Genomic DNA, 57,671 nt, shown 5'->3' on the forward strand with positions numbered 1-57,671 from the left:
TGTTGCCATATGAATAATTTGGCTTTAAATGATGATGTGTTTTAATTATTTTTATATCAGAAAAGTTGAGGAGCGGGGTTTTTGGCATTTAAAACCCCACCTACAAATCAATAAATGAACAAAATTTGAATAAAATTAAATTTTCACGTGATTAAAAACTATAATTCTAAAGATTTATAAAGTTAATATTTGCCAATTAAGACATAATCTAACTAGTAATTTTTTAGATCTTCTTATGCTCTTATTTACAAAAGTTAACGTTCTAAAGTGAAAAAATTATTGCGTCATATTCTTCCAATCTCTATACTTCTAGATCACTTTAGCTGAATAGCTAAAGTTTAATCAACAAACAAAAAATAGTAAATAAATCAAAAAATTACTTGACAGGATAGTCGAATATGGATTACAATTTTCAACAGGCAACAGGCAACAGGCAACTTGGTCAACCTCTAATTTAAATTCGCCAAATTTAAACTCTCAGCCTCTTTTTTTACACTCCAGTTTATTAATTGACAAAAATTTAAGATCACGCAGTCGATCGTCGTTCCGATCGTCATTTGGATCATTTTGTCGATCTAAATTATTTCGAGAGATCTTTTTACCGCTAGGCCTTTTACTCATACCTTTTTATTCCAGCCATGCATTAACTTCACAGACAACAAGAAATCATATTCAGGGTAGTGCGCCTTATTTAACTTATGACGGTGGACTTACACGTGCGGTTGATACTGATGGTCTGCTCAGTATTACTTTATCAAATGGTGTGCAATACACGCCTTCAACTAATACTTCATCTTCTTTAGCACCAATCGTCTTACCTGTTGCTGGTCAAAGTCTTGCTCGCGTTAACATGTTTGTTCCAGTTAATACAGATTCAGTCGCATTAAGTAGGCTTATTGATACTTATAAATATTGGGGGGATAATGATGGCGATACAGATGTTACAGCTACAGGTACTTTAAGTTTATCTGTCACCGATAAATACAGCCGAGCTGTACCACGTCATACAGTATTAGGGCATTGTGGTGCCCCTTATAGTCTTAAATTAACCAGTACGGATGGTACACTATTCACACGTTATGGGGTTCCTCGTAGTAGTACTTTCAATGCAAGTAGTGTGACTTATTATGTTACTCCTAACCCTAAGACTGAACCAGAGGTTTGTTTTGCCAAACCCGTTTTGATTGCAGATGAGCTAGATAAGCACCCTGGTCCATCTTCTATTTGGAACCATTATAAGGTTTTTTTCACCCAGGATACTAGGCCAAATTATTATGGTGAAAACTTTCCGACTACGGGTGCTAATAACATGTACTTTGATTTAGAAATTGCTGGTAATAGTCAGAAATTGGCTTGGTCTTCTGTCACTCAGGGAGGTATCACCGCTACTATGAGCAATCCCACACCGACAAGCGTACGGGTTACTTTAACCGGTCCAGTTGCGAAGGCATCCCAATGGAATTCTAACAATCCTGGTCTTATTGCTAAGCCTACTTTCCCTCAGACTTTTGAGTTAATTGGTCATTATGCCCATAATGGTGAGAGGGCTGTCAAGTATGGATTTCAGATAAAACAATGGTTTGTCAACCGAGGTCAAGGTTATTATACCTATTCTAATATGGAGTCTTGGTGTAATAAAATTGGTTACCGTATGCCTACGGTTAAAGATTTAACTAATGCAACACGTCATGAAGTGACTGGTGCTACACCTTCCTCACCTGATGATCATTATCAGCGTAGAATTGGTGCCAGCTTTATTGCAGAGTGGGGTAATCTAAACAAATATGAAAAAGCCGGCTTTGGTACTAACAGGTTCTGGACCAATGTTATAGCTCCTGGCAACGATAATCGGTTTGTTGTTTACCCTGCGGAGGGTAAGATACATTGGGCTTATACTGGCTATGAAAGCATTTCGGAAGGGCTTTGTACTTTACCTTAGCATCATTACTTGGGTGAAAAAATAATTATATTCACTAAAGAATCGAAAATTCAACGTAATCGAGCGATAACAAGCAATTTTATAGTGTCTAACTCTTAAACCATCCGCCCCAACTAGGGCGGATTTTTTTAGGCATAGGGATTCTTTTGCCTTGCTATATCGCAGCTTTAGAATTTCATACTGGCGCTAATGATAGCGTGGAATTTAGCTGCTGGTATTGATTCGTAAGCTGTGGTGTAGTTTCTGTTTAAGATATTGTTGAGGTCTAACCCAATATGGTACTGGCGATTAGCGCCAAATGAGGTTGTGGTTGATAAGTTTAATGTTGACCATCCGCTGTAGTGATAAACAGATGAATCACCGCGTTTTGTTGCGTTGGTGGCAAATCGCATAAATAGGTCTGAATCAATATCAAATTTATCAAAATAAGCTGTATGTTTTATCCCTGCACTCCCTGTAAAGCGTGGGTTGCCGGTGTCACGAGTGCTGTAGGTATCTGTCTCGATTTTACGGCTTAGGTAATTCCCTTTTAGATAAGGATTCACCGGAAGGTCTAGGTATTCAACACTTAATTCTAAGCCATGGGTTTTGGCTTTGTTGGCATTGATATAGTAAGCATTAGTACTTCCCAATGCGCCATTACATATCGACGAACCATTACAGTTCATTTGGGTGATGTAATCTTTAGCATCTGAGAAGTAGATAGCTCCATCAACTAGTAATTTGTTATTGTTATAGCGTAAACCAATTTCGTAGTTGTTGGATTTTTCAGCTTTTAGATTAGAGTTTCCATAACTAGTTTGTCCACCCGCTGAAGTAACCGCATAAAGATGAGAAAGGGTAGGGTAAACATATCCTTGAGCAAAAGAGGCTCTTAATTGAGTATTTTCAATTCCAGAGTAAGTTACTCCTGACGATACAACAAAATTGTTATCATGAGTTTTCTTTTTTCTATCGATACTGTGGCTAGATGTTGTTGGACCCCTAACTGGAATTATGTTAATGGTCGTATTACCTTTTTTTAGTTTTGATTCGACCCAATATTGGCGGGCACCAAGATTCCAAGAGATATCATCGGTTATTGCCCAATCATTTTGTCCAAATAGCGCAATACTAGATTGTTGCCATTTGTTAGTTGAGTCTTTGTGTTGTGTATTTCTTCTTACTCTTGATATCATGACATTGTGTGAATCTTGGTCTACATTGTCTTGTTGATACTGTATACCAGTAATCAGTTGCATATCTTTATGTGGCTGCATATCTGATTGGAATGTCATACCATAGGTTTTTTGTTCGTCATTGGTTGCAGTGTTGTTCGTTAATGGCACCATAACAATATGGTTTCTAAATTGACGATTTATTTTTTGGGAGTAAGCATCATAATGAAGTTTCTTTAAGAAATCGCCTTCAACATCATAATCATAGAAAAATCCAACTTTTTCTCGTTTCAGTTCCGGTATTTTTACCCAAAATTCTTTAAGTGCTGGTTGTTTTTTATTTTCGTCCGTATAGGTTTTGGTATTCAGTTTATAACGATCTAATGATACACCAAATTTGTGTTTATCAAGGTTGAGTCCAAACCATGAGCTTATGCTGTTATTATCAAAGTCGGTATCATGCAGTTTGCCTTGATACGCTTTGCGATCATTGTTTTCAGAGTAGGTTCCACTAATTCGGTAATCAAATATTTCATCAATCGTGCCGTTTACCGTGCCCATTTCGGTAAAGCCATTGGTTGATTGGTTATAGATTAATTTGGCATCTCCAGTTAGTGGTTTTCCATCTTTACTTCCTTTACGGGTTATAAAGTTAACCACGCCACCAATCGCTTGCGAGCCATATAATACTGAGTGAGGCCCTTTAATCACTTCGATGCGTTCAACTGATTCCATGTCGATTAATACACCAGCACTCGAACCGTGTCCGGAACGGTGATAAGTCACTTCTTGACCATCAATTAACATTAAAATCCGCGAAGGGGCTTCACCACGAATCATGATTTGTTTGCGTCCTGCAAGTGCGTTATCGGTAATTTCAACGCCTGGAATATCACGCAGTGCTTCAACCACAGAATCGCCATTGAGTTTTTCAATCTCGTCACGGTTGACTGCATTAACAGATACTGAGCTATCCCATACTGTTTTTTCATTCCGATCAGCGGTAACGATAATGGTATCTTGTGGATTGCCTTTTTTTTCTTCTGCATAAGTATCTGCGCAAAAACAGATAGTTAATATTGCTATATAAGGTAATTTTTGGGTCATAAAACTTCTCTTTTTGTATAACTTTGTATTGATAAAACGATGCAAATGATAATCATTATTATTATGGATGTAAATAATTAAATTAATTCGAATTGTATTAACTTTGATGATCAGTGTGGATTTTTTAACTTTGTCACATTTTTAACAACAAAATCACGCAAATTGCCGATTTTTTATTTGTGATTATCGATAACAAATTTTACAATAACCATTCAATATATAAGTTAGGTTATGCAAAATGTCTATTGCTGTTGTCGAAGTTAATCGTAAATCAATTTTACACAATGTTGAATTTTTTAAACAAAAATCTCCAAACTGTACTTTAATGGCAGTGGTTAAAGCGAATGCTTATGGCCATGGCATGGAAGGGGTTGCTCAGTTGTTGGATGGTAAAGTTGATTGTTTTGGTGTTGCACGAGTTTCAGAAGCAATAGCTTTGCGTCAAGTTGGTATTCGTGGTCCTATCGTGCTTTTGGAAGGTTTTTTTCCGCATGATGATATTAACGATTTGCTTGATTTTAATTTGCAACCAGTTATCCATTCAAGTTGGCAAATCGATGTTTTAAATACGATCCCTTTTGCAAATGAGATCACAGTTTGGTTTAAGATTGACACCGGTATGCACCGTTTAGGTTTTCATATTGATGAAGCAATAAACGAGTTTAATCGTTTAGCTAGCTGTAAAGCTGTTCGCCAGCCGATCAATATTATTAGCCATTTTAGTAGTGCAGATGAGTTAGGTTCTTCACAAACCAATACCCAAATAGCACGTTTTAATGAATTTGCTCGTTCGGTTAATGGCTGTCAACAATCGATTGCAGCATCAGGTGGTTTGCTTGCTTGGCCTGATTCTCATCTTAATATGATTCGAGTTGGTATTGCGTTATATGGGGTTTCGCCATTTTCTGATGCAGTCGCTGATTTACAACCCGCTATGACGCTCAAATCTGAATTAATCGCAGTACGTAAGCACGAAAAAGGACAATCAGTTGGTTATGGTCAAACTTGGACAAGTGAAAGTGACACTGTACTAGGGGTTGTGGCGATGGGATATGGTGATGGTTATCCGCGCGATATTCCAGAAAATACACCCGTGAGTATTAATGGTCGCTTGGTACCGATTGTTGGTCGTGTTTCTATGGATATGATTGTGGTCAATTTAGGACAACACTGCCAGGATAAACCCGGCGACGAAGTCATTTTTTGGGGCAAGGAGTTGCCGGTTGAACAAATCGCTAAGCACACGGGAATGAGTGCTTATGAGTTATTAACGCGCTTAACTTCACGCGCAAAAATTCGTTATAAAGACTAGGTTATGATTAAAAAATTTATTTTGTATACGTTACTGACGGTAATTTTACTCGTCGGTGGTTCATTAGCTATTGGTTATTATTATTTACAACAATTTTCTAAGCAACATATGAATGTCACGGCTGATAATCAGATGTTTGTGTTGAAAAAAGGCACCTCTTTGCATCAATTAGTTGAGCAAGTTAAGGCGAGTGATTTAATGCAACAAGCGTATTTGTTGCCTTATTTGTATAAACTCAATCCCTCTTTAAGTTCGATTAAAGCTGGAACTTATCAATTACATCCTCATATGACTGTCGATGAGTTTTTAAAGTTGTTGGTGTCGGGTAAAGAGAGCAGTTTTTTTGTGCAATTTGTTGAAGGTAAGCGTGCTAAGGATTGGTTAAGTGTGCTTAGTAATACGCCTTATATCAAGCAAACATTGACCGGTAAGTCACATGATGAGATTGCGAAAATATTGGGCATTGATGATGGAAAATTGGAAGGTTGGTTATCACCAGATACATATCAATATACCGCAGATAGTTTAGATATTAATATTCTTAAGCGCGCCCATTTGACTATGAAAAACAATCTACAAAAAGTGTGGGATAATCGCGATAAAGATCTGCCTTATAAAACACCTTATGAGTTGCTGATTATTGCCTCGATTATTGAGAAAGAAACAGGCATAAGCTCTGAACGTGCTAATGTTGCTTCGGTTTTTGTTAATCGTTTAAAAGCAAATATGAAGTTGCAAACCGATCCAACCATTATTTATGGGTTAGGGGATAATTATACGGGTACGATTAGGCGTGTTGATTTGACTGATACCAATAATCCTTATAATACTTATGTGATTGAGGGGCTACCACCAACACCAATTGCTATGCCAAGTTTAGCATCACTTGAAGCAGCCGCACATCCAGCTAAAACGAATTATCTATTCTTTGTTGCTAATGGTACTGGTGGCCATACATTTAGTAGCAATTATAGTAATCATCAACAAGCGGTTAATGAATACCGCAGAATGAACAATTAATTTTTCAATTTTACAGCCACGGTTGTGGCTGTCTCTCTTTTCGATTATTCGTCTGTTGACCGAGTGGTGGTTAATTCATCAAGTTGTTTAATTAGCGCTAATAAATCATCTACCTCTATTTCTTGCTGTTTGAATGCCTCTTCAAAATATGGGTGAAGAGCAAATTTAGGTATTTCGCTTTTAGCATCGATTAACGCCTGTATGCGCGGAATAAAGATCCACTGTAACCATTCATGCGGTTGCATGGTGTCGAGTGCAAATGGCTGCTCACTTAAAAAAGCTTCTGCCTCAGGGGGTGAGGGTTGCCATAAGTTAAGGTTTTGCAGTTCATCTTTAATTAGGTTCAGTTGTATTGAAATTGTTTTCATATTAATCAGTGTTTGATAATAATTCCAATCAAAATAAGGACCAGGATCGGTTTTGCGATCTGGGGCGATGTCACTATGTCCAGTTATATTTTCGATTGGGTAGGTTTGTTGTAATAGTATGGTAACGTAGGCAAGTTGCTGGTATTGTGCCTCGGTAAAGTTGTCGGTATCACATCCTTCCATTTCTATGCCAATTGAGAAGTCGTTGCAGTTTTCTTTACCTTCAAATACTGATTTACCTGCGTGCCAAGCACGTTTATTAAATGGCACAAATTGAATAATTTCGCCATCGCGTCTTATAAATAGGTGACTTGATACTTGTAATTTATAGATATCGGCAAAATAAGGGTGCTGATTTGGATCGAGCTTACCGGTAAAAAGTTGTTCAACATAAGGCCCGCCGTATTGGTTCGGTGGCAGGCTGATATTATGAATAACTAATAATGTGATGGGGTCAGTGCGATCATTATAATACGGCGATTTGACCTGTTTGATATTGCTTATCCAACCATCAACTATTTTTAACACTTTTAAGGTCATTATGGCTCCAATAGTGTGTATTGCGATCTTGTTCACAACTTCGATTAATACAATGTTGATTGTGGTAATCAATTTGTATTTTAACTTCCAAATCTTTTATCTGGTTATTATTTCATTTTTTCAGTTTGCTATAAAGTCACTCTATCTATCAATTGATTAATCTTTAGAGGAATTTATGTACAAGCAGTCTGGATTTACCTTATTTGAGTTAATGATCGCCATTGTGGTAGTCGCCATTTTAACAGCTATCGGTTTGCCAGCCTATCAAAGTTATGTCAAAAAGGCCGCTTTAACCGATATGCTTCAATCAATGACAGCCTATAAAACAGCGATTGAAATTTGTGCTATTGAGCAGGGCGCATTAAATAAATGTAATGCTGGAGCAAATGGTGTGCCCACGACAAGATCGACTAACTATGTTACTTCGATCAATGTTACTAATGGCGTGATTACTATTGTCGGTAAGAGCGCGTTATCTAACTTAACCACAACTTTAACACCTAAGTTGAACTCATCGTTAGGCAATTTAGATTGGTCACGTACCTGTGTCACCAATCCTGTTGATGATAGTTTAAAAGCTGCTTGTGAAGATATTTTTAAATTTTAATAAATTATGATGCAAGAAGATCAATTGGTTGAAAGTCTCGATAAGCTATTATTATCAGCACTGGATAAGCGAGCATCTGATATTCATTTCGAGCCTTATCAAAATTACTATCGAATACGCATGAGAATTGATGGCGTTTTGCAAAATAGGCTAATACCACCACTTAGCCTTGCTAAGCAGATCACCGCCCGATTAAAAATTATGGCTAATTTAAATATTGCTGAACACCGCTTACCGCAAGATGGTCAATTGGTAATTAATAACTATGCAATGCGAATTGCTACCTTGCCGGTGATCAATGGTGAAAAGATTGTATTGCGGGTTATGGATAATCATGAATCTGAGCTAACCATTAATGATTTAGGATTAACCGAACAAGATCTTCTCACACTTAAACAGATTTTAGATTATCCGCAAGGGTTGATTTTGGTTACTGGCCCAACCGGCAGTGGTAAAACTATGACTTTATATAGTGCGTTAAAGCATCTAAATAAAGCTGAATGTAATATTTGTTGTGTTGAAGATCCGATCGAAATACCTTTAGAAGGTATTAATCAAACTGCGATTAATCATAAAGCCGGTCTAACTTTTTCGGTGATATTACGCGCTTTATTGCGCCAAGATCCAGATGTGATGATGATTGGCGAAATTCGTGACCATGAAACTGCCGAAATTGCCATTCAAGCAGCTCAAACAGGCCATTTAGTATTATCCACTTTGCATACTAATTCGAGTGTTGAAGCAATAGTTCGGTTAAATCAAATGGGCATCAAAAATTATCTTTTATCGTCCAGTTTGAAATTGGTTATCGCTCAACGCTTGGTACGAAAGCTCTGCCAACATTGCAAAGTCGTTGCTAGTGAACTAACCCTAATTGATAATCAACCTTCACCACACTTTATCGCCATGGGGTGTGACAAGTGTGTAGGTGGTTATTTAGGACGAGTAGGTGTATATGAACTGTTAATGGTGACCCCAGAAGTGCAACAACAGATTATAACTAATCAACCAATCTCACCCCAAAATAGAGTCACATTACTACAAGCTGGCTTTAAGTTAGTACAACAAGGTATTACTACTTTGGCTGAATTGAATCGGGTTTTAGGTGAAGTAGTCCTTGGGTGATAGTGTATGAAGCGGATCTATTTTTGGTATGACATTAATTTTCATCAAAATAAGATTATTGCCACATCAAAGCAAGATGTGAAAAGACAGCTTTTATTGCAAGGTCAAATCGCGATTAAAATTCGTGCCGGAAATATTATTACTAAAAAAAGTTTTAATCCTAGCGATCTGCTAATTATCACAAAACAGTTAGCCACTATGTTAAAGGCTGGATTATCGATTGTTGATAGTTTGAGATTACTTCTTGATGATCAGCCTAAACCTCAATGGCAGTATTTGTTATCAGACATTAGTCAGCAAATCGCCAAAGGTGAATCACTGTCCTCTGTTTTAAAACAATATCATTCGGTATTTCCTGCGCTTTATTGTGAAATTATTGCTATTGGTGAATTAACCGGACAACTCGATCACAGTTTTGAACAACTAACCGCGCATCTTGAAAAATCATTGCAATTACAAAGACAGATTAGAAAGGCAATGCGTTATCCGCTTTTTTTATTGTCAGTGTCAGTAGTAGTTATTATCGTGATGATGTTTATTGTATTACCAAAATTCGCCGACATTTATCAAAGTTTTGATGCTCAATTACCTTATTTTACCCAACTAGTGATTGATATTGCGAATAAGGTTCAGCAAAATGGTATACTCATATTATTAGTGCCATCGCTGGGTTACTTTTTATTCCAGCGTTTTTTTAAAGTCCGCTATCAACTCACGATTGATCGGCAAAAATTAGCATTGCCGTTATTGGGGCAAGTGATTCAATCACAGTGCTTAATGCAGATTTTCCACACATTAGCAATCACTCAGCAAGCAGGTATTCCATTACTAACAGGACTTAGTGCTTCGGCAAATACTACAGGAAATAGTTACTATCGTGACATTATCAATAAAATAATTAACGGTATTGAACAAGGTAATGCCTTTAGTCAAATGCTATCGTCCTATTTTCCTAAACTTTGTGTACAGCTAGTTCATGCTGGCGAAGAGTCAGGATCATTAGATGTTATGCTTAATAACTTGTCCCTCTACTATCAACAACAAAATCAAACCTTAACCGATAATTTAGTCAAAGCATTTGAGCCGATTTTGATGTTATTTTTAGCATTGATAATTGGAGGATTAGTGATCTCGATGTACTTACCCGTATTTCAAATGGGAGATGTGATTCATTAATGGCTGTTTTGGTTTTTTGTGTTGGGCTTGCGGTCGGAAGTTTTTTGCAAGTTGCTTATTGGCGATATTCTCCTTCACAATCTTTGTTTGATTATTTAGTCGCTATCACTTTTCCTCGTTCTTCGTGCCCAAATTGTCAACACTCACTTTCTGCTTGGCAGTTAATTCCAGTGCTATCATGGTTAATATTAAAAAGGCGATGTTATTTTTGTCAGCAAAAGATCGCTTTTTGCTATCCAATTTTTGAGTTGGCTGTAGCGGGATTATTTTTACTAATATATTTGAACAAAGATCTCAATTTTCAAAGTATGTTATTAATGCTACTTGCGAGTTATTTTTTGCTTTTAGCACTGATTGATTTTCGCTATTTTTTACTGCCTGATTTTTTTACACAACCGTTGATGTGGGCTGGGTTGATGATGGCTTATTTTGATCTAAATTCGTTAACCATCAGTGACGCCTTAACGGGGGTTTTTTGTGGTTATTTAATGCTTAAATTACCTGCTGTCTGTTATTTTTGCCTAACAAAACGAGCCGGTTTAGGTGGTGGGGATATTAAGCTTGTCGCGGCTTTGGGTGCTTGGCTACCTTATCAATTAATTCCATTATTGTTAATTATGGCATCATTGTCAGGCATACTTTTTTTTATTTTGGCAAAATATAAGCAAACAATGCATGACATGATCGCCTTTGGTCCTTTTCTGTTGTTATCTGGTTATTTAATCATTTTCAGTTTGTGATCTTGATTGTTTTTTTAATTACATCTCTTTGGGTATTCACATAAATTCTTGCACTCCTTGGCTTATAACTAAAAAAGATAACGATAAAAGAATTAGTTATTTTTACTTTATTCAAATTAAGATTATAGTGCGATTAAAGTCTTTTCAGATTTATAGCTAAATTTAAGGAATAATCAATGACTAGTACTACCGCGAAAAGCATTGCTGCATTAAAAGATGAGATGATTGAATGGCGTCATCATATTCATTCTCACCCTGAAACTGCATTCGAAGAGAAGCAAACAACCCTGTTTATTATCGAAAAGCTAAAATCGTTTGGAATTACCGAACTGTATACCGATTTTGCGCCAACTGGTGTAGTAGGGGTTATTCATGGTAAGAATAAAGGTCGTACTATTGCTTTACGTGCAGATATTGATGCGTTGGATATCGTTGAAGAAAACAAAATTGGCTACTGTTCAAAAATCCCCGGTAAAATGCATGCTTGTGGGCATGATGGTCATACTGCAACATTGTTAGGCGCAGCAAAATATTTAAGTGCTAATCGTGATTTTTCTGGTACGGTGGTGGTGGTCTTCCAACCCGCTGAAGAAAACGAAGGTGGTGGTCGAGTGATGGTGGAAAATGGTCTATTTGAAAAATTTCCTATCGAAGCTGTTTATGGTATGCATAATCAACCTAATTTAGCGTTAAACCATTTTTTAATTAATCATGGTCCGGTGATGGCATCTTATGATGTTTTTGAAATTAAAATTACTGGTGTTGGTTCACATGCTGCTGCACCACATTTAGGTAGAGATACCATTTTAACCGCTACCAATATTGTCAATAGTTTGCAAACAATTGTCAGCCGTAATTTAAATCCAACTGATTCGTTGGTTATTAGTGTGACACAGATTCATAGTGGCGATACTTGGAATGTGCTTCCACAACATGCGGTGATTCGTGGAACAGTTAGGGCATTGAGTGCTGAAGATCAAGATTTGGCAGAAGAAAGAATCAAACATATTTCAACAGGAACCGCTTTAACGTTTTGTACTAAAGCCGAAGTTGATTATCAACGCCGTTACCCAGCAACTATCAATCATGCTAAACAAGCTGATATAGCAATTAAAGTTGCTCAAAAACTTGTGGGTAACGATAAGATTGTGATTGATTCACCACCAACAATGGGGTCAGAAGATTTTGCTTTTATGTTGCAGAAAGTGCCGGGCGTTTATATCAAAATTGGTGCGGGAGAGGGCGCGAATCTTCATAATCCGTCGTATAATTTTAATGATGAGATCTTAACAACTGGTGCACAATATTTTGTTGAAATTGTTCATCAAGAGTTAGGTAATTAATACATTAAAAAGCAGGAATAATTATAAAACTATTCCTGCTTGATCGATATTAAATTATAACTTTAATTCACTATCAGGTTGGCCTTTGACTCTGAATTTTGTTTCACTATCAAAACCATTTGCTAACACTATTTGAGCATAAACTTCATCATTTTGCCCAACTTTTAATGCCGCTAAGATCTGACCACCTTCACGCCAGTTTCCTTCAAGTTCATATTCAAGTTTATCACCGATTTCCGGTAATGCTTTACTATGACCTTTTAATAGATAAAGCCCGCGATTATTTGCACCGCGGAATTGCGCTCTAGCTACCATCTCTTGCCCACAATAACAACCTTTATCAAAGCTTATTGCTTTAAAATGTTGTAAATTACAAGCTTGAGGAAGCAGGCTTTCAATATTAGGTGCATCAATAATAGCGTGACCAGCTTCTAATTCAAGTTGTAACCAGTGATTAGATGGTTGTAAATTAGTAGGTAATGGTTCAGACGATACTTTTATCACCCGCAACTTAGGCGATGTGAGTTTAATATAAGTTACACCACCAATAGTAATACAATTGTGATCGCCCAATGCTGAAATCACAGAAGGATCTATTGCATCATCTTCCAATCCGACTAGATTTAAATCCAGAACGGGCTCTATAGTTACTTTAGAAAAAACTGCCGTTTTTTTCAATTCACTAATTTGTCTTTCGGCAACACTTTTACGTAAGATATAGAATATATCTTCACCTCGTTGGAATAATATAAAATTACTCCACATACGTCCTTTTGCATCACAATGTGCTGCAAATGATGCTGAGTTTTCGTTAATACGACTAAGGTCAGCTGTTACTTGTCCCTGTAAAAATGTACGGTTATCCATACCTGATACTTTGACTAATTGCCAATCAGATAGGGAGGTTTGTTTGTAATAAGAATTGGCCATTAAAAACACCTTTTAATTATAATGAGCCCTAATATACATATATAAAAGAGCGTAAACAAAAGCGAAAACGCCTTTAATAATTCAAAATTAATCAATTAGTCGATCGATTAATTTCTCACTATTATTGCATTAAAATAGATAAAATAAACTTTTACAAGTTATTTCTTTCAAAAATGAGTACTAGTACCCAAAATTGAGAATAAGTTAACTTATATTGTTGACTTTATTGATTTTCTGTATTAGTTCATGCAAAATGGGGAAAAAATGACAAATTAGTTATAAATGGAGGCAACAACCATGGCAAAACTGTCAGGCGCAGAAATGGTCATTCAATCCTTGATTGATCAGGGAGTTAAGCAAATTTTTGGTTACCCAGGAGGCAGTGTTCTAGATATTTATGATGCCATTCATACCCTAGGTGGAATTGAGCATATTTTAGTCCGTCATGAACAAGCTGCTGTCCATATGGCTGATGGTTATGCCAGATCAACTGGTGATGTCGGTGTCGTTTTGGTTACCTCTGGTCCTGGCGCAACGAATACTATTACCGGTATTGCTACTGCTTATATGGATTCTGTGCCTTTAGTTATCTTATCAGGTCAAGTCGCCAGTAATTTAATTGGTAATGATGCTTTCCAAGAGTGTGATATGGTTGGGATCTCTCGCCCGATTGTTAAACATAGCTTTTTAATAAAAGATAGCAAAGATATTCCAGAAACGATAAAAAAAGCATTTTATATTGCCTCAACAGGCCGACCAGGTCCAGTTGTGATTGATTTGCCAAAAGATATTGTTAATCCGGCAAATAAATATAACTATAGCTATCCACAATCAGTCTCAATGCGCTCTTACAATCCAACCATTCAAGGGCATAAAGGACAAATCAAAAAAGCATTAACTACATTATTATCAGCTAAAAAACCTGTTCTATATATTGGTGGCGGTGTAATTAGTGCCAATGCTAGCGACGCGGTTAAATCTTTAGCTGATAAATTAAATCTTCCTGTTGCCTCAACATTAATGGGAATTAGTGCTTTTCCAGGAACTGATAAAAAATATTTAGGTATGATTGGTATGCATGGTGTCTATGAAGCGAATATGGCAATGCATAACGCCGATGTGATTTTTGCTGTCGGTGCTCGCTTTGATGATAGAACGACTAATAATGTTGAAAAATATTGTCCTAAAGCAAAAATTATTCATATTGATATTGATCCAACGTCAATATCTAAAACAGTATCCGCTGCAATTCCGGTAGTTGGCGATGCTAAAAAAGTACTTGAAACAATGTTAACTCAACTCAATGAAATTAATGTTGATCGTGATTTAGATGCGCTAATCGATTGGTGGAAGCAAATTGACCATTGGCGTGCACGTAAATGTTTAGCATACAGCCACAAAGGTAAAAGCATTAAACCACAAGAAGCCATTGAAGTTTTATATAAATTAACCAAAGGTGACGCATATATTGCTACCGATGTAGGTCAACATCAAATGTTTACGGCGCTTTATTACCCATTTGACAAACCGCGTCACTTTATTACTTCTGGTGGACTGGGTACTATGGGATTTGGTTTGCCAGCGGCATTAGGTGTTAAACTTGCGTTTCCTAAAAAGCATGTAGTTTGTGTGACTGGTGATGGAAGTATTCAGATGAATATTCAAGAGCTTTCAACCGCATTGCAATATGGTTTGCCAGTGATTGTATTAAATCTTAACAATCGCTTTTTAGGGATGGTTAAACAGTGGCAAGATATGATTTATGCAGGTCGTCACTCTTCATCTTATATGGAGTCACTCCCCGATTTTGCAAAAATTGCCGAAGCTTATGGTCATGTAGGTATGAGGATTGATAAACGTGAAGATCTGGAACCGAAACTGAAAGAAGCGCTTTCGATAAAAAATCGTTTAGTCTTTATTGATGTCATGACGGATGCTACGGAACATGTTTATCCAATGCAAATTCGTGGTGGAGCAATGAATGAAATGTGGCTAAGTAAAACGGAGAGAACCTAATGCGTTATATACTATCAATTTTAACAGAAAACGAACCGGGTGCTTTGTCACGAATCATTGGTTTATTTTCACAACGTGGATTCAACATTGAATCGATTACTACTGCACAAACCGAAGATCCAACCATGAGTCGTATGACGATTCAAACAACGGGGGATGAGCATGTAATTGAGCAGATCCAAAAACAACTGCATAAGCTGGTCAATGTTTATCGGGTGAATGATTTAACCGAAGGTCCTCACGTTGAGCGTGAAATCATGCTGGTTAAAGTGGCGGCGAAAGGTTCTGATGCGCGTGATGAAGTAAAACGCTGTGCTGATATTTTTCGAGGCTCGATAGTCGATGTAACTGCTACTCATTATATTGTACAGTTATCAGGAACGAGCGAAAAGTTAGACTCGTTTTTAGCCTCAATTCGTGAAACGTGTAATATTGTTGAAATTGTGCGTTCTGGAATTATCGGTCTATCCCGGAGTGAAAAAACAGTCAATCATTAATTTTATAATTAAAAGTTAAATTTTTACTTTATTATAAAATAAGACTTATAAGGAATAAGTTTTAATGCCATTTATTGTTTTTTTGACGATAATTCAATTAATTATTTCATTTATTTATTCTATTATTTCTTATCCAATAAAAAAATTTAGAATAAATAAATATAAAAATAAGCTAATAGCCGGTAGTTTTACTGACCTCAAACCTTTTAGAATGTTAACTAAACAGGAAAGAGATGGTTTAGAAACCTATTTATCGATGAACCAATCTTCTGGGAAAAAAAAGTCATCATTAGTTTCTCGAGAAGTGATGTTAATATCCGGTAGTTGTGTCAAACAAACTAAATTTTCGCATACCGAAAACACTTGTTCCTATAAAATCCAAAATATTGATGTTGTATTTCCTTTCAATATGGATCGTTACCTTACTGATTATAACGAAGTTGAAATTGCGCTTACGCAAAATTTCGCTATTGCTGTTAAGGTCAATGATCACCAAATAGGTTCAGCATTATATGCGACCTATTTGGCGGATGAAAAAAATGATAAACAGAGTTCGGTATATTGGCAGAGCGGCGTTTCAAAATACTCCAAAGACGAAAACTTCGATGAAAATGCTATTCATACAGTAAGGCCAAACGTTAAACTCAGTAAAAAATTGGGTTACGAAATTTTATCAGTTCGAAAAGAAACATCTCAAGAATCAGCTTCCCGTAACAAATTAAATAAAGGAATACTCACGGTATTTTTTTGTTCTTTTGTCGTAAGCTATTTTAATCGTTTTTGGGACACAAAAGAATTAAACGATCTGTTTTGGTTTGCAGTGAATTTGCTGGTTGCTATTTACTTTTATTTTCGTAAACCAAAAAATAAAGCTAAAGTACGATTTATTAATCAAATAAAAGGAAAAATAGATAAAAAAATTGTTAAATCTAATGAGATTATAATTGGCCATGGTTTGAAATTAAAGTATCCCAAAAATTGGCAATCATTTATCCCTGAAAATAGCGCTTTTGATGTTGATTTAGATGTTGATGTTGAGAGTAAAAAAATTGTCCGTTATGGCTACGATATGTCGGTTAATAAAGAGGTTGAACAATTTGGGACACCAAAATTTTGGGGACGTAATCTATGGCTTTTTTTAGCTGGCATGTTCTACCTTTATGCTATCAATAATCAAGCAAAGGTGAGTGACAATTTCTTATTTGCTTATCATCAATACAATCACGATTCTAAAAGTTGGTTTTTTGATGATCCATCAAAATTAGTTACTAGCGACATCAAGTCGGGTGATGTAGTGAAATTAAATTTTTTAGATGTGTCATGTGAAGTACCTGTTAAAAATAAAGCCGATAGATGTATTGAAGCATTAATTCAAAGTGCCGATACCTCTTTTCATTTAGCCAGTTCCTCAAGCTATTTTCTTCTACATGGTTTAAAAGAAAATACAACTTCTCAATCAGGTGCGAGTGAAGATCCACAATCTATCGTTCATGCAGATCATGTCACGGTGTCGGGATTCGTTTCGAATGTTGATTATGACGCTAATCATACCATTTCAACATTAACCATAAATACGCAAGAGTTATACCAAAAAGATATAAGCGAAAATCTATTACCAATTTGTGTAAACTTGCTGTTATTTTTGCTTTTAGCATCAGCCACCGTTTTTAACGGTATCATGTTGTTATTGAAACCCATTGTGAATCGAATTCGTAACTTTAAAATTAAAAATATCTATACTTATCGTCTACTTTAAGTTGATTTTTACAATTATTGAGATTTTTTTTTTTTAAATTGGCAGATTAAAGACGAGAAAATTTAAATCTAACGGCGCATTAAGCGCTTTTTTTATCAATAGTCATTTATTTCCAAATTAATTTCTAAAAATGTGGCATAGAACATTGGCTTCGGACTTATGTCCTAGTTAACTGAAAAATTTCCTTATTATAATTAATTCAAATCACTAATTATTTAGGAAATATTATGACCGCACATATTAATGCTAATCCCAACGACTTTGCACAAACCGTTATCATGCCAGGTGATCCTTTACGGGCGAAATTTATTGCAGAAAATTACTTAACCGACGCCAAAGAGGTTTGTAATGTACGTAATATGCTTGGATATACTGGTTTATATCAAGGAAAAGCCGTGTCAGTAATGGGGCATGGAATGGGAATTCCATCAATAACCCTTTATGCACATGAACTAATTAATGACTTTAATGTTAAACGGATTATTCGAGTAGGTTCTTTAGGTGCCACACAGCAAAGCGTTAAAATGCGTGATGTTATTTTAGCTGTAGCAGCAGGAACCGATTCGATGACAAATCAAAAAAGAGCAAATGGTTATAACATTGCTACATCAGCGACATTTTCCTTATTACATCGAGCTTATGAAATGGCTAATAACATGAATTTACCGGTTAAAGTAGGGAATGTATTTAGCGGTGATCTTTATTATGATCCTGACGAAACATTAATAAGTACACTCGAAAAATCAGGGGTGTTAGGTATCGATATGGAAGTGGCTGGTCTATATGGAATTGCTCAACAATTCAATGTCGAATCGTTAGCGATTTTAACCGTTTCAGACCACTGCTTAACTGGTGAAGAAACAACTGCGGAAGAGAGGCAAATGACATTTAATAATATGATCAAACTTGCTTTAAACGTGGCTGTTAACTCTTAATTTATTGCGTTTCTCGGATGGAAATATGAAAAATAAATTATCGCTCACACTTATTAGTTTTTTAGCTAATTTTATTATGGCTGGCTTTGCCAGTCAGTTTGGTATGCTAATAGAACCCATAGCGCAGAGTTTTAATGCAGATGTAAACAGTGTCGCATTCATTTTTTCTTTATTAAATGGTGGGGCGTTAATAGGCACTATTTTGGCATTCTTTTTAATCGATATTATTGGGATTAAACGCATCACCTTGCTTAGTTATTCGATTATAATTGCCTGTTCGCTCATTTTATATATCACAAACTCGCTTTTGATACTTCAAGTTTGTATGACTTTGATTGGTTTGTGTGGTGGAATAGGGCTCTGCATTGCGGGGACGATTGTGGTATCAACTTGGCAAGATAAGATACAAAGTACAATGTTAGTTGTACAAGATGCGACATTTAACATTGCTGGTGTCATCTTCCCACTGATTACTACCTACGCTTTAACGCATGACTTATCTTGGGCAAGTAGCTATTTAATGGTTGGGTTGGTAACAGTCTTAATGTTATTCATCATTATATTGACTAATTTCGATTTAGTTAGTCATCCAACAGTCAGACAGTCTCAGCCATCAGAGTGGAATTTTGGGATATTATCTGCTGGTATTGGATTATTTTTGGCAATGTTAGCATTATATACCTTCTTAACGTGGGCCCCGTTATTTGTTAGCCAAAAATTTTCTATATCGTTTGAATTGGCTGGCAATATTATTACCCAATATTGGGCAGCAGCTTTAATTGGGGCATTAGTTTCAACGGTGATCGTGACGCGAGTTAAAATTGTACACTTTTTTATCTCAATTATTTTATTAGCTTTTATTATGACATTGATGATTGTCAACACCGAATACAGTGATAACGATAGCCTTGATCGCATTGGCTACTTAACTTATGGATATGGATTCGTCTGCTCTGCTTTATATAATGCCTTTGTCGCTTATGGTGTAACCTTTGTAAAAAATGCATCAAGCAAAAATGTTTCATTTATTTTAATCAGTGGCAGTGCAGGGGCGATGTTTAGCCCAGCTATTAGCTCAATACTGCATAACTATTTAGACATTCAAGTTATTATGAATACCATACCAATATATTATGCTGTTATTATCGTTATGTTGGCTATATCAATGTTCTTAAAGAAAAGAGCTCTAAAAAAGTAATCAATGAAATTAACTTAGGATATCGCTTTTATTACAATGGTTGACTATAATGATGCCTCTTCAGAATGAGATAACGCGATAGATAATTAACTATCAATATGTTATCGATTCTGATGGGGTATATATTTTGTGGTTAAAAACTTCGGTGATATGAAACTAAAATCTTTAAATAAAGGTCGATTTAGCCGTTATTGGCAGGAAAACAATAAATTACTCGAATCAATTATAGAACAATGCATTGTAGAAAAGAAAATTGTCGATGAAAAAACCACGCTTTTTCATCAAGGATGTAAAGTCGATAATTTAGTTGTTGTTTATAATGGTACGATTTCGATACGCTATCAGGCCAATAATGGTCGTCGATTCCATCTTGGTACAGTAGATTGTGATGAGCATATATTTGGTGAAATGGAGTTTTTTACCGACTATTTATGTCAATTTGATATCATTGCCGAAGAAGCCCTAACTGTCGCTATCGTGAGCATTGATAAATTATATCAATCATTACTCAAATATCCTAAATTAGCACTGTTTTTTGCTAGTGCTATTGCTTTTGATTATCAAGAAACATTAGATATCTTCTTAAAAAGAACCTTATATTCAATCTGTTATAACATTGCTTATGATATATATCAGCATCATCTAAATATTCATCCCGTTAATAATTTTCAAAAAAACTACTTAGAAGCAGAACGTTTTGGCACTACCGATCGTGTCTATCGTCGGGCCGTTAATGAATTAATTAATTTAGATATTATTCATAAAGTTGCTGGTAAATTGGAAATTAAGGATATTGATAATTTAAAAGATTTTATCGAATTCAGAGGAAAATTCGCTAAATAGAGTAGGAATAGATTAAAAATAAACTCGTTTTTTAAAAACGCAGTTTTTTAATAAAAGAATTATTGGATTAAGGAATGACTATGGATTGGTTTACGCTTGTAAAAATTGGCATTTTAATTTTTGGAATGGTTAGCTTTATTCTTTTTAAAGGCGAGCGCAGTATAAATAAGGATAATTTAGACGACCACTTAAGCCTACGTGAACCAATAAGAGATCTAACGGATGAAGAGCTAGACCTATTACAACCGTTTTTAACCAGTAAAATGGCGGTTTATCCCTATAAATTTCAATCCTCACTAGTTGATAACAAAGTATCACAACTTCAAGGGATTTGTTGTCGTCATAGTCTTAACAAAAATACTGATGAAATTGACTATTATTATGAAATAGACGATATAGAGCTGTTCTTTCCATATAATATGGATAAGCATATTGATCAATTTAATATCATAGAAGTTGTATTTACCAAACGGTATGGGATTGTCGTTAACATTAATAATCACGATATTAAGACAGCACAAGAAAACTATGATCCAAACGAGGAATATGAATTTAAAGATTTTGGGCATTTAAAAGAGCATGCTGACAAATTTTATGAAAAACGCAACGATAATATAGATGCTTTTGATATTGAGTCACTCACTATTTATGATGGTGAGCGCGATTACACGCAAATTGATCAAAAAAATGATTTGAAAAACCTCGATGAGGTAAATTCAGACGATTTAATTAATAAAAAACTCTACCAACGAGAATAAACACCATTGGAAGCCACAATTCGAAGCAAATTTAGAAATTATTTACCATTTGCTATTAGCAATGTTTTTATTGATATTGTCATGTCATTAACCACGATGATTAACGGTGTTAAAAGAGTTAATAAAAAAAGTTAATCAACGTCGAATTAAAGAAATTAAAAAATAATATGAAAATAGATTAGGTACTATCATTAATCTTGAAAAAACCGTTTTAATATAAAGTTTAAATAAAAAGATCTTAAAATTATGTTAACTATTTTAGCCACTTTAGCCACTATTTTTTTCGTATTCGTGATGGTTTGTTCAATCATCTTGATACGACAAGTAAAGAAAGATTTAAATAAAAAAAGGCCCACTAAAAAAGAAACCTTTATCCGTGAAAATGCAACTCGACAACTAACTGAAGAAGAAGCTACTTTTCTTCAGCCTTATCTTGATGATAAAGAAAAAATTACGCCGCCTTATCAATGGGAAAGCTCACTAATTAATTCTGATGTTACGACAATTAAAGGGTATATTGAAAAAGAATTTACTGATGCAATCAGTTATGAATATTATTACAAGATAGGCAATATTCAGTTATTTTTTCCTTATAATATGGATATCGGTATTATGGGCTTTGAAGCTCGATATCAAGGGGAATTTATCACCAAGACTAAAATTCTCAATACGGTTGAAATTGTCTTTACTAATAGTTATGCAATCGTTGTTAAAATAAACAGTTATGATTTATTGCAAGCTAGTTTAAAACTGCTATCTCGTAAACAGGAACAACTCAATGATTTTTGGCAGACGGGAAAAATTAAACCTATTCGTATGAATAGTATAGAAAGATCTAATGAGACCTTAACACAACTAGTAACAGAGACATCTGAAAAAAAACCGCCTTTTGAAATTCTTAGCAAACGAGAAAAAAATCAATTTGAAACCGCGCTTCAAGACCGAAGCAATTCTGGCAAATTAATGACAGTTTTTTTTGTTTTAGGCGTAATATTTTTATTAGCTTTAGAACATTTTCAGTCGATTGCCTTGGTTATTTTTTCAATCATCTGTTTTATTTTTTCCCTAATAGCATCGCGTATAAAACGAGAATTGCCGACCGAATATGTTAATCATATCAAAGCTGAAATAAGGCTTAACAAGCCTAGCTATTGCCGATTGTTTATCGATTCGAACATTGATGTTTACTATCCTGCATATTGGAAAATGTTTCTCCCAAATAACACCGATATACCGATTGATATGCAGGTCGAACTTAAAACTAAACAATTGCTTAGTTGCGGTGAATATTTATCGATTAGCGAAGAAGTAAAAAATTATGGTGCACCTAAACTTGTTCATCATAATATTATATTAGCCATTACGGGATTAATATTGGCTATCTTAATTTTCTTTTTTACTCATGCGGGTGAAAAATTTGATTTTAGGTATCAGCAATTAACCGCACCAGACACTACGTGGAATATTGATGATAAAGTAAATTTAAAGCAATCCACCATCCACTCTTTGGATCGAGTTAATTTGGATCTATCTCGTATTTTATGTGATATTCAAAATACGCAAGATATCAAATCTCAACACCTTCAATGTGATAAAATAAAGGGTATTTCATCAGGTAATAGTAGCAAAATTACGGATCAAGTTAGCCAAGAAAACTATCATAATGGAGAAATTTCGAAACTAACACTTTCAACTGATTATGGAAATGATATCGATAAAAATCAGTTATTTTTATCGCCAATTTTGATCAACAATTTTGTCTTTCTGTTTGTTATCTTCATCGCCTTAATTAATACTATTATTTATATATGGAAAAAAGCCGCCAACCAATTTAGGCTCGAAAAAATTATTAGTCATTATCAAGATAAAATTCTTGAATATAACGATTAACTGTTCTGGGTTAATAGCAGTAATTAAATAATAGACACCAAGTTAGTAAACAAACTAAGTAATTAAACTCAATTATTCAATTGTGAGAGAAACCATATTCTGTTATACTAATTTCCCGTCTGATTCATCATATATTGCATGGGTTTTATCATTTAAACTAATGTGATATTGTTCAATTAAATTAATAATGGTCTGGTATTAATGGTCACGAATTATATTTTTGTTACAGGCGGTGTCGTTTCTTCTTTAGGTAAAGGCATTGCCGCAGCCTCATTAGCTGCAATTTTAGAAGCCCGCAATTTAAAAGTCACCATGCTAAAACTCGATCCCTACATCAACGTCGATCCGGGAACAATGAGCCCAATTCAACATGGTGAAGTTTTTGTGACTGAAGACGGTGCCGAAACCGATCTCGATTTGGGTCATTATGAGCGTTTTATTCGCACCAAAATGAGCCGAAAAAACAATTTTACAACTGGACGTATTTATTCTGACGTTTTACGAAAAGAGCGTCGTGGAGACTATTTAGGCGCGACAGTCCAAGTTATCCCTCATATTACCAATGCGATTAAAGATCGTGTTATTGATGGTGCCAAAGGTTACGATGTCGCTATCGTTGAAGTGGGTGGCACAGTGGGTGATATCGAATCACTACCATTCTTAGAAGCAATTCGCCAATTAGCGGTTGATGTTGGTCGTGAACATACCTTATTTATGCACTTAACATTAGTGCCTTATCTTGCATCATCAGGTGAAGTTAAAACCAAACCGACCCAACACTCAGTTAAAGAGTTATTATCAATTGGTATTCAACCTGACATACTAATTTGCCGTTCAGATCGCGCAATTCCGGCTAACGAAAGAGCTAAAATTGCACTATTTTGTAATGTGCCTGAACGAGCGGTGATTTCACTTAAAGATGTTGATTCGATTTATAAAATTCCAGCATTATTGAAATCACAAAATTTAGATACCTACGTGTGCAATCGTTTCCATCTCGAATGTAAGGAAGCCGATCTTTCTGAATGGGAACAAGTCATCTATGAAGAAGCTAATCCAGTAGGTGAAGTCACAATTGGCATGGTAGGTAAATACATCGAATTACCTGATGCATATAAATCAGTAAATGAAGCGTTAAAACACGGTGGATTAAAAAACCGTTTAACTGTTCATATTCGTTATATTGATTCAGAAGACCTCGAATCACGCGGTACCGATTTACTTGCAGGCTTAGATGCGATTTTAATACCGGGTGGATTTGGTTATCGTGGCGTTGAAGGTAAAATTATTGCTGCGCGCTATGCACGTGAAAACAAAATACCTTATTTAGGAATTTGCCTCGGAATGCAAGTTGCTATGATAGAGTATGCACGTAATGTAGCGGGTATTAAAGATGCCAACTCTACAGAGTTTGTAAAAGATTGTGCAAGCCCTGTTATTGGATTAATCACTGAATGGAGTGATGAGTCTGGTAATGTGGTTCAACGTAATGAAAATAGCGACTTAGGTGGCACCATGCGTTTAGGTTCGCAAATCTGTCATTTAGAGCCAAATTCATTAGTCGCTCAAATGTATAAAAAAGAGTCGATAACCGAACGTCACCGTCACCGTTACGAAGTCAATAACAACTTATTACCAGAAGTTGTCAAGGCTGGCTTAAAAGTGACAGGGTTATCAACTGATAAAAAATTAGTGGAAATTATTGAAATTCCAGACCATCCTTGGTTTGTTGCATGTCAGTTCCATCCAGAATTTACATCAACTCCACGTGATGGACATCCATTATTTAGTAGTTTTGTTAAAGCTGCCAAAGATTATCAAGATCAGCAGCAAAAATAATTTATGTTTACATTAGGTATATATCTGTCATATAGAGGAAAATAACATGGCAAAAATCGTTAAAGTACATGGTCGTGAAGTCATCGACTCTCGTGGTAACCCAACTGTTGAAGCTGAAGTTCATTTAGAAGGTGGTTTCGTTGGTCTTGCAATCGTTCCATCTGGTGCATCAACAGGTTCACGTGAAGCGTTAGAACTTCGCGATGGTGACAAATCTCGCTTTTTAGGTAAAGGCGTACTTAAAGCTGTTGAAAACGTAAATGGACCAATCGCTAAAGCAGTTATTGGTAAAGATGCGTTAGATCAAGCTGCAATCGACCAAATCATGCTTGATTTAGACGGTACTGATTTCAAATCTAACTTAGGTGCTAACTCAATCCTAGCAGTATCTTTAGCAACAGCTAAAGCAGCAGCTGCAGCGAAAGGTGTACCACTTTATCAACACATCGCTGACCTAAATGGTACTCCAGGTCAATACTCTATGCCATTACCAATGATGAACATCATCAACGGTGGTGAACACGCTGATAACAACATCGACCTTCAAGAATTCATGATTCAACCAGTTGGTGCTAAAACAGTTCGTGAAGCAATCCGTATGGGTTCTGAAGTATTCCACAACTTAGCAAAAGTACTTCACGCTAAAGGCATGAATACTGCTGTTGGTGACGAAGGTGGTTTTGCACCTAACTTAGGTTCAAACGCTGAAGCATTAGCATGTATCAAAGAAGCTGTAGAAAAAGCAGGTTATGTACTAGGTAAAGACATTACTTTAGCGATGGACTGTGCTGCATCTGAATTCTACAACAAAGAAACTGGTAAATACGTATTAAAAGGTGAAGGAAACAAAGAATTCACTGCTGAAGAATTTACTCACTATTTAGAAGGTTTAACTAATGAGTATCCAATCGTATCAATCGAAGATGGTTTAGATGAAAGCGATTGGGAAGGTTGGGCATACCAAACTAAAGCATTAGGTCACAAAATCCAATTAGTTGGTGACGATCTATTTGTAACTAACACCAAAATCTTCAAACAAGGTATTGAAAAAGGTATCGCTAACTCAATCCTAGTTAAAGTTAACCAAATCGGTACATTAACTGAATCTATCGCAGCAGTTAAAATGGCGAAAGATGCTGGTTATACAGCAGTAATTTCACACCGTAGTGGTGAAACTGAAGATTCAACAATTGCTGATTTAGCTGTTGGTTTAGCTGCTGGTCAAATCAAAACTGGTTCTATGAGCCGTTCTGACCGTGTTGCTAAATACAACCAATTAATCCGTATTGAAGAAGCGCTTGGTTCAAAAGCACCATTCAACGGTTTAAAAGAAGTTAAAGGTCAATAATTCGTTTTTTTAAACGATCTTAAAAACGGTGACACAGTTCACCGTTTTTTTATTCATCACACCGCTAGGGTTGCGTTGACTAAGGTTGTGTTGTACTCTTATCAGCTTACTTAAAACATTTAAATTTACGTTAATATTAAATTGATATTTAATAATTTAGCCACATATAATTTTCTTACAAACTTACGAACACATTTTTCTGCTTATGAATAATATTACGAATATGTCCCAGCCTAAAAGTAAATGGCAACTTTTTAACTGGCTTTGTACAGGTAAACTACCGCTTAATGAACTATGGCTTAAACCGACTTATCGTTATAAATTTTTTTTCAGGACCCTATTTTTAAGCCCAATAACGCTTAAATTATTAGATAAATTAAGACAATACCCATTACTTGGATACTATCTATCATGCCAAACCAATTTACCCTGTAAATTACAACGACCTTATTTAGCATCTTGCTTAAGTCAACAAGAGCGCTATGAAGCCTTAGCCTATCATTATGACTTTTTAGCAAATCATCCTGATAGCATGACTAAAGCTTTTTACAATCCAAATTCATCATTTGAACTAGCAAGTGTTATGGCTAAGAACGAAGCTAACATAAAAATCGCCATCCAAGCACGTAACAAGTTTGCTCGTGAAGGTGAGCTAAGCTTATATTTTTATGACAATGATGGCATTGATTTAGCCACGTTAACCTTCACCATTAACCAATACCAACAAAAACCAACACTGTTTATAGCAGGATTACAAGGAACAGGGCATCAAGACGCTCGCACCAGAGTTCAGCAAGCAACAAAACAGTGTTATGGATTATTTCCTAAACGTGTGGTGGTGGAAGCCGCATTAATTATTGCTCGTTATTTCCAGCTTGAACAAATTATTGCTGTGGGTAATAAAACCCATGTTTACAACAACTGGCGCTACAACAGCCGACAAGAAAGAATCTTATCTGATTATGATGATTTTTGGTTAACTATTGACGGTAAACAAGACGAAAGATCGTTATTTATTTTACCCACCCAAATCAACCGAAAAGCCATTGAAGATATTGCCAGTAAAAAACGTTCTGAGTATCGCAATCGTTATGCATTATTAGATGAACTGCAAAATAAAATTGAAACTCAATTAGCAGCATTAAAATAATGGTATAGATTAACCAACTCATCAAAAAAAATCGCTTGTTCAAATAAGCAAGCGATATAAAAAAATTTTACTTTTAAAAATGAAAATAAAGGAATAAAACATGTATTTTGGTATTCTTATTGCTTTAGTGCCGTTATGTCTAGGTTATTTGATTAAATTCAAAGAGCAAAAATGGATCACCAAAATAAACCTAATCTTAAGTTGGATGGTCTATTTTATTTTATTTATCATGGGAACCGAGTTGGCTCATTTAGATAATCTAGCTTCTAACATAAAAGTTATCCTATTTTACACCGCGATCATTTTTGTTTGTACCTTTGGTGGCAATTTCATCTTTTTAGCGCTAATTGACCTATTTTTACCGTGGCGCACCACCCATAGTAAACAAAATTATGAATCACGATTCAAAATGATCTTAGAATCACTGCGAGTGTGCATTGCGCTAATCGCCGGCTTTATTGCCGGACTCTTTCCACTCTTTATTTGGCAATATAGTGAAGACATCACCAAAGTGGTACTCGTCTTTTTACTGCTACTTATTGGTATACAATTACGAAGTAACAACATCTCACTAAAACAGATCCTACTCAACAAAGTCGGTATAGTTACCACTATTATTGTGGTACTAAGTACCTTCTTAGGCGGGATTATTGCAGCACTCATATTGTCACAACCTGTACGAGTAGGGCTGGCAATGTCATCAGGCTTTGGCTGGTATTCACTATCAGGAATACTCATGACCGAAGCTCATGGCCCAATTATAGGCAGTGCCGCTTTCCTAAATGACATCCTACGCGAATTATGCGCCATTATCCTAATCCCAACCCTAATCAAACGATACAAATTCACAGCGTTAGGTTTATGTGGTGCTACATCGATGGACTTTACGCTACCTATGCTACAAAAAGGCGCGGGAATCAGCATCGTACCACCCGCAATCGTCCAAGGCTTTCTATTAACCTTAATCATGCCGATTTTTATGACCTTGTTTAATTATGGTTAAGAGTTGATATTAGAGTAAAAAAGTTGAGGAGCGGGGTTTTCTAAGCCCTAAAAAATAGTATTTTTATAACCCTTTTTTTAATCAAAAAATAAAATAATTAAAAATCATAACGTTAAAAAGATATTAAAAAAGGTTTTTTAAAACTCCAAATGCCCTTTGCCTTTTTGCAAACAACGATTATAGTATGTCTTGTTCTAGGTTTATGCCGTGTAGGCAGTTTAGAAAATATAATTTTCGAATCAATCAACACAAGTCAGTTTATTCAATGCAGATAATATCCTGTTTCTTAAAAAGTTGAGGAGTGAGGTTTTTGAGGTTTTTAAATTTCACTTAAAAACTTTTAAATGATCAAAATTACGATTTTAAATATTAAAATAAAATTTTTGAGGATCAACCGCCTTAATTTTAAAGATTTGTAATTGCAATATATTTAATTAAAACATCAGGTAACCAATTATAATTTAGATCCTTTTTAGATCCTATTTACAAAAACTAACGTAATTGAGCGAAAAAAAGTGTTGCATCGTGTTTTTCCAATCACTATACTTTTTACACGGTTTTAGCTAATAGGCTAAAATTTGACAGAAAACTATAAAATTGTAAATAAATCAAAAAATTACTTGACAGGACAGTCTAAAATGCATTATAATTTTCAACAGCCAACAGCCAACAGCCAACCTGCCAAACCTATCTTTTAAATTCGTTTAAGTCCAAATTCCATCTTAAATTTTTCGCTAACGCTTATTTTTCCACTCAATCAACAGAAATTCTGCGAATTTTCGCGCGATCGCTTCCGCGATCCTCTTTCAGATCCTGTTTTCGATCCTTCGGCTTTTCCAAATTATCCCGGCAGATTGTTTTTTTCGTGGTTCTTTTTCTTCCTTTTTCGGGTCACGCATTGACATCACAGACAACTAGGAATGCGATACAGGGTAGTGCACCGTATTTGACTTTCGACGGTGGTCGTACTCGTGCAGTTGATACTAACGGTCTGCTTGGGATTACTCTATCTGACGGAACTAGGTACACGCCTTCTACCAATTCATCATCTACAACCCCAATCGTCTTGCCGGTTGCGGGTCAGAGTTTTGCTGATATAGGTATGTTCGTTCCTACTAATACTAATTCAGTCGATTTAAGTACTCTTATCGGTCCTCCTAATAATTATTGGGGGGATGATGATGGTGATTCTGGCGCTAGTGCTACAGGTTCTTTAAGTTTATCTATCGTTGATAAAAACAATCAACCAGTGTCACGTGATACAGTGTTAACGACATGCACTGATTCTGCACCTTATAAGGTCACGTTATCCAGTACTGACGGTACATTATCTACTCGTTATTATGGTTTTCCTAATCGTAGTACTTTCAGTGCTCGTAGTGAGACTTATTACGTCAATCCTAAGGCTTCGCCGGTGGTTTGTTTTGCCAGACCTAATTTGATTGATGGTATAGGTGATTTTGCTGGCCCAGCTTCGATGTGGGACCCTGCTAAGGGTTTTATCCCTCAGTCAACCGGTCCATCATCTTACGGTCAAAACTTTCCTACAACTGGTGCTAACAAACTGTACTTTGATTTACTCATTAGTGGTGTTAGTCGGGCATTGTCTTGGTCTCCTGTCTCTCATGGAGGTATCACTGCTACTATGTCTAATTCTACTGCTATAAGCGTACGCGTTACTTTAACTGGTCCTTACGCTACCGAATACCAGATTAATTCATCCAGTCCTAGTCCTATTTCTAAACCTACTTTACCTCAGACCTTTGAGTTGGTCGGTCGTGATACTAATGGTACTCCTGTTGTCAAATATGGTTTTATTTTAAAGCAGTGGTTCGTCAACCGTGGTATTTATAGTACTGGGAATTATTCTAATGTTTTATCTTGGTGTAATAGTATTGGTTATCGTCTACCTAGCGTAAGGGATTTAACCAACGCAGTTCGTACAAACTCTCCTGCTATCTCTGGAGCCACCCCTTCCTCACGGGATAATCATTATATGCGTCATATAGGTTCAGGCTTTTTCACTGAGTGGGGTCGTATGGACCGTTACTATGGCGTTGGCTTCAGCACCTATTGGTACTGGACTAGCGATCCGTATGGTAGTGACCATTTTGTCGTGGGCATACACGGTACTGTGCCTTGGAACCCCAACAACGACTCCCTCCCTGGGCTTTGTGCCTATCCTTAGTTCTTATTTCTTCGTCCTTAATCCTTAGGTCGGGAGTGGGGGTGATAAAAAATAGTATTAGGTGATTAAAAGTAAGCTAAGAGTCAACGTCGTTTAGCCATAAAAAAAGCGATTTTGTGGCTTAGCGATGTTTGAGTTACCCGCCTTGGCGGGTTTATTTTTGATGTGTTTTATCTTAGAAAAAAAGTTGAGGAGCGGTTTTTTTTGATTTTTTTGGCTAAAAAATATTTATCTTTAAATAGCGGTTCCTTTTTTGGGGACAAAAAAATCTTTTATATCGACTTGTTCATGTTCTAGCAACCACACCTTTTTATCAATTCCGCCTGCATAACCTGTTAAGTTGCCATTTGTGCCTACTACGCGGTGACAAGGAATAATGATGGAAAGGGGGTTGTGGCCAACGGCACCGCCGACTGCTTGGCTGGACATGTTGGCGCTGATTTGTTTAGCAATATCACCATAGGTAATCACTTTACCATAAGGGATTTGTACCAATATATCCCACACTTTATGTCTAAATTCGCTACCTTGTGGTGCTAGAGCCAATTTTGTGATAGTCGGTTTTTTGCCGGCAAAGTAGTCATCCAACCATTTTTTTGTTTGATTAAATATGGCTAAATTTGGCGCCTCTTCTTTTTGGGCGCTTAGCATTTGGCCAAAATATTTTTGTCCTTCAATCCAAACACCCACTAATTCATTGTGCTGACTTGCTAGGGTGATTTGCCCCAGTGGTGATGAATAATGACTGATGTAATACATATAAAATCCTTTTTAGTCGGTTATATTATTATAGCGAGTTCTTATATTGAGAATAGGGATATTACTTTTTTTATTTATGATGGTAAATGGATTGTTAACAACTATAATATTTGCACTTATTTAAAAATAAAATAATTTTGGAATGAATGATGAATACTAAACCAGCCAATTCAATGTCGAACGTAGCGTTAGCTAGTTTTATCGGCACTGCAATTGAATTTTATGATTTTTATATTTACGCCACCGCTGCTGCGCTAGTGATTGGGCCGGTATTTTTTCCTGATAGTTCGCCATCGGCTCAAGCGCTGCAATCATTTGCAACGTTCGGTATAGCTTTTGTTGCAAGGCCTATTGGGGCGATTTTGTTTGGTCATTTTGGTGATCGCATTGGTCGAAAGTCCACCCTAGTTGTATCGCTTATTTTGATGGGCGTTGCAACGGCGTTAATTGGTTTGTTACCTGGGTATAGTGTGATTGGCTTTTGGGCGCCATTTTTGTTGTGTATTTTACGATTAGCACAAGGCTTAGGTCTTGGTGGTGAGTGGGGTGGAGCAGCATTATTGGCAACGGAAAACGCGCCAAAAAATAAACGCGCTCTGTTTGGGATGTTTCCTCAGTTAGGCCCTTCGATTGGGTTTTTATTATCTAATGGGGTATTTTTATGTGTTACGCTTTCGCTGAGTAACGAGCAGTTTTTAGATTGGGGTTGGCGTATTCCTTTTGTTCTTAGTGCGGTTCTTGTGGTTATTGGTTTGTATGTCCGGTTAAAATTAGTTGAAAGCCCCATTTTCACTCAAGCTTTAGCCAATAAAAAACAAGTTAAAATGCCAGTAATGAATATGTTTGTTCACCATTGGAAAGCGTTGACGTTAGGCTCCTTTTCGATGGTAGGTTGTTATACGCTTTTTTATATAACCACAGCCTTTTTATTGCAATATGGCACTAAATACTTGGGCATCGAAAAAGGTCATTTTTTAGGATTTTTGTGTGTAGCGATTGTATTTATGGCGATCGCTACCCCGATTTCTGCTCGACTTAGCGATAAATACGGGCGTAAGCCGGTGTTAATTGTTGGCTTAATGCTTGTTGCGCTATCAGGACTGTTGATGACTCAATTTATGGCTAGTGGTAGTGAATTATTGGTGATGACCTATTTATGCTTATCACTATTTTTGATGGGGATTATTTTTGCGCCTATGGGGGCATTTTTACCCGAGATTTTTCCAACCAATATTCGTTATACCGGGTCGTCAGCAGCGTATAGTATTGGTGGGATTTTAGGGGCATCAATTGCGCCAATTATTGCTAATTATTTAGTGGCACATGGTAGTTTGACGTGGGTAGGCTATTATGTGGCGGTGGCGTCAATCATTAGTATCATCGCAACATGGTTGATTAAAGAGACATTAAATAGTGATTTTTCTGAGTAAAAAGTTAAAAGGCTCACTTCGGTGAGCCTTTTTTATCGGTTATTTTACTGCTTTGCCTTTTTCGACATAGCTCATGTCACCTAATGATTCAACAATGAATTTGCCATCATCAGTGTAACGAATTTTAGTGACGCTCGCGTTACCTAGTCCACTTGTGATTGGTTTATCTAACATTTCTTCAACCATAGCCATAATTGCCATGCCGTGAGAAACAACAAGAACATTACCGCCACCTTGTTCTTGGGCTGATTTTGCAATTGCTCTTAATGATGCTTGCATACGTGTTTTAACGGCATTGTAGTCTTCTGCTTCGCCTGATTTTTCAACGGCTTTAATCGCATCCATCATTTTTTTAAGGGTGACTTTACCTTTAGCTAAATCAGCCATTAATGCTTTGTCAGACTCATAACCTAGGTGCTGTGCTGCGGGATTCCACATGTTGGGATCAAGATCACCTTCAAAATCACCAAAACACGTTTCTCGTAATCCTTCCATTTCGTTAATGCTTAATTTTGTATCACCTTTAGATTCAAGAACAATGCGCGCAGTTTGTCTTGCTCGGCCTGAATCGCTTGAATAGACCGAAATAAAGTCGATACCTTTTAAGCCACGACCAAGTTGCTGTGCCACTTCAATTCCCGGTTTTGTTAGTGGCGTGTCTGACCATCCTTGAGCACGATGGACGTTGTTGAACATGGTTTTACCATGACGGGTAAAATAGATATTCACTTCGGCAGCAAATGATTGTGCAATTGATGCGGTAAGGATAGCGGTTAATCCAATAAGTTTAATGAGTTTTTTCATAGTTTCGTCCTTTTCTATAATAAGTTGAATCGATAATCAATAACGGTTTCGGCTGACAGTGTTGGTGAACGTTGAGCTTTGCCGTCTCTTAATTTTGGCGTAATGTCTTTACTGCTTAAGGTTTTATAAGACCAACCATAACCAAATTTTGACAAAATAGATAGATTTTTAAATGTGCCACTTGTTGGTTTAAAGATGTTAAACACGTTGATTTCGCCATTTTTTAAGGTTTCATGTTTGTAGTTAAATTCACCGTAGTTGAGATATAAACCTGTGGTATTGTCTTTAAAGAAGTCGTAAGTCAATATGCTTGAAAATACCAGTTCACCATCACGCATATAGTCGGCTGCAGCTGCTGCCATACCGTTAAAACGTCCACGATTGTTTTTACCAATATGACGGCCATAGTAACCTATAGCACCTTTGCGGTTAGCGTCAGTATAGGCGATACCGAATTTAGCACTCCAGTCGGCTTCTTTCCATTCAATGTCAGTTGCGTAATGCCATGCTGAATCATCAAAATCACGGACATTAGCTTTCATTTTGTCATGGTTTTTAAGTGCGGTACTACCGTAAATTTGTGAACCAAGAATAAGTTTATCCATCGGTTTATAAGAGAACTCGATTGCATGACGTTTGATGTAGTCTTTAGCAACGCCATAGGAGTAATCAAGTTTTACTATTTTGTCATTATACGCAATACCGGCCGTTTTGATATTATCAATGACGTGTTTTCTATCTAAGCTATAAAAATGCACTTTTTTCGATGATTCACGCGGGAAGGCGCTGTCGATGTAAGCAAGTTGTAGCGCTAAGTTTGAGTATTTTAATACGCCACTGTATCCCAAATAACTATAACGAGTTAAATGTTGTGATGAACTCATTACCCCCGTATCTTTTAAGCTATGCCATCCGACTTTACCATTAAAGTTGATATTTTTATCACCGAGTTTGACTTTGGCATAACGTTGAGTAAATTTGTTAAAACCATGCGCATTGTGTTTGTTTGGTTTTTTGCCTGAGTTATAGAGTAGGTTACGAGTTGCAAAGTAGTCACTAGCACCAAGTTTTATAACGTTATCATAGGTGAAATCAAAACCTAGGGTATCGAATAAATAACCCGATTTATAATTGAGCGTAAATGCTTGACCCCATGCACTATGGACTTCTTTAGGTTGGGATGCGTTTTCTTTTAAATACTTCCAATGGTTACGTGTTGAAAATTCAAATTTAGTATCTTTGAAAAAGGCATTATTCAAAAAGCCATTTTCACTATTGATTGAATTTGAATCAGCGGCAATAGCTGAAAAACACATGATGTTAAGTAATGCTAAGGAGACGTACTTTATTTTCATTATTATTTCCTATTTTTATAAATTTTTTTCCAAAAAAAAACCTAAACACAACCCAAGCTATCAAGCTTGAGTCATATTTAGGTTTTGCCTGCAAAAGCAGTAACAATCCTATTCGACTAAATTTTACTAATTGTTTCTAATTTTGACGATTTTCACCGATATTTAATGATGATTTACCCTCATTAACATAGTCCATACTGCCAATTTCAACTACCTTATATTTACCATTTTGGTAAACAATTTTGACGACAGTTGCATTCGCTAATGGTCTGTTTTTAATAGGATTATTAGTTAAGTCATAAATCATTGCTTGAATCGACATGCCTGATGAGATCACCAATATATTTTTTTGATGCTTAGCCAGTGCGGTCTCTACAATAGTGTGGAGTGCGTTTTGAGTGCGCTCTTTAACTTGGGTAAAGTTTTCCGCTTCATGCTTAGGATCACTTTTGGCAATCGCTTCGGTTAACGTTGTTACTGGGATCTGCCCTTGTACATAACTTTTATAAAAGGCATCAACCGACTTGTAACCCAGTGATTTCATAGCTGCGGATACCATTTTCGCATTAGTACCGCCTTCAAATCCGCCGTAAAAAACTTCGCGTAGACCTTTTAACTCTTGTATTTTGTAATGTTTTACCCCTTTTTGAGCTAACAACACTTGCATGGTTTCGCGTTGACGACCTGAATCGCTGGTGTAATTAGCATCAAATCTGATGTATTTCTTTTTAAAGCCTTCACCTAAATAACGCGCCGTTTCTATTCCTTTGTTGGTTAAGGGTGAATCGGCCCAGCCTTGTACTAGATCATAGGTATTGAATAACGTTTTACCATGCCTTGCAAAATAGATGGTAACCACATCATCACGATTAGCATTAAACCTACTGCTTGGTTGATTACTACATCCAGTCGAGAGTGCGGTCAACAACAGTAAACTGGTGGTGATTTTAATTATTTTATTTATCATCTTTATCCTCGTAATCTGCTCAGTACATTTGCAGGTAATGCCAAGCAGACATTACCAGCATGATCATTATTTTAAAGTTGCACCTTTGGATGAAATCACAGACTGATACCAATAAAAGCTTTTCTTTTTAAAGCGTTTTAATGAGCCTGAGCCATCTTGGTTTAGATCAACATAGATAAAACCATAACGTTTGGTGACTTCTGCTTTTGATGCACTAATGAGGTCAATTGGTCCCCAACTGGTGTATCCCATTACTTCAACGCCGTCGTTAATAGCTTCGCGAATTTGCACTAAGTGATCATTCATATAGTTTATACGATAATCATCATTAACCGTGCCATCTGCTTCAAGTTTGTCTTTGGCGCCTAAACCATTTTCAACAATAAACAGTGGTTTTTGAAAACGCTCATAAAGTAGGTTTAATAAGTAACGAATACCAACCGGATCAATCTGCCAGCCCCATTCAGATGCTTTAAGGTGAGGATTTGGGACCATATCAAGAATATTACCTTTTTGACGGAGTGAATCGTCCGCTGTGCCACAACAACTCATATAGTAACTAAATGAGATAAAGTCGATGGTTTCTTTTAAATCTTCACGATCTTGATCGGTAATGGTTAGCTCAATATTGTTCTCTTTAAAGTAACGATTCATATACGTTGGGTAGTAACCACGAGCCTGAACATCCCCAAAGAATAACCAACCATGATTTTCTACATGTGTCGCCCATACATCTTCTGGTTTTGGCGTAAGCGGGTAGGCGATAGCGCCAAGTAACATATTACCGATTTTGGCATCAGGAATGATTTGATGACACAATTTTACCACACGGCCACTGGCAACTAATTGATGATGAATCGCTTGATAGATTTCGGCTTTAGTACTGTTACGATCTAAACCAACGCCAGTAAAAGGTTCGTGGAGTGACATATTGATTTCATTGAAAGTTAACCAATATTTCACTTTATTTTTATAGCGTTCAAATACTGTTTTGGCATAACGAGTAAAAAATTCGATGACTTTACGATTTCCCCATCCACCATATTGTGTGACAAGGTAGTAGGGCATTTCATAATGCGATAAGGTGACAAGTGGCGTAATGTTGTGTTTTAACATTTCGTCAAATAGTTTGTCATAAAACGCCAGGCCTTTTTCATTTGGTTGCTCTTCATCACCATTTGGAAAGATTCGGGTCCAAGCGATAGATGTTCTTAAACAGGTGAATCCCATCTCAGCAAACAGGGCAACATCTTCTGGATAGCGATGATAAAAGTCGATTGCCCGATCTTTAATACTGGTAATATCGACTTTATTGCGATCGACAATATCACCAAATAGACCATTAGGCGTGCAGTCAGATGTTGATAGTCCTTTGCCATCTTCACGATATGCACCTTCAACTTGATTGGCAGCAATAGCGCCACCCCATAAAAAATCACTAGGAAATGTATTTGCCATGTTTTACTCCTTTTTTGCACTTAACGCTAATAGCGCGTCACCTTGTTGAACGTCATCTTGTTTGAATATGCATTGCACATCGATATAGTCATCACTATTGGTAATAATAATTGGTGTGGTGACTTCAAAGCCGGCTTGTTTAATCGCTTCGATATCAAAGCTAACAAGTCTATCACCTTTTTTCACCTTTTGGCCGGCTTCAACATGCGCTTCAAAATGTTGCCCATCTAATTTAACCGTATCGATACCGATGTGAATAAGGATTTCTGCCCCTGATTGAGTTTGAAATCCGATAGCGTGTTTAGTTCTAAATAGCGAAACAACTTCACCATCTTCAGGCGCGACAGTTTCGCCAATGGTTGGAATAATTGCGGCACCTTTACCCATCAATCCGCTGGCAAAAGTTGGATCATTGACTTGATTTAAATTAATGAGTTTGCCGGTCATTGGACTTGAGATAGTATCGATCTGCGTTTGACTGTTTATTGGCGATTGTTCTGCATTATCCGCTTTTTTATCTTTAGGAATACCAAATAGATAAGTTACCACCAATGCAATTATAAATGAGACTATCGAACCGATTATGGCAGCAAAGAATTTATCATCCAAACCATCACTTGGAATCATTTGTAAAAATGCAAAGATACTGGTGAAGCTAAATGAGAAGATAACCGATTTGAAATAACCAATAATCGCACCGCCAACCATGGCTGAGAGACAACCGATCACAAATGGGCGTTTTAATGGTAAGTTAACGCCATAAATTGCTGGTTCTGTTACCCCAAATACACCTGAGAGTGCTGACGAACTTGCCAACGCTTTAACTTGCGGATCTTTACTGCGCATCATCACCGCCAATACCGCACCGACTTGGGCAAATACCGCTGGGAATAAGATTGGCAACATAAAGTCTTGATGATATACGGTAATATTATTTATCGCAAAGGGTACCAAGCCCCAATGGATACCAAACACAACCATTATTTGCCAAAGTCCTGCTAAAATCATACTGGCAATAACAGAATTAAGTTCATAAACATAAATAATGCCACTAGCAACAATGTTACATAAAAATGCAACGACTGGACCAATAAGCGCAAACGTTAATGGCACAGTAATGGTAATACCGAGTAGGGGCGAAATGAATTTTTTAAATGAGTCATGCATGATTTTGTTGAAGTTACGTTCAAGCAATGAATAAAACCATGCCGCTAAAATTACCGGGAAGACTGAAGATTTATAAGGAATTAATTTAATAGGGATATTGAAAAATTCGGTTTGTAATTCAATTGCTTTTCCTAGCATCTCGGTAATATCCGGATAGACTAACGCGCCACCGATCGCCATTCCAACATAAGGATTACCACCAAATTTTTTAACCGCTGAAAAACCTAAAATGATCGGTAAATAATAAAATGGCGCATCAGCAATAGCGTTTAAAAAAGTAAATGTTGGCGTTTTTTCCTGAACAATGTCACATACTTGTAATAGAGACACAATCCCTTTTAAAATACCGCCAGCAACCAGTACCACTAAAACTGGAATAAAAATACTTGATACTAAATCAATCAGTCGTGACACAATCCCTTTTTTAGGTCCCGCATCTTGAGGAGCAGGGGTATTATTAAGGCTAGTGATATCCATAATTGCATTAAATACGTCAGCAACATTATTGCCGATAACGACTTGGAATTGTCCACCACTTTGAACGACAGTAATGACGCCAGTTTGTTTTTTAATTATTTCGGCATCTGCTTTTGATTCATCTTTCAATACAAAGCGAAGTCTGGTAGCACAGTGTACTAGACTGACGATGTTTTCCTGACCACCTACGTTCTCAATAATTGATTCAGCAAGTTGCTTATTTTTCATAGCTTATCCTTATTTAAGCGCAAAAAAAAACCTAAACCCCAGTAAACACGGGATTTAGGTTTTGCTTGCATCGATAAAATTAACCAATGCAATAACAATCCAAAAAAAGATTCCTTATTAAATTAACATAAAATAAATTAGCTTGTTGACAATTCATTCGTTAATTTGTGATGTATATCACATAATTATTTTTTTAATTCCGACCTCAATCGTTCAATATGAATAGTGAGATATAAACTTTCATCATCAGATAGCGGATGTTGATATTGTTGGATTAAATGAAGATCTATCTGTTTAGTGCAAAGATAGGCTTGTTCATATTTTTCACGGATAATCTCATACAACGAGGTATCTTGCTGTGCGGATTTACCTTTACTCAAAATTCGGTGTGCAAAAAACTTTAAATGGGTAACAAATCGTTGATAAGAAAGGCTGTTTTCGTCATATTCGAACCGAAAGTGATATTTTACGATATTTAAAATTTCACGCATGATTTTGGTCATATTAACAATATTGGGCATGGTATCGTTAAGCTCAGCATTGATAATATGAAACGTAATAAATCCTGCTTCATCTTCATGAAGCTCAACACCCAACCGTTTTTTAATGACATCTAAAGCGTACACACCGATTTCATACTCTTTAGGGTAGAATTTTTTTATCTCCCAGATAAAGTTATTAGGAATATTAAAACCTTGTTTATGCCGTTCAATGGCAAAATAAATATGGTCAGTTAATGAAATATAGATACTATCTTGTAATTTACTGCCTAAAAATTGTCTGGCATGATTGATAATAATATCGGTTGTGGTATGAACTTCGATTGGAATTTCAGAAAGCAGTTCAGCAAATTTGGGTAATATTTCTTGATTATTTAATGAAAACTGTTTTTCGATAAGTTTCGGGTCGATCTCATCACCTTCCCGTTTTTTAAATCCAACTCCTCGACCCGTAACAATCAATTCATTCCCTTTGGAATCTAAAGTCACTACAACATTATTATTTAATATTTTATGAACTTTCATCTGATTCTGTCTAAATTTTAAGATTGATTTATTATCTATCGCAAAACGAAAATGGAAAGGAGGAATATAAAAAAGTGTGACTGACTTCATAAATTTGAGAAAAATAAATTGATTATTCTCAAAAAATAAACCCGATAGGCGAGCCATATCGGGTTTGGGTGAATAAATTAATTATTGTGCAAGTAGTTTATTCATTGTTTGAATAAATTTGCTTGGATCATTTAACGATCCTTTTTCTGCTAGTAACGCTTGATCTAATAGCAATTCAATCCAATCACTAAATGCGGTTTCGTCTTGCGTATCAGCAACACGTTTAACCAATTGATGATCAGGATTGATCTCAAAAGTATATTTTATCTCTGGTGCTTTTTGTCCTGCTGCTGCAAAGAGTTTTGCCATTTGAGTAGACATCTCGTCGGCAGCGGTAGTGACAATTGCTGGCGTATCAGTTAAACGATGTGTTAATTTAACTTCTTTAACTTTATCGCCTAATACTTTTTTAACACGTTCGATAAATGGCTCAAGTTCTTTTTCGACTTGTTTTTGCTCATCACTATTTTGATCAGCTAACTTCTCGATTGACTCGTCAGATTTACTGATTGATTGGAACTGTTTACCATCAAATTCAGTTAAATTGCTCATCATCCACTCGTCAATACGATCAGATAATAATAAGACTTCAATGCCTTTTTTGCGGAATAGCTCAAGGTGAGGACTATTTTTCGCTGCGCCATAACTATCAGCAGTGATGTAATAGATCTTCTCTTGGCCTTCTTGCATACGGCTAATGTAATCGTCTAAAGATACAGTTTGCGCCTCGCTATCACTTTGTGTTGTTGTAAAGCGTAATAATTTCATAATCGCTTCACGATTAGCATAGTCTTCACCAGTACCTTCTTTTAAGACTAAACCAAATTCACTCCAAAATTGTTGATATTGTTCTTTATCATCTTTGGCAAGTTTATCTAGCATTTGTAAAACACGTTTAGTACAAGCATTACGAAGATTTTGTGTCACTTTATTATCTTGTAATATTTCGCGTGATACATTTAATGGCAAATCATTTGAATCAATTAAGCCTTTAACAAAACGTAAATAATTAGGCATAAATTGCTCAGCATCATCCATAATAAACACTCGTTGTACATAGAGTTTTAAACCGTGTTTATTGTCACGATTCCACATATCCCAAGGCGCTTTAGATGGAATATAGAGCAAACTTGTATACTCTTGTTTACCTTCAACACGGTTGTGGCTCCAGCTTAGTGGATCGGCAAAATCATGTGAAATATGTTTATAAAATTCTTTATACTCTTCATCACTCACTTCTGATTTGCTTCGTGTCCAAAGTGCTTGGGCTTTGTTGACTTTTTCCCACTTAACTTCATTTTCTTCAGTAGTTTGGACTTCAACCGGTAATGAAATGTGATCTGAATATTTGCTAATAATTGAACGTAGACGCCAATCATCTAAAAACTCTTTTTCATCTTCTTTTAAATGTAAAATAATTTCAGTACCGCGACTTTCTTTTTCTGTATCAGAAATCGTGTATTCACCTTCACCAGCTGATTCCCACATTACTGCTTCATCGGCTTTAGCTGTTGCAGCGCGGGTTTTTACTGTCACTTTATCGGCAACAATAAAGGCAGAATAAAATCCAACACCAAATTGACCAATTAATTGGCTGTCTTTCGCTTGATCACTACCAATGGATTCTAAAAAGGCTTTGGTACCTGATTTGGCAATCGTACCTAAATTTTCAATGACTTCATCACGAGTCATCCCAATACCATTATCTGCAATGGTTAATGTGCCAGCTTCTTTATTTGTTGAAATGCGAACACCAAGCTCAGCATCACCCGCATATAAATCTGCATTTTCAAGTGCTTTAAAACGGAGCTTGTCGGCTGCGTCAGATGCATTTGAAATAAGTTCTCTTAAAAAAATCTCTTTGTTTGAATACAAAGAGTGAATCATTAAATGCAGAATTTGTTTAACTTCGGATTGAAATCCACGCGTTTCTGTTCCTTGCTTACTCATTGACTAATACCTCAACTATTTTTAGCAATTAAAAGTGATCGATACATTTTAATTGATTAACTTTGACATAATGTTTTGATTAATTGTTGTATTGCTATATGGGAATTAAAAAAAGAATTTCAAGAGGAGAGGTTATGATAAACCGTTGATTGGTGATTTTTTAATTGATTAAAAAAAAGCCCTGATAATGTATCAGGGCTATTGATGATAATTTAATTATCGAGTTTCTGGTAAAAAGCCACAAACTAAAATAAGAACAACGGCAACCGGAATAATTACGCGAGTTAAAATCGTCCAAACGCCAAACCAGAAGCTATTTAAGTTAAGCTCTTTACGAATGACTTTTTGGTTCATCATCCAAGCACCAAAGATAACAGTACCTAATCCTGTCACAGGTAACATAATCTTACTTGTGAGGTAATCAAGCAGATCGAAAATATTTTTATCAAATAGTTTCAGGTCTGCCCATTCATTGAATGATAAAATACAAGCGATACCCAATGCCCAAATTAATACACTACTAACCACTGTTGCGGTTTTACGACCCATGTGCGTTTTTTCTTCTAATAACTCTACCGTAGGCTCAAGTAATGATATTGATGAGGTTAACGCAGCAAAAGTTAGGAAGATAAAGAATAAACAACCTAAAATTGAACCTGCTGCCATATTACCAAAAGCGATAGGTAACGTTACAAAGATCAGACCAGGACCAGAACCCGCTTCTAAACCATTAGCAAATACTAATGGGAAGATCGCCATACCTGACAACATCGCAACGATAACATCTAAGATAACAACGGTGCGAGCAGTAGAGATTAAGTTCACATCTTTACCAAGATATGAACCGTAAGCCATCATAATCCCCATTCCTAATGATAAGCTGAAGAATGCATGACCTAAAGCCGCTAAAATGGCAGTACCATTTAATGCCGACCAGTTTGGTGTGAATAAAAAGTCAAACGCTTGACCAAATGATGATCCACTAACGATGGCTGCATAAGCAACTAAGACCAATAATAAAATGCCAAGGCCAGGCATCATTACCTTACAAGCACGCTCTAAACCAGCGCCAACGCCCATTGCAACAATAATGGTATTGGCTGCCATAAACACCGTATGCCAAATCAACAAGCTAGAGGTATTACCAAGAAAACCTTTGAAGATTTGCGCCGTTACGGCACCATTCGCACCATTAAATGTACCATTGATAGCTAAAAAGATATAATCGGTAGCCCAACCGCCAATTACACTATAAAACGAGAGAATTAAAAATGAGCCAAGTACGCCGATAATCCCAACCCAGCGCCACAATTTTGAGCGACCTTCTGAAACAGCAACATCTTCCATGGTATGGATTGGATTTTTTTGCCCGCGACGGCCAATTAACCACTCTAAAACTAGAATAGGCAGACCAATAACAAACATAAATAGCAAATAGGTAAGTACGAATGCTGAACCACCCATTTCTCCAGCCATGTATGGAAATTTCCAAATGTTACCTAAACCCACAGCAGAACCCGCAGCTGCAAGCATGAATCCCATGCGAGAGCTCCACTGTGAATGACTTTTCTTCATAGTACCTGTACTCATGAATATATTTTCCCTTGAGTTTTTGATTAAATATTTAATTTCTAGCATCAGCCGAGGCTGAACTATTTTTTTATTAGATAAATAAAGTGCTAAATCATGCCATGAATTAAGCCTATAGACAAGAAAACATTACGATTTATAGTTATAGCCAATGAAAAAATTTAGCCTATATCGCTAAGTAAAACGGAATTTTTGAGTGGTTGAGTATAGAAATTATGAGTAATAAAAAAAGTTGAGGAGCGGGGTTTTTAAAACGGTTTGATATTGCTAATCATCAACTCATCGCATATATTACATCAATTCCCCTTTTTGATAAGAATACCCATGACACAAAACATCGATTTAAACGAGATAGATAAGTTTGCAAAGTTAGCTGCACAATGGTGGGATCCAAATGGCCAATGCAAACCATTGCATATCATTAATCCATTGCGAGTTGATTACATTAAATCAAACGATTTGAATCAAAAAAATGTATTAGATGTTGGTTGTGGTGGGGGAATATTGTCTGAAAGTTTAGCCAAGTTAGGTGCAAATGTAACCGCTATCGATTTGGCTGATGAATCATTAGCGGTAGCAAAATTACATGCCGAGCAAAATGGTCTTTCTATCAACTACCAAAAACAAACCGTTGAAGAGCACGCCACACAGTATCCATCACACTATGATGTGATAACTTGTATGGAGATGTTAGAGCATGTGCCTGACCCATTTTCTATTATCAATGCCTGTGCAAAACTGCTCAAACCGAACGGAAAACTCTACTTATCGACCATCAATCGTAACCATAAAGCAAAACTTATGTTGATTTATGGCGCTGAATATATAGCGCGCTTAGTGCCAAAAGGGACTCATGATTTTAATCGTTTTATCCGTCCTTCTGAATTAATGAATTGGGTTGAACAAGCGCAGTTAACGGTTAAAGATATTATTGGAATGGAATATCACTTACTCAGCAATCAATTCCGTTTAGGTCGTAATGTTGATGTAAATTATATTTTGATGGCTCAAAAAGACGAGCTCAATTAAAAGTGGGTGATTGATTATCGCCTAAAAATAAATATCAAATTCTACTAGTCTTTTATATCGAATGTGAGTAGAATACATCGGCAATATTTTATCAACAATCCAACTCAATGGTGAATATTGTCATGTCTCGTATAGTTAAAGAAGCCCTCACGTTCGATGATGTTTTATTAGTTCCAGCCCATTCAACTGTTTTACCTAATACTGCTGATATTACAACTCAACTGACGCAAACCATCAAATTAAACATTCCAATGCTATCTGCTGCCATGGATACGGTAACCGAAGCCGAACTGGCTATTGCCCTTGCTCAAGAAGGTGGCATTGGTTTTATCCATAAAAATATGCCAATTGAAGTTCAAGCTGAGCATGTAAAGCGTGTTAAAAAACATGAAAGCGGAATTGTTCAAGATCCAGTAACAGTACTACCAACAGCAACTATTCAACAAGTAATCGATCTTGCTAAAGAATATGGTTTTGCAGGGTTTCCGGTTGTGACAGAATCACAAGAGTTAGTCGGTATTATCACTGCTCGAGATGTTCGATTTGCAACTGACTTATCACTATCTGTAACTGCGGTAATGACACCTAAAGAGCGCTTAGTCACCGTTAAAGAGGGCGAATCTAGAGAAAGTGTACTGCAAAAAATGCATGAACATCGTGTTGAAAAGGTTTTAGTGGTTGATGATAAATTTCACTTAAAAGGCATGATAACCGTTAAAGATTACAATAAAGCAGAACAAAAACCTAATGCATGTAAAGACGAAAAAGGTCGCTTACGTGTTGGCGCAGCAGTAGGTGCGGGTGCGGGTAACGAAGAGCGTATTGCTGCTTTGGTTGAAGCCGGCGTTGATGTTTTACTTATCGACTCATCACATGGCCATTCAGAAGGGGTACTTGAACGCATTCGCCAAGCAAGACAAGCCTATCCAAATTTACAAATTATAGGTGGCAACGTTGCTACGGGTGAAGGCGCAAAAGCGCTAATTGATGCAGGCGTGAGTGCGGTAAAAGTGGGTATTGGACCGGGTTCTATTTGTACCACGCGTATCGTCACTGGGGTAGGGGTACCGCAAATTAGTGCCATTATGGACGCTGTTGAAGTGGCTAAACAACACAATATTCCAGTTATTGCTGATGGTGGCATTCGTTTTTCAGGTGATATTGCTAAAGCTATTGCCGCTGGCGCATCTTGCGTTATGGTTGGTTCAATGTTTGCCGGAACTGAAGAAGCACCTGGCGAAATCGAACTATTCCAAGGTCGTGCTTATAAATCTTATCGCGGTATGGGTTCGCTCGGTGCGATGGCAAAAGGATCATCGGATCGCTACTTCCAATCAGATAATGCTGCCGATAAGCTAGTACCAGAAGGTATTGAAGGCCGAATTGCTTACAAAGGTTTATTAAAAGAGATCATCCACCAACAAATGGGTGGCTTACGCTCATGTATGGGGCTAACTGGTTGTGGAACTATCGATGAGTTACGCACAAAATCGAAGTTCTACCGCATTACTGGCGCAGGTATGAAAGAGAGTCATGTTCATGACGTCCTAATCACTAAAGAGCCACCTAACTATCGAGCGGGTTAATCAATAAATATCAATAAAAAAGGATTCAGTGTAATCCTTTTTTTATGAGTAAAATTTGCTTTCTAAAAAAGTTGAGGAGCGGGGTTTTTGGGGGGTAAAATTACGCTTTTACAGCTTCGCATACATCGCTTAACACGTCGATTTTTTTTTAGGTGTTTCATAAAAATTTGAATAGCGATTTTTTTGGTGAGTCTAAATTCAAAAAAAATTCAAATTTTTATGGTTATAAAATGATGAATTTTTAAAGGTATGTAAAGTCGATCTTTTTAATTAAGACAATAGTTAGCCGATCATTGTTCGGATCTTTTCGTGATCTCCTTTACGAATGTTAGCAATTAAGTCTATTGAGGGCTATTGCATCGTATTTTTGCCGTAACTATAATCTCCAAGTGTTATAGATTTGCAGTTAGAATCTAAAGTGTTAACTATATAAAAATCATAAAGTTACTTGACAGGATTGTCGTTATGCATTACAATTTGCACCATTGTTCGACTTTAAATTCATCAAAGTTAAGATCTCAACTTTCATTTTTCCGAGAACTTCATTTTTTCATCTGTTCAAGCAAAATTCTACGAATTTTGGCGCGATCTTTTCATCGATCCAAATTATTTCGGCTGATCTTTGTCGTACTATTACTTCCTTCTTTTAGCCATGCATTAACCGTTAATACCTCGAATTCTATTCACGGAAATGAGCCATATTTAACTTACGATGGCGGTCGTACTCGTGCGGTTAATAATGACGGTTTGCTCGGGATTACACTATCTGATGGTACACATTATACGCCTTCTACCAATTCTTCATCTATAACTCCAATCTCCTTGCCTGTTGAGGGACAGAGTTTTGCTGATATAAGTATGTTCGTCCCAACTAATACTAATTCAGTCGATTTAAATTCTCTTATTGGTCCTCCTAATAATTATTGGGGAGATGATGATGGAGATGGTGATGTTTCTGCGACGGGTAGTTTAAGTTTATCTATCGTGGATAACAGTAATCAAGCTGTATCACGTAATACCGTGCTCGATATTTGTAAAGCACCTTATCAAGTAAAATTAACTAGTACTAATGGCGAATTAACTACGCGTTACGGTCTTCCTCCTAATAGTACTTTCAATGAAAGTAGTGTCACTTATACTGTTAATCCTAAGGCTGTTCCGGTGGTTTGTTTTGCTAGACCAAACTTAAAAAATGGTAAGTATGGCGATTTTGGTATTTCTCACGACTTCGCTGGTCCGTCTTGGATGTGGGATCCTGCTAATGGCTTTATTCCTCAATCAACTGACTCATCACGTTATAGTTCAAACTTTCCTACTACTGCTGCTAACAAAATGTACTTTGATCTAATCATTGGTGGTGTTAATCAGGCTTTGTCTTGGTCTCCTGTTACGATTGAAGGTATCACTGCGACAATGAGCAATTCTACAGCTACAAGTGTACGCGTTACCTTCACTGGTCCTATCCCAATCGAGACAGGCATGAGTCCTACTCCTAAACCTATTGCCCAACCTAATTTACCTCAGACTTTTGAGTTAATTGGTCGTGATAGCAATGGTAACCCTGTTGTTAAATATGGATTTGTATTAAAGCAATGGTTCGTCAACAGTGGACCCGCGGCAAATACTTATTCTCGTGCAACACTTTGGTGTAATGGTCTGGGTTATCAAGTGGCTGAGATAAAGGATTTAACCAATGCATCTTGTCGTGGTAAGGAGTCAGGTAATTGGTGTAGAGGTTTAGTCGGTGCTACTCCTTCTTCACCAAATAATTTTTATCAGCGTTATATTGGTGGAGGTTTTGTTTCTGAATGGGGGATGATGAGCGGTTACCCCGACGTCAAATTTTACGGCGATACGTACTGGACAAGTACCCCAAACAATGATGGTAAGACTTATGTCTTGGATATGAGGCATGGTTCAGCGCTTAGGGACAGTTACAGCTCGAATGCGGTTTGTGTTAATCGTTAGAACTTATTATTAAGGTTGATCAATAGCAAAAGTAAATCAATTCGCTGATGAATCGTTAATTTGATGGCTCTGAAATGATATTTTTATACATTTTTAGCTAAATGACTAAAATAGTATAAGTATAAAAAAAGTTGGTAACATGTTGATTTATTGTGTTTATTGGTGGTGTGTGTTATAGTTTTAAAGAGTTAAACTTTCGATGTTTATTTTTTACAAAAGTATAATTTTAAATATTTTCCATAGTGGATCGCGAATTTTGGTGCAATCCTTATTTCGAACCTTTAATTTATTATTCAGGCAAATTTTTTTAACTATTTTGCTTTCTATCCCCTTTTGCAGTTATGCATTAACAGTTAAAACTTCAAATATTATCCAAGGTAATGCTCCGTATTTAACGTTTGATGGTGGTCATACACGAGCTATAAGTACTGATAGTTTACTAGGAATAACTTTATCTGATGGAACTCAATATACGCCATCAACCAAGCCTTCATCCATTACACCGATTGAGTTGCCGGCTGTAGGTCAAAGTTTTGCTGATATTGGAATGTTTGTTCCAACTGATAGTAATTCAGTCGAACTCAGTACGCTTATTGGTTCTCCTTATAATTATGGAGAGGATGATGATGGTGATGGTGATTTCTCTGTTACTGGTAGTTTGAGTTTATCTATTTGGGATAAAAACTATAAGTATGTATCGCGTAATGCAATGGTAGATATTTGTAAGGCGCCTTATTACATTCGTTTATCTACGACAGGTGGTAAATTAGCTACACAATATGGTATTCCAAACAGTATTAAATTTGGTGCCGGTGATGTCATTTATATGATAAATCCTAAGAACGCTGTGCCGAAGCTTTGTTATGCTAGGCCTAATTTAGCACCCGGTGATATGGATGAGAACTATTCTCATGACTTCCGTGGTCCAGCTACGATGTGGAGTCCTTCTGATGGCTTTCTTCCTCAATCATTTTATGATTTAAATTTTCCTACAGCTGGTGGTCATGGATTGTACTTTGATTTAGATATTGGTGGTGGTGGTGAAGATTTATCATGGGAACAAGTCTCTCAAGGTGGCATCACTGCGACTATGACAAAGTCACCGGTGACATCAGGTGTTCGTGTTAAATTAACAGGTCCTTTTACAACTGAGTCCCAATGGAATTTAGACAATCCGGGTCGTATTGCAACGCCTATTTTACCACAAACATTCGAGTTAGTTGGTCGTGATAGTAATGGTAACGCTGTTGTTAAGTATGGATTTGTGTTAAAGCAGTGGTTTGTCAGTCGTGGTACTAATAGTTACACTTATCCTTCGACACTATCTTGGTGTAACAGTTTAGGTTATCGTGTGCCTAAAGTAAAAGATTTAACTAATGCATCTTGTCAGGGAAGCAATTCGCGCACAGAGTGTGATGGTTCAGTTGGTGCGACTCCTTTTTCACCTGATAATTTCCACCAACGTCACATTGGTGCTGGCTTTTTTTCGGAATGGAGCGACTTGTCTCGCTATTCTGGAGCCAATTTTGACTACGGCGAGTTTTGGACTAGTGACGCTAATGGTAGCAATCGATTTACCGTGAACTCAATATTAGGTTCTGTATATGGATCTGAGTATTCTGGCGACCCCAACAATCGGGGAATTTGTGTTTGGCCTTAGTTTTTATTTTTTGTTCTTAATCCATAGGCTTTAGGCATATGAACGATAGCGTTAAAAGAGTAGCGGAATCGAAGGGTCAACGTCGTTGAGTGATAAAAGCAATTTTGTGGCTTAGCGACGTTTGAATTACTCGCTTAGGCGCGTTTATTTTTGCGGTTTTTTATCGCAAAAAAAAGTTTAGGAGTGGGGTTTTCTAAGCCCCCAAAATATTATTTTTATAACCCTTTTTTTACTCAAAAAATAAAATAATTAAAAATCACAATGTTAAAAAGATACTAAAAAAAAGGTTTTTAAAACTCCAAATGCACTTTGCCTTTTTGCAAACAACGATTATAGTATGTCTTGTTCTAGGTTTATGCCGTGTAGGCAGTTTATAAAATATAATTTTCGAATCAATCAACATCAGTCAGTTTATTCAGTGCAGATAATATCCTGTTTCTTAAAAAGTTGAGGAACGGGGTTTTTGAGGGGTTAAATTTTACTTAAAAAATTATTCAAATATCAAAATCACTAAATTTCTAATTCAAAGCCCTAAAATAAAATTTTTCAGGATCAATTACCCTGATTTTAAAGATTTGTAATGACAATATCTTTAGTTAAAACAGTGTATAATCAATTATAATTTAGATCCTTTTTAGATCCCGCTTACAAAAGTTAACATAAATGAGCGAAAAAAAGTGTTGCATCGTGTTTTTCCAATCACTATACTTTTTACACGGTTTTAGCTAATAGGCTAAAATTTGACAGAAAAGTATAAAATTGTAAATTAATCAAGAAATTACTTGACAGGGTAGTCTAAAATGCATTATAATTTTCAACAGGCAACAGGCAACAGGCAACCTGGCCAACCTATCTTTTAAATTCGCCTAAGTCCAGTTCCCAGCGTTTATTTTATATACAAGCACATTTTTCCACGAGAACAAGTAGAATTCTTCGAATTTTGGTGAGTTCCTACTGTCGTTCTAATTTATTTCGGCAAATTTTTTTGAGTGTACTTTTTTTGCTTACTTTTTCTAGCTATGCATTAACATCTAAAACTTCAAATGTAATTTATGGTAGTGCTCCATATTTGACCTTAGATCATGGTCAAACCAAAGTTATGACTTCTGAAGCTTTATTAGGGATTACATTAGAAAATGGTCAACAATATATAGCGCCGGGGAGTACAGCAAATTTATATCCTAATGCTATTGTTGATTATTCCAGTCAGTCTAACCCGATTACGTTACCAAATGGATCAAATCAGTTTAGTAGTGTTAAAACACTTGTTCCAATTACAGGAAATAATAATTATCCAAAAATTAATCTTAGTAATTTAATTGGTTCCCCTTATAACTATTGGCAGGATGATGACGGAGATAGTGATATTAGTGCTACAGGCTCTTTGACTGTTAAATGGCAAGATGTGGTAGGTAATGATATTACTTCAGTTGTAAAACACAACCCTTCACAAAAACTTTCAGCATGTGATGCTCCTTATAAATTAACTGTTACAGCAACTAATGGGCAACTATCTACTCAATATGGCCATCCGAAAAGTAGTACTTTTCGTAATGGTTACCATGTGTATTATTTAAATCCAACAATTGATCGACCTAATGTTTGTTATGCTCAACCTAATTTAAATGGCACCGGTGGTGATGAATTATCTTCGCAATGGAATGCGATGAAAGGCTTTAAGGTACAGAATATTAATTCACCAGAAGTAAACTTTCCTACAACAGGCTTTAATGGTGCTGTTTTTTACCTTTTATTAGGTGGAATTAGTCCTGAACAGGTTATATCAGCCAATGGATCTACCATTTATCCAACAAATGGTAGATCAAATATTTCATTAGCACTTTCATCAACAGTGACACCAAGATGGGGTTCTTATTCTTCAATACATAAAGGCGGTGATATTGCATTAAGAGTTGAATTGCGAGGACCTACTATAAATTCTTCAAATCCTCAATTTAATCCTTCAGTATTTAAAATTTATTCCGATAGTTCAAGACGTAATATTTTGTATACTTTTAAAATTCAACGTTGGTTTATTGTAAAACCGTATGGATTTGGAGGTCGTTATCGTGCAGAAGATTACTGTGCGGGATTTAGTGGTTATAGATTACCAAGTTTAAGGGATTATAATAACGCTAACGGTCAAGGTTGGACAGGAGGGATTCCTGGGCGCACTGATAGATCTGGGCGACGAGAAATTAGCTATAAAAATTATAATAATGAATGGGTAGGGGGATTATCAAATGAATGGGGATATCTTATTAAAGATGTAGATAGATCACCACAATATCCAAATGCTGAATGGGAGTTTGAACGTTATTGGGTTAAAGAAATTAAATATTCTAATCGGCCCTATATAGCAGTTAATTCACCTTTTGAGGCTGGAGCTGTTTATTATAATGATTGGGATGATCGGTCCCCTCGCGTTAGCTGCGTATCTCCATAATCAATCTACCGTTAAATTTAAGTTTTATTAATTAATGAAGATTCAGATAATTAAATAAAAAAATCAGAAGCGGGGTTTTGGGCGCTAATAAATAATTATATTTAGCTTTATTACCCCGTTTATCCGTTAACTTATTAGCTTTTTATTTTATTGCTTTTGCCACTATTTGTTGTGCTTCTTGCTGTAAGGTGGCAAGGTGTTCGTTGCTGATAAAGCTTTCGGCATAGATTTTATATGCGTCTTCCGTTCCCGATGGGCGAGCTGCAAACCAGCCGTTTTGGGTGATCACTTTTAATCCACCAATTGGCGCATTATTTGCTGGCGCGGTAGTGAGGCATTGGGTTATTTCTTCACCGGCTAGTTTGTCTGTGGTTAATTGGCTTGCATCAAGTTTGGCCAGTTTTTGTTTTTCAGCAAATGTAGCCGAAGCTTGAATGCGTCCATAGTATGAGATACCAAATTTGTCTTCAAGCTCTTGATATTGTTCTTGCGGATTTTTGCCAATTTTGGCCGTCATTTCTGCAGCAAGTAGACATAAGATGATGCCGTCTTTATCAGTTGTCCAGACTTTGCCGTTGGTTCTTAGGAATGATCCGCCTGCGCTTTCTTCACCAGCAAATCCGAGTTTGCCGTGATAGAGTCCATCAGCATACCATTTAAAACCAACCGGATATTCAAGGTATTTTTTGTTTAAGCTGTTAGCTACGCGGTCGATCATTGAGCTAGTTACAAGTGTTTTACCGATTGCGATATCTTTGTGCCATTGTGGGCGGTTTTGGAATAGGTAGTTTACACAGGTTGATAAGTAGGCATTTGGGTTCATTAGTCCTTTTGGGGTGACGATACCGTGGCGGTCAGCATCGGTGTCGTTGCCAAAGGCTAGATCGAATTTGTCTTTTAGATTTAGTAATCCTGCCATTGCCCAACGGCTTGAGCAATCCATGCGGATAATTTCATCATGGTCAAGATGCATAAAGCTAAATGTTGGGTCGATTTTGTTGTTAACGATTTCTAGGTTTAAGCCATATTTTTCAGCAATGCGTGGCCAATAGGTAATACAGGCGCCACCAAGCGGGTCAACCCCAATTTTGAGTGATGATGATTTGATAAGCGATAGATCGACGATGTTTTGCAGGTCATTAACATAATCGGTTTCATATTCTTTAGTATGCAGGTAGTCAGATTTTATCGCTTTTTCGATCGTGACGCGTTTGACACCATTTAGGTTGGCTTTGAGTAGTTCGTTAGCGCGATTTTCGATCTGTTTGGTGATGTCAGTATCAGCAGGCCCGCCGTTAGTTGGATTGTATTTGATTCCGCCATCTTCAGGTGGGTTGTGTGATGGCGTGATAACGATGCCGTCAGCTAATTGTGATTGTTTATTGTAAGTTAAGATGGCGTGCGATATTACTGGCGTTGGTGTGTAACCCCAGTTTTGAGCGATAACTACGGTTTGTTCGTTAGCAATAAAGACTTCTAAAACGGATTTTAGCGCAAGTTCGGATAAGGCGTGGGAATCTTGGCCAATAAAGCAAGGACCAGTGATGTTGTTAGCTTTGCGGTATTCCGCCACCGCTTGTGCAATGGCTAGAATATGAGCTTCGTTAAAGGTGCCTTTGTTTGAGCTACCACGGTGACCCGATGTACCAAAGATGACCAGTTGGCTGATATTGTCTGTATCTGGTTTGATTTGGTAGTAATTGTTTTTTAATGTTTCGACATTTATTAGGTCTGTCGGTTGCGCTAACAATCCCGCACGACTTGGCTTATCCATTTTTTACTCCTCTTTCACAATTCGTTTTATTCACTTTTGTGTTCATTGCGTGAATTTTTATTTACTTGATGGTGAGAATGCATGAGTCACTTGGTTTATCATGCTTTCTGATATTCCCATGTCACTCATAATCGATTCAATAATGAGTATTTTACGAGCAGTATTGGTGTTGCTAATGACCCAGTATGGGGTGCCAATGATTTCTCGTGGTTTGGTATTTTTACCTGAGGTTTCAAGTGCTTTTTTGTCTTTAGCTAGGTATTGACGCTTTCTACCATGGAGTGAGGTCGCTGCAATGGAGAATAGTGCTGAGTTGTAGTTGTATAGCGCGTTTAATACCGTTAAAAATCGACTGATGGTAGATCTTTCTTTTGTAAATCTTTCACTTTTAATGAGGTTTTCAATAACTGAATAATTGTTTTCAGTGAGTTCTGATGGGGCAATTTCGATTGCTGACAATTGGTTGAACTTTAATAATCGTCTTAAAATACTTGAAGCATCTTCACCTATATGTTGAGTTTGACCTGCAATAAATTGATAAAGTTCTTCGTCGATTTCGATAGTTTTCATGCTGTTATTTTGCCTATAAAATTATTTTACTGGACAACCATCAGCTGCGATGGCGTCAAGATTTAAATTCGGTTTGTCATTCATACAATCAAGCTTAGATTGATGAGTGACGGTTTCATTTTTCGTCGTTGCTTTTTGATTTTCATCATGACAGGCAGTTATCATAACTGATAATATTAAAGGAAAAAATAACCGTTTCATGTACTTATTGTATGGTAGATTAACTATTGAGCTGAGTATAACCTAAGTTGATTATAAATTATATTATCAAATGATAAAATTGTGAAAATGATGTTGTCGTTTTTGCAAAAGAATATTATGCTATTAGAGGTATAAAATTTTATACTCAATATATGAGGAATAAATTATGAAAAAAATCGTCACATTAACTATACTAGCAGCAATTTTATCTGGGTGCAGTAATAGTGATATTTATTCTGGCGATGTTTATACAACCGATCAAGCTAAGCAAGTTCAACAAGTAAGTTATGGTACAGTTGTTGCTGTAAGAGCTGTGAAGATTCAAGCTAACTCTGATGGCAAAAATGGTGGCAATGTTGCGGGTCCTTTAGGCGGCGCAGTCATCGGGGGAGTATTAGGTAATACAATTGGTAATGGTACTGGGCGAATTTTAGCTGCAGCTACCGGTGCTGTAGGTGGTGCAATTTTAGGTGATGCTATCGAAAACAAAGCAAGCCAAGCTGCAGCGGTTGAATTAGAAATCAAACAAGATAAAGGTTCAACGATTGTTATTGTTCAAAAAGGTGATGCTAAGCAGTTTTACCCTGGTCAAAAAGTGAAACTGATCTCTAACGGTAAACGTATTAGTGCAGCACCAAAATATAATTCAAGATATTAAAGGTTCCTTTTCAAATCTTACTGATTTGTTCGCCTTCACTTATTGTATGATTCGTGAAGGTATTTTTTTTCTTCTCTTTCTTCCATTTTTTCCTTTTTTCCCATTTTACCTATTTTTAAATTCTCTTAATTGATTATTTTGTCAGCATAAAAATTTGCTTGGTTTGGTGCAAATAGATAAACTCAAGTTAGATGTTTAATTGTAATAAGGAACAGTACTGCAATGCGTATTTTACATACTATGATCCGCGTCGGCGATCTAAAACGTTCAATTGATTTTTATACTCGTATAATGGGAATGAAGTTGCTTAGAACAAGTGAGAATCCTGAATATCAATACTCTCTTGCTTTTGTTGGTTATAGTGATGAGTCTGAAAGTTCGGTGATTGAGTTGACCTATAATTGGGGGACGGATAAATATGATCATGGTACGGCGTTTGGTCATATTGCTATTGGGGTTGATGATGTGGCTAAGATGTGCGAAGACGTTCGTCAAGCGGGTGGTCGTGTGACTCGTGAGGCGGGGCCGGTTAAAGGTGGTAAGACGATTATTGCTTTTGTTGAAGATCCCGATGGTTATAAGCTGGAGTTAATTCAAAATAGCCAAGCGTCTGAAGCGTTAGGTAATTAATACGTTATATCGCCGATTTTTCGGCGATATTTTTTTCAAATCTATTAATATTTTGGTGCAAGCAGGTCATCAATAAGTTGTTGGTGTGTGATGGTTTGTTTTGCTTGCTCAAGACTCGCTGTTGTCATAATGGCATTAAGTGCTGTTAATGATTCATCAAAATCATCATTTATTATGATGTAGTCATATTCGTTATAATGCGATATTTCAGATTGAGCTTTGTGCATTCTTTTGCTGATGATATTCGCATCGTCTTGGCCTCGTTTAATCAGTCGATTTTCAAGCTCTTTTAGTGATGGCGGTAAAATGAAGATGCTTTTTGATTCAGGCATTTGCTGTCTTACTTGCTGTGCACCTTGCCAATCGATATCAAGAAAGACATTTATTCCTTGCTGTAATGATTGTTCGATTTCAGCTTTGGATGTGCCATAGTAGTGGTCAAAGACGTGAGCATATTCAACAAAGGCATTTTGTTTTATAAGTGATTCAAATTCTTGATTGTCTACAAAATAGTAGTGTTCACCTTGTTTTTCGCCCGGTCTTGGGTTTCTGGTTGTATGAGAGATTGAAACTTTAGCCGGATGGTGATTAGTTTGTGCTAAATAGGCGCGAATCAGGCTTGATTTGCCTGCACCACTTGGTGCTGAAATGATAAATAAAGTGCCTGTATACATAAATAATTTTACCGTAATATAATAAATGGTTTTGATAGAGCGTTGTTATACTCTATTATAGCAAAGTTTGATTATAAAATGCGGCTTATTGTTTTTAGTCTAATTAATTGTCTGCAATCTAATCTTTATTATTATAATTATTCAAGATATCAGTTTGTAAGGAATGAAAGATGTCATTAACGTTTGAAGATGGTGTGCGTGCCTGTATTCCCACCTTATTGGGGTATATTGGAATTGGTATCGCTGCGGGTGTAGTGGGTAAAGCCTCTAATTTGTCAGTGTTAGAAATCACCTTGATGGCTGCTATCATTTATGCGGGTGCATCGCAATTTATCATCACGGGTTTAATGATTGTAGCAACTCCGATTTCGGCTGTGATATTTACTGTTT

46 protein-coding genes and 1 pseudogene (1 of these 47 running past the window's edge) are annotated in these 57,671 nt (G+C 36.5%); 30 read left to right on the top strand and 17 right to left on the bottom strand.

Features of this window, described 5'->3' with window-relative positions; translation table 11 throughout:
- Nucleotides 1-763: 763 nt before the first annotated feature.
- Entirely contained in the window at nucleotides 764-1,939 is a 1,176-nt protein-coding gene (locus tag J3U09_RS09830) for a hypothetical protein (RefSeq protein WP_267358070.1), read from the top strand.
- A 167-nt stretch (nucleotides 1,940-2,106) separates the two neighbouring features.
- Here J3U09_RS09830 and J3U09_RS09835 read toward each other — a convergent pair whose 3' ends face one another.
- Entirely contained in the window at nucleotides 2,107-4,203 is a 2,097-nt protein-coding gene (locus J3U09_RS09835; RefSeq protein WP_267358072.1) for a TonB-dependent receptor, read from the bottom strand.
- Between the two features lie 238 nt (nucleotides 4,204-4,441).
- On the opposite strand from J3U09_RS09835, the gene alr reads away from it, so the two are divergent.
- Complete coding sequence (gene alr, locus J3U09_RS09840; protein ID WP_267358074.1) at nucleotides 4,442-5,515, top strand: alanine racemase; 1,074 nt, start codon at nucleotides 4,442-4,444, stop codon at nucleotides 5,513-5,515.
- 6 nt (nucleotides 5,516-5,521) lie between these two features.
- Nucleotides 5,522-6,535 (top strand): endolytic transglycosylase MltG, encoded by a 1,014-nt coding sequence (gene mltG, locus J3U09_RS09845; protein WP_416380066.1) that lies wholly within the window; start codon nucleotides 5,522-5,524, stop codon nucleotides 6,533-6,535.
- 44 nt (nucleotides 6,536-6,579) lie between these two features.
- Here mltG and J3U09_RS11010 read toward each other — a convergent pair whose 3' ends face one another.
- Both J3U09_RS11010 and ampD read right to left on the bottom strand, forming a co-directional pair.
- Nucleotides 6,580-6,903 carry a YqcC family protein gene (locus J3U09_RS11010; RefSeq protein ID WP_370632609.1) on the bottom strand — a complete coding sequence of 108 codons (324 nt, stop codon included), beginning with the start codon at nucleotides 6,901-6,903 and terminating at the stop codon, nucleotides 6,580-6,582.
- Between the two features lie 3 nt (nucleotides 6,904-6,906).
- Nucleotides 6,907-7,443, bottom strand: a pseudogene (gene ampD, locus J3U09_RS11015) (1,6-anhydro-N-acetylmuramyl-L-alanine amidase AmpD); the annotation flags it as partial.
- A 175-nt stretch (nucleotides 7,444-7,618) separates the two neighbouring features.
- Here ampD and ppdD point away from each other — a divergent pair.
- The 5 genes from ppdD (at nucleotide 7,619) to J3U09_RS09875 (ending at nucleotide 12,434) form a co-directional block, all read left to right on the top strand.
- Nucleotides 7,619-8,050, top strand: coding sequence for a prepilin peptidase-dependent pilin (gene ppdD, locus J3U09_RS09855; protein WP_220225900.1), 432 nt, complete (start codon nucleotides 7,619-7,621; stop codon nucleotides 8,048-8,050).
- A 6-nt stretch (nucleotides 8,051-8,056) separates the two neighbouring features.
- Complete coding sequence (locus tag J3U09_RS09860; RefSeq protein ID WP_267358080.1) at nucleotides 8,057-9,175, top strand: ATPase, T2SS/T4P/T4SS family; 1,119 nt, start codon at nucleotides 8,057-8,059, stop codon at nucleotides 9,173-9,175.
- 6 nt (nucleotides 9,176-9,181) lie between these two features.
- A complete protein-coding gene (hofC, locus tag J3U09_RS09865; protein ID WP_267358082.1) occupies nucleotides 9,182-10,351 on the top strand; it encodes a protein transport protein HofC in 1,170 nt (389 codons plus the stop codon).
- Nucleotides 10,351-11,091: a prepilin peptidase gene (locus J3U09_RS09870; protein ID WP_267358084.1), complete on the top strand. Its 741-nt coding sequence runs from the start codon at nucleotides 10,351-10,353 to the stop codon at nucleotides 11,089-11,091. The genes hofC and J3U09_RS09870 overlap by 1 nt, the downstream gene beginning before the upstream one ends.
- A 176-nt stretch (nucleotides 11,092-11,267) precedes the next feature.
- Entirely contained in the window at nucleotides 11,268-12,434 is a 1,167-nt protein-coding gene (locus tag J3U09_RS09875; RefSeq protein WP_267358086.1) for a M20 aminoacylase family protein, read from the top strand.
- Nucleotides 12,435-12,488: 54 nt separating this feature from the next.
- Here J3U09_RS09875 and ygfZ read toward each other — a convergent pair whose 3' ends face one another.
- Nucleotides 12,489-13,364 carry a tRNA-modifying protein YgfZ gene (gene ygfZ, locus J3U09_RS09880; protein ID WP_267358088.1) on the bottom strand — a complete coding sequence of 292 codons (876 nt, stop codon included), beginning with the start codon at nucleotides 13,362-13,364 and terminating at the stop codon, nucleotides 12,489-12,491.
- A gap of 297 nt (nucleotides 13,365-13,661) precedes the next feature.
- Here ygfZ and ilvI point away from each other — a divergent pair, with 297 nt between their 5' ends.
- From ilvI to J3U09_RS09945, 13 genes are all read left to right on the top strand, one after another.
- Entirely contained in the window at nucleotides 13,662-15,380 is a 1,719-nt protein-coding gene (gene ilvI / locus J3U09_RS09885; protein WP_220225906.1) for an acetolactate synthase 3 large subunit, read from the top strand.
- Entirely contained in the window at nucleotides 15,380-15,877 is a 498-nt protein-coding gene (ilvN, locus tag J3U09_RS09890; RefSeq protein ID WP_065563307.1) for an acetolactate synthase small subunit, read from the top strand. The genes ilvI and ilvN overlap by 1 nt, the downstream gene beginning before the upstream one ends.
- Nucleotides 15,878-15,941: 64 nt before the next feature.
- Complete coding sequence (locus J3U09_RS09895) at nucleotides 15,942-17,633, top strand: IgaA/UmoB family intracellular growth attenuator (RefSeq protein WP_267358090.1); 1,692 nt, start codon at nucleotides 15,942-15,944, stop codon at nucleotides 17,631-17,633.
- A 227-nt stretch (nucleotides 17,634-17,860) separates the two neighbouring features.
- Complete coding sequence (gene deoD / locus J3U09_RS09900; protein ID WP_065563305.1) at nucleotides 17,861-18,568, top strand: purine-nucleoside phosphorylase; 708 nt, start codon at nucleotides 17,861-17,863, stop codon at nucleotides 18,566-18,568.
- Between the two features lie 25 nt (nucleotides 18,569-18,593).
- Entirely contained in the window at nucleotides 18,594-19,766 is a 1,173-nt protein-coding gene (tsgA, locus tag J3U09_RS09905; protein WP_220225908.1) for an MFS transporter TsgA, read from the top strand.
- A gap of 150 nt (nucleotides 19,767-19,916) precedes the next feature.
- A complete protein-coding gene (locus J3U09_RS09910; RefSeq protein ID WP_267358091.1) occupies nucleotides 19,917-20,609 on the top strand; it encodes a Crp/Fnr family transcriptional regulator in 693 nt (230 codons plus the stop codon).
- An 80-nt stretch (nucleotides 20,610-20,689) separates the two neighbouring features.
- Nucleotides 20,690-21,367: an IgaA/UmoB family intracellular growth attenuator gene (locus J3U09_RS09915; RefSeq protein ID WP_267358092.1), complete on the top strand. Its 678-nt coding sequence runs from the start codon at nucleotides 20,690-20,692 to the stop codon at nucleotides 21,365-21,367.
- 246 nt (nucleotides 21,368-21,613) lie between these two features.
- Entirely contained in the window at nucleotides 21,614-23,257 is a 1,644-nt protein-coding gene (locus J3U09_RS09920; protein WP_267358094.1) for an IgaA/UmoB family intracellular growth attenuator, read from the top strand.
- A gap of 201 nt (nucleotides 23,258-23,458) precedes the next feature.
- Nucleotides 23,459-25,096, top strand: coding sequence for a glutamine hydrolyzing CTP synthase (gene pyrG / locus J3U09_RS09925; protein WP_065563301.1), 1,638 nt, complete (start codon nucleotides 23,459-23,461; stop codon nucleotides 25,094-25,096).
- A 46-nt stretch (nucleotides 25,097-25,142) separates the two neighbouring features.
- Nucleotides 25,143-26,444: a phosphopyruvate hydratase gene (gene eno / locus J3U09_RS09930; protein WP_065563300.1), complete on the top strand. Its 1,302-nt coding sequence runs from the start codon at nucleotides 25,143-25,145 to the stop codon at nucleotides 26,442-26,444.
- A 223-nt stretch (nucleotides 26,445-26,667) separates the two neighbouring features.
- The gene (locus J3U09_RS09935; RefSeq protein ID WP_267358096.1) at nucleotides 26,668-27,594 is read left to right on the top strand and encodes a VirK/YbjX family protein; all 927 of its coding nucleotides are present in this window, start codon (nucleotides 26,668-26,670) and stop codon (nucleotides 27,592-27,594) included.
- A 100-nt stretch (nucleotides 27,595-27,694) separates the two neighbouring features.
- Nucleotides 27,695-28,597, top strand: coding sequence for a lysine exporter LysO family protein (locus J3U09_RS09940; protein ID WP_065563298.1), 903 nt, complete (start codon nucleotides 27,695-27,697; stop codon nucleotides 28,595-28,597).
- 898 nt (nucleotides 28,598-29,495) lie between these two features.
- A complete protein-coding gene (locus J3U09_RS09945) occupies nucleotides 29,496-30,785 on the top strand; it encodes a hypothetical protein (protein WP_267358097.1) in 1,290 nt (429 codons plus the stop codon).
- Between the two features lie 234 nt (nucleotides 30,786-31,019).
- On the opposite strand, the gene J3U09_RS09950 is transcribed toward J3U09_RS09945, so the two are convergent.
- Entirely contained in the window at nucleotides 31,020-31,544 is a 525-nt protein-coding gene (locus J3U09_RS09950; protein ID WP_267358099.1) for a methylated-DNA--[protein]-cysteine S-methyltransferase, read from the bottom strand.
- A gap of 149 nt (nucleotides 31,545-31,693) precedes the next feature.
- Between J3U09_RS09950 and J3U09_RS09955 the strand changes: the two genes are divergently transcribed.
- Nucleotides 31,694-32,974, top strand: a complete 1,281-nt coding sequence (locus J3U09_RS09955; RefSeq protein WP_218058411.1) for an MFS transporter — start codon at nucleotides 31,694-31,696, stop codon at nucleotides 32,972-32,974.
- A gap of 39 nt (nucleotides 32,975-33,013) precedes the next feature.
- On the opposite strand, the gene J3U09_RS09960 is transcribed toward J3U09_RS09955, so the two are convergent.
- From J3U09_RS09960 to J3U09_RS09995, 8 genes are all read right to left on the bottom strand, one after another.
- Nucleotides 33,014-33,778 carry a histidine phosphatase family protein gene (locus J3U09_RS09960; protein WP_065562679.1) on the bottom strand — a complete coding sequence of 255 codons (765 nt, stop codon included), beginning with the start codon at nucleotides 33,776-33,778 and terminating at the stop codon, nucleotides 33,014-33,016.
- 14 nt (nucleotides 33,779-33,792) lie between these two features.
- Nucleotides 33,793-35,133 (bottom strand): OprD family outer membrane porin, encoded by a 1,341-nt coding sequence (locus tag J3U09_RS09965; RefSeq protein WP_065562678.1) that lies wholly within the window; start codon nucleotides 35,131-35,133, stop codon nucleotides 33,793-33,795.
- Between the two features lie 136 nt (nucleotides 35,134-35,269).
- Nucleotides 35,270-36,100: a histidine phosphatase family protein gene (locus tag J3U09_RS09970; protein WP_267358101.1), complete on the bottom strand. Its 831-nt coding sequence runs from the start codon at nucleotides 36,098-36,100 to the stop codon at nucleotides 35,270-35,272.
- 66 nt (nucleotides 36,101-36,166) lie between these two features.
- Nucleotides 36,167-37,558 (bottom strand): glycoside hydrolase family 1 protein, encoded by a 1,392-nt coding sequence (locus J3U09_RS09975; protein ID WP_267358103.1) that lies wholly within the window; start codon nucleotides 37,556-37,558, stop codon nucleotides 36,167-36,169.
- 3 nt (nucleotides 37,559-37,561) lie between these two features.
- Nucleotides 37,562-39,430 carry a beta-glucoside-specific PTS transporter subunit IIABC gene (locus J3U09_RS09980; RefSeq protein ID WP_267358105.1) on the bottom strand — a complete coding sequence of 623 codons (1,869 nt, stop codon included), beginning with the start codon at nucleotides 39,428-39,430 and terminating at the stop codon, nucleotides 37,562-37,564.
- Nucleotides 39,431-39,615: 185 nt separating this feature from the next.
- Nucleotides 39,616-40,455 carry a BglG family transcription antiterminator LicT gene (gene licT / locus J3U09_RS09985; RefSeq protein ID WP_220225919.1) on the bottom strand — a complete coding sequence of 280 codons (840 nt, stop codon included), beginning with the start codon at nucleotides 40,453-40,455 and terminating at the stop codon, nucleotides 39,616-39,618.
- Between the two features lie 171 nt (nucleotides 40,456-40,626).
- Nucleotides 40,627-42,495 carry a molecular chaperone HtpG gene (htpG, locus tag J3U09_RS09990; RefSeq protein ID WP_065562674.1) on the bottom strand — a complete coding sequence of 623 codons (1,869 nt, stop codon included), beginning with the start codon at nucleotides 42,493-42,495 and terminating at the stop codon, nucleotides 40,627-40,629.
- A gap of 216 nt (nucleotides 42,496-42,711) precedes the next feature.
- Nucleotides 42,712-44,085 carry a sodium-dependent transporter gene (locus tag J3U09_RS09995; protein ID WP_218058410.1) on the bottom strand — a complete coding sequence of 458 codons (1,374 nt, stop codon included), beginning with the start codon at nucleotides 44,083-44,085 and terminating at the stop codon, nucleotides 42,712-42,714.
- A 324-nt stretch (nucleotides 44,086-44,409) separates the two neighbouring features.
- On the opposite strand from J3U09_RS09995, the gene ubiG reads away from it, so the two are divergent.
- From ubiG to J3U09_RS10020, 5 genes are all read left to right on the top strand, one after another.
- Complete coding sequence (gene ubiG / locus J3U09_RS10000) at nucleotides 44,410-45,114, top strand: bifunctional 2-polyprenyl-6-hydroxyphenol methylase/3-demethylubiquinol 3-O-methyltransferase UbiG (protein WP_267358107.1); 705 nt, start codon at nucleotides 44,410-44,412, stop codon at nucleotides 45,112-45,114.
- Between the two features lie 122 nt (nucleotides 45,115-45,236).
- Entirely contained in the window at nucleotides 45,237-46,700 is a 1,464-nt protein-coding gene (gene guaB / locus J3U09_RS10005) for an IMP dehydrogenase (RefSeq protein WP_267358109.1), read from the top strand.
- A 465-nt stretch (nucleotides 46,701-47,165) separates the two neighbouring features.
- Nucleotides 47,166-48,668 (top strand): hypothetical protein, encoded by a 1,503-nt coding sequence (locus tag J3U09_RS10010; protein ID WP_267358111.1) that lies wholly within the window; start codon nucleotides 47,166-47,168, stop codon nucleotides 48,666-48,668.
- Nucleotides 48,669-48,927: 259 nt separating this feature from the next.
- Nucleotides 48,928-50,328 carry a hypothetical protein gene (locus tag J3U09_RS10015; protein WP_267358113.1) on the top strand — a complete coding sequence of 467 codons (1,401 nt, stop codon included), beginning with the start codon at nucleotides 48,928-48,930 and terminating at the stop codon, nucleotides 50,326-50,328.
- A 985-nt stretch (nucleotides 50,329-51,313) separates the two neighbouring features.
- Complete coding sequence (locus J3U09_RS10020) at nucleotides 51,314-52,774, top strand: hypothetical protein (RefSeq protein ID WP_267358115.1); 1,461 nt, start codon at nucleotides 51,314-51,316, stop codon at nucleotides 52,772-52,774.
- Between the two features lie 142 nt (nucleotides 52,775-52,916).
- Here J3U09_RS10020 and pgm read toward each other — a convergent pair whose 3' ends face one another.
- The 3 genes from pgm to J3U09_RS10035 are packed head-to-tail and all read right to left on the bottom strand — an operon-like array spanning nucleotide 52,917 to nucleotide 55,319.
- On the bottom strand, nucleotides 52,917-54,548 hold the full coding sequence (gene pgm, locus J3U09_RS10025) for a phosphoglucomutase (alpha-D-glucose-1,6-bisphosphate-dependent) (protein WP_267331601.1): 1,632 nt from the start codon (nucleotides 54,546-54,548) through the stop codon (nucleotides 52,917-52,919).
- Between the two features lie 57 nt (nucleotides 54,549-54,605).
- Nucleotides 54,606-55,118 (bottom strand): hypothetical protein, encoded by a 513-nt coding sequence (locus J3U09_RS10030; protein ID WP_065562668.1) that lies wholly within the window; start codon nucleotides 55,116-55,118, stop codon nucleotides 54,606-54,608.
- A gap of 21 nt (nucleotides 55,119-55,139) precedes the next feature.
- Nucleotides 55,140-55,319 carry a hypothetical protein gene (locus J3U09_RS10035; RefSeq protein ID WP_065733934.1) on the bottom strand — a complete coding sequence of 60 codons (180 nt, stop codon included), beginning with the start codon at nucleotides 55,317-55,319 and terminating at the stop codon, nucleotides 55,140-55,142.
- Between the two features lie 163 nt (nucleotides 55,320-55,482).
- Between J3U09_RS10035 and J3U09_RS10040 the strand changes: the two genes are divergently transcribed.
- Nucleotides 55,483-55,977 (top strand): glycine zipper 2TM domain-containing protein, encoded by a 495-nt coding sequence (locus J3U09_RS10040; protein ID WP_065733935.1) that lies wholly within the window; start codon nucleotides 55,483-55,485, stop codon nucleotides 55,975-55,977.
- A 222-nt stretch (nucleotides 55,978-56,199) separates the two neighbouring features.
- A complete protein-coding gene (gloA, locus tag J3U09_RS10045) occupies nucleotides 56,200-56,607 on the top strand; it encodes a lactoylglutathione lyase (protein WP_255561379.1) in 408 nt (135 codons plus the stop codon).
- Between the two features lie 44 nt (nucleotides 56,608-56,651).
- Here gloA and gmk read toward each other — a convergent pair whose 3' ends face one another.
- A complete protein-coding gene (gene gmk, locus J3U09_RS10050; protein ID WP_267330707.1) occupies nucleotides 56,652-57,281 on the bottom strand; it encodes a guanylate kinase in 630 nt (209 codons plus the stop codon).
- Nucleotides 57,282-57,451: 170 nt separating this feature from the next.
- On the opposite strand from gmk, the gene J3U09_RS10055 reads away from it, so the two are divergent.
- Nucleotides 57,452-57,671: the 5' portion of an AzlC family ABC transporter permease gene (locus J3U09_RS10055; protein WP_267330708.1), read on the top strand. It continues 476 nt past the right edge of the window; 220 of the gene's 696 nt are visible here — the first part of the coding sequence; it begins with the start codon at nucleotides 57,452-57,454; the stop codon falls past the right edge of the window.

Origin of the sequence: Gilliamella sp. B2889 (genome assembly GCF_026536885.1) — a bacterium.
Taxonomy (GTDB): Bacteria; Pseudomonadota; Gammaproteobacteria; order Enterobacterales; family Orbaceae; genus Gilliamella; species Gilliamella apicola_E.

Excerpts from the sequence above, each read along its gene's own strand:
- J3U09_RS09835 (WP_267358072.1), bottom strand. The coding sequence starts at position 4,203 with ATGACCCAAAAATTACCTTATATAGCAATATTAACTATCTGTTTTTGC.
- alr (WP_267358074.1), top strand. The coding sequence starts at position 4,442 with ATGTCTATTGCTGTTGTCGAAGTTAATCGTAAATCAATTTTACACAAT.
- J3U09_RS11010 (WP_370632609.1), bottom strand. The coding sequence starts at position 6,903 with ATGAAAACAATTTCAATACAACTGAACCTAATTAAAGATGAACTGCAA.
- ppdD (WP_220225900.1), top strand. The coding sequence starts at position 7,619 with ATGTACAAGCAGTCTGGATTTACCTTATTTGAGTTAATGATCGCCATT.
- J3U09_RS09860 (WP_267358080.1), top strand. The coding sequence starts at position 8,057 with ATGATGCAAGAAGATCAATTGGTTGAAAGTCTCGATAAGCTATTATTA.
- hofC (WP_267358082.1), top strand. The coding sequence starts at position 9,182 with ATGAAGCGGATCTATTTTTGGTATGACATTAATTTTCATCAAAATAAG.
- J3U09_RS09870 (WP_267358084.1), top strand. The coding sequence starts at position 10,351 with ATGGCTGTTTTGGTTTTTTGTGTTGGGCTTGCGGTCGGAAGTTTTTTG.
- J3U09_RS09875 (WP_267358086.1), top strand. The coding sequence starts at position 11,268 with ATGACTAGTACTACCGCGAAAAGCATTGCTGCATTAAAAGATGAGATG.
- ygfZ (WP_267358088.1), bottom strand. The coding sequence starts at position 13,364 with ATGGCCAATTCTTATTACAAACAAACCTCCCTATCTGATTGGCAATTA.
- ilvI (WP_220225906.1), top strand. The coding sequence starts at position 13,662 with ATGGCAAAACTGTCAGGCGCAGAAATGGTCATTCAATCCTTGATTGAT.
- ilvN (WP_065563307.1), top strand. The coding sequence starts at position 15,380 with ATGCGTTATATACTATCAATTTTAACAGAAAACGAACCGGGTGCTTTG.
- J3U09_RS09895 (WP_267358090.1), top strand. The coding sequence starts at position 15,942 with ATGCCATTTATTGTTTTTTTGACGATAATTCAATTAATTATTTCATTT.
- deoD (WP_065563305.1), top strand. The coding sequence starts at position 17,861 with ATGACCGCACATATTAATGCTAATCCCAACGACTTTGCACAAACCGTT.
- tsgA (WP_220225908.1), top strand. The coding sequence starts at position 18,594 with ATGAAAAATAAATTATCGCTCACACTTATTAGTTTTTTAGCTAATTTT.
- J3U09_RS09910 (WP_267358091.1), top strand. The coding sequence starts at position 19,917 with ATGAAACTAAAATCTTTAAATAAAGGTCGATTTAGCCGTTATTGGCAG.
- J3U09_RS09915 (WP_267358092.1), top strand. The coding sequence starts at position 20,690 with ATGGATTGGTTTACGCTTGTAAAAATTGGCATTTTAATTTTTGGAATG.
- J3U09_RS09920 (WP_267358094.1), top strand. The coding sequence starts at position 21,614 with ATGTTAACTATTTTAGCCACTTTAGCCACTATTTTTTTCGTATTCGTG.
- pyrG (WP_065563301.1), top strand. The coding sequence starts at position 23,459 with ATGGTCACGAATTATATTTTTGTTACAGGCGGTGTCGTTTCTTCTTTA.
- eno (WP_065563300.1), top strand. The coding sequence starts at position 25,143 with ATGGCAAAAATCGTTAAAGTACATGGTCGTGAAGTCATCGACTCTCGT.
- J3U09_RS09935 (WP_267358096.1), top strand. The coding sequence starts at position 26,668 with ATGTCCCAGCCTAAAAGTAAATGGCAACTTTTTAACTGGCTTTGTACA.
- J3U09_RS09940 (WP_065563298.1), top strand. The coding sequence starts at position 27,695 with ATGTATTTTGGTATTCTTATTGCTTTAGTGCCGTTATGTCTAGGTTAT.
- J3U09_RS09950 (WP_267358099.1), bottom strand. The coding sequence starts at position 31,544 with ATGTATTACATCAGTCATTATTCATCACCACTGGGGCAAATCACCCTA.
- J3U09_RS09955 (WP_218058411.1), top strand. The coding sequence starts at position 31,694 with ATGAATACTAAACCAGCCAATTCAATGTCGAACGTAGCGTTAGCTAGT.
- J3U09_RS09960 (WP_065562679.1), bottom strand. The coding sequence starts at position 33,778 with ATGAAAAAACTCATTAAACTTATTGGATTAACCGCTATCCTTACCGCA.
- J3U09_RS09965 (WP_065562678.1), bottom strand. The coding sequence starts at position 35,133 with ATGAAAATAAAGTACGTCTCCTTAGCATTACTTAACATCATGTGTTTT.
- J3U09_RS09970 (WP_267358101.1), bottom strand. The coding sequence starts at position 36,100 with ATGATAAATAAAATAATTAAAATCACCACCAGTTTACTGTTGTTGACC.
- J3U09_RS09975 (WP_267358103.1), bottom strand. The coding sequence starts at position 37,558 with ATGGCAAATACATTTCCTAGTGATTTTTTATGGGGTGGCGCTATTGCT.
- J3U09_RS09980 (WP_267358105.1), bottom strand. The coding sequence starts at position 39,430 with ATGAAAAATAAGCAACTTGCTGAATCAATTATTGAGAACGTAGGTGGT.
- licT (WP_220225919.1), bottom strand. The coding sequence starts at position 40,455 with ATGAAAGTTCATAAAATATTAAATAATAATGTTGTAGTGACTTTAGAT.
- htpG (WP_065562674.1), bottom strand. The coding sequence starts at position 42,495 with ATGAGTAAGCAAGGAACAGAAACGCGTGGATTTCAATCCGAAGTTAAA.
- J3U09_RS09995 (WP_218058410.1), bottom strand. The coding sequence starts at position 44,085 with ATGAGTACAGGTACTATGAAGAAAAGTCATTCACAGTGGAGCTCTCGC.
- ubiG (WP_267358107.1), top strand. The coding sequence starts at position 44,410 with ATGACACAAAACATCGATTTAAACGAGATAGATAAGTTTGCAAAGTTA.
- guaB (WP_267358109.1), top strand. The coding sequence starts at position 45,237 with ATGTCTCGTATAGTTAAAGAAGCCCTCACGTTCGATGATGTTTTATTA.
- J3U09_RS10010 (WP_267358111.1), top strand. The coding sequence starts at position 47,166 with ATGCATTACAATTTGCACCATTGTTCGACTTTAAATTCATCAAAGTTA.
- pgm (WP_267331601.1), bottom strand. The coding sequence starts at position 54,548 with ATGGATAAGCCAAGTCGTGCGGGATTGTTAGCGCAACCGACAGACCTA.
- J3U09_RS10030 (WP_065562668.1), bottom strand. The coding sequence starts at position 55,118 with ATGAAAACTATCGAAATCGACGAAGAACTTTATCAATTTATTGCAGGT.
- J3U09_RS10035 (WP_065733934.1), bottom strand. The coding sequence starts at position 55,319 with ATGAAACGGTTATTTTTTCCTTTAATATTATCAGTTATGATAACTGCC.
- gloA (WP_255561379.1), top strand. The coding sequence starts at position 56,200 with ATGCGTATTTTACATACTATGATCCGCGTCGGCGATCTAAAACGTTCA.
- gmk (WP_267330707.1), bottom strand. The coding sequence starts at position 57,281 with ATGTATACAGGCACTTTATTTATCATTTCAGCACCAAGTGGTGCAGGC.